This is a genomic window from Bacillus sp. 0909A, from assembly GCF_036765115.1.
Lineage (GTDB): Bacteria > Bacillota > Bacilli > Bacillales > Bacillaceae > Bacillus > Bacillus mojavensis.
Genome location: NZ_JBAIZU010000002.1, coordinates 57,672 through 114,532, shown reverse-complemented (window position 1 = coordinate 114,532; position 56,861 = coordinate 57,672). Strand labels below are relative to the sequence as shown.

At 40.5% G+C, this 56,861-nt stretch carries 64 protein-coding genes and 1 pseudogene (2 of these 65 cut by a window edge); 45 read left to right on the top strand and 20 right to left on the bottom strand.

Annotated elements, in window-relative coordinates:
• The 8 genes from tdh to V6D42_RS05790 form a co-directional block, all read left to right on the top strand.
• Positions 1–188, top strand: partial view of an L-threonine 3-dehydrogenase gene (tdh, locus tag V6D42_RS05825; RefSeq protein ID WP_333512655.1) — the 3' end only. The gene continues 856 nt to the left of window position 1, outside the view; the window shows 188 of its 1,044 coding nt (coding positions 857–1,044); its start codon lies beyond the left edge, outside the window; it ends in the stop codon at positions 186–188.
• A 13-nt stretch (positions 189–201) separates the two neighbouring features.
• Positions 202–1,380 carry a glycine C-acetyltransferase gene (locus V6D42_RS05820; RefSeq protein WP_333512654.1) on the top strand — a complete coding sequence of 393 codons (1,179 nt, stop codon included), beginning with the start codon at positions 202–204 and terminating at the stop codon, positions 1,378–1,380.
• A gap of 143 nt (positions 1,381–1,523) precedes the next feature.
• Positions 1,524–3,053 carry a tRNA (N6-isopentenyl adenosine(37)-C2)-methylthiotransferase MiaB gene (gene miaB, locus V6D42_RS05815; protein ID WP_168747880.1) on the top strand — a complete coding sequence of 510 codons (1,530 nt, stop codon included), beginning with the start codon at positions 1,524–1,526 and terminating at the stop codon, positions 3,051–3,053.
• 1 nt (position 3,054) lies between these two features.
• Positions 3,055–3,486: a RicAFT regulatory complex protein RicA family protein gene (locus V6D42_RS05810; protein ID WP_333512653.1), complete on the top strand. Its 432-nt coding sequence runs from the start codon at positions 3,055–3,057 to the stop codon at positions 3,484–3,486.
• Positions 3,487–3,739: 253 nt separating this feature from the next.
• Positions 3,740–4,285, top strand: coding sequence for an outer spore coat protein CotE (gene cotE / locus V6D42_RS05805; RefSeq protein ID WP_003231833.1), 546 nt, complete (start codon positions 3,740–3,742; stop codon positions 4,283–4,285).
• A gap of 131 nt (positions 4,286–4,416) precedes the next feature.
• Positions 4,417–6,993: a DNA mismatch repair protein MutS gene (mutS, locus tag V6D42_RS05800; protein ID WP_333512652.1), complete on the top strand. Its 2,577-nt coding sequence runs from the start codon at positions 4,417–4,419 to the stop codon at positions 6,991–6,993.
• 14 nt (positions 6,994–7,007) lie between these two features.
• Complete coding sequence (gene mutL / locus V6D42_RS05795; RefSeq protein WP_333512651.1) at positions 7,008–8,891, top strand: DNA mismatch repair endonuclease MutL; 1,884 nt, start codon at positions 7,008–7,010, stop codon at positions 8,889–8,891.
• Positions 8,892–9,133: 242 nt separating this feature from the next.
• On the top strand, positions 9,134–9,871 hold the full coding sequence (locus V6D42_RS05790; RefSeq protein ID WP_333512650.1) for a CPBP family intramembrane glutamic endopeptidase: 738 nt from the start codon (positions 9,134–9,136) through the stop codon (positions 9,869–9,871).
• A 41-nt stretch (positions 9,872–9,912) separates the two neighbouring features.
• On the opposite strand, the gene V6D42_RS05785 is transcribed toward V6D42_RS05790, so the two are convergent.
• Together V6D42_RS05785 and V6D42_RS05780 are read right to left on the bottom strand one after the other, a co-directional pair.
• Complete coding sequence (locus tag V6D42_RS05785; RefSeq protein ID WP_442893209.1) at positions 9,913–10,299, bottom strand: YrvL family regulatory protein; 387 nt, start codon at positions 10,297–10,299, stop codon at positions 9,913–9,915.
• 318 nt (positions 10,300–10,617) lie between these two features.
• Complete coding sequence (locus V6D42_RS05780; RefSeq protein ID WP_268506043.1) at positions 10,618–11,175, bottom strand: hypothetical protein; 558 nt, start codon at positions 11,173–11,175, stop codon at positions 10,618–10,620.
• A gap of 119 nt (positions 11,176–11,294) precedes the next feature.
• Between V6D42_RS05780 and V6D42_RS05775 the strand changes: the two genes are divergently transcribed.
• The gene (locus V6D42_RS05775; protein WP_333512648.1) at positions 11,295–11,900 is read left to right on the top strand and encodes a TetR/AcrR family transcriptional regulator; all 606 of its coding nucleotides are present in this window, start codon (positions 11,295–11,297) and stop codon (positions 11,898–11,900) included.
• Positions 11,901–12,248: 348 nt separating this feature from the next.
• Here the strand turns inward: V6D42_RS05775 and V6D42_RS05770 are convergent, their stop codons facing one another.
• Together V6D42_RS05770 and V6D42_RS05765 are read right to left on the bottom strand one after the other, a co-directional pair.
• On the bottom strand, positions 12,249–12,608 hold the full coding sequence (locus tag V6D42_RS05770; RefSeq protein ID WP_010334324.1) for a hypothetical protein: 360 nt from the start codon (positions 12,606–12,608) through the stop codon (positions 12,249–12,251).
• Positions 12,609–12,755: 147 nt separating this feature from the next.
• Positions 12,756–14,084: a S8 family peptidase gene (locus V6D42_RS05765; protein ID WP_333512647.1), complete on the bottom strand. Its 1,329-nt coding sequence runs from the start codon at positions 14,082–14,084 to the stop codon at positions 12,756–12,758.
• A 221-nt stretch (positions 14,085–14,305) separates the two neighbouring features.
• Between V6D42_RS05765 and V6D42_RS05760 the strand changes: the two genes are divergently transcribed.
• The 3 genes from V6D42_RS05760 (at position 14,306) to V6D42_RS05750 (ending at position 16,059) form a co-directional block, all read left to right on the top strand.
• Positions 14,306–14,539, top strand: a complete 234-nt coding sequence (locus V6D42_RS05760) for a hypothetical protein (protein ID WP_333512646.1) — start codon at positions 14,306–14,308, stop codon at positions 14,537–14,539.
• Positions 14,540–14,824: 285 nt separating this feature from the next.
• Positions 14,825–15,532, top strand: coding sequence for a poly-gamma-glutamate hydrolase family protein (locus tag V6D42_RS05755; protein ID WP_333512645.1), 708 nt, complete (start codon positions 14,825–14,827; stop codon positions 15,530–15,532).
• 71 nt (positions 15,533–15,603) lie between these two features.
• Positions 15,604–16,059: an OsmC family protein gene (locus V6D42_RS05750; protein WP_010334327.1), complete on the top strand. Its 456-nt coding sequence runs from the start codon at positions 15,604–15,606 to the stop codon at positions 16,057–16,059.
• Between the two features lie 12 nt (positions 16,060–16,071).
• On the opposite strand, the gene erbB is transcribed toward V6D42_RS05750, so the two are convergent.
• The 3 genes from erbB to V6D42_RS05735 form a co-directional block, all read right to left on the bottom strand.
• The gene (gene erbB / locus V6D42_RS05745; RefSeq protein ID WP_333512644.1) at positions 16,072–16,425 is read right to left on the bottom strand and encodes an SMR family multidrug efflux transporter EbrB; all 354 of its coding nucleotides are present in this window, start codon (positions 16,423–16,425) and stop codon (positions 16,072–16,074) included.
• A gap of 13 nt (positions 16,426–16,438) precedes the next feature.
• Positions 16,439–16,756 carry an SMR family multidrug efflux transporter EbrA gene (gene erbA / locus V6D42_RS05740; RefSeq protein ID WP_333512643.1) on the bottom strand — a complete coding sequence of 106 codons (318 nt, stop codon included), beginning with the start codon at positions 16,754–16,756 and terminating at the stop codon, positions 16,439–16,441.
• Between the two features lie 155 nt (positions 16,757–16,911).
• Complete coding sequence (locus V6D42_RS05735; RefSeq protein WP_326328571.1) at positions 16,912–17,163, bottom strand: hypothetical protein; 252 nt, start codon at positions 17,161–17,163, stop codon at positions 16,912–16,914.
• 126 nt (positions 17,164–17,289) lie between these two features.
• Between V6D42_RS05735 and V6D42_RS05730 the strand changes: the two genes are divergently transcribed.
• The 10 genes from V6D42_RS05730 (at position 17,290) to V6D42_RS05685 (ending at position 25,778) form a co-directional block, all read left to right on the top strand.
• Positions 17,290–17,667, top strand: a complete 378-nt coding sequence (locus tag V6D42_RS05730; RefSeq protein ID WP_326328615.1) for a YmaF family protein — start codon at positions 17,290–17,292, stop codon at positions 17,665–17,667.
• Positions 17,668–17,767: 100 nt separating this feature from the next.
• Positions 17,768–18,712, top strand: a complete 945-nt coding sequence (gene miaA, locus V6D42_RS05725) for a tRNA (adenosine(37)-N6)-dimethylallyltransferase MiaA (RefSeq protein ID WP_326328573.1) — start codon at positions 17,768–17,770, stop codon at positions 18,710–18,712.
• A gap of 39 nt (positions 18,713–18,751) precedes the next feature.
• A complete protein-coding gene (hfq, locus tag V6D42_RS05720; RefSeq protein WP_003221097.1) occupies positions 18,752–18,973 on the top strand; it encodes an RNA chaperone Hfq in 222 nt (73 codons plus the stop codon).
• Between the two features lie 169 nt (positions 18,974–19,142).
• Entirely contained in the window at positions 19,143–20,693 is a 1,551-nt protein-coding gene (gene amyS / locus V6D42_RS05715) for an alpha-amylase (protein ID WP_333512641.1), read from the top strand.
• Between the two features lie 137 nt (positions 20,694–20,830).
• Positions 20,831–21,103 carry a YmzC family protein gene (locus V6D42_RS05710; RefSeq protein ID WP_333512640.1) on the top strand — a complete coding sequence of 91 codons (273 nt, stop codon included), beginning with the start codon at positions 20,831–20,833 and terminating at the stop codon, positions 21,101–21,103.
• Between the two features lie 81 nt (positions 21,104–21,184).
• Positions 21,185–21,415 (top strand): hypothetical protein, encoded by a 231-nt coding sequence (locus V6D42_RS05705; protein ID WP_024121497.1) that lies wholly within the window; start codon positions 21,185–21,187, stop codon positions 21,413–21,415.
• Positions 21,416–21,647: 232 nt separating this feature from the next.
• A complete protein-coding gene (nrdI, locus tag V6D42_RS05700; protein ID WP_333512639.1) occupies positions 21,648–22,040 on the top strand; it encodes a class Ib ribonucleoside-diphosphate reductase assembly flavoprotein NrdI in 393 nt (130 codons plus the stop codon).
• Positions 22,000–24,102, top strand: coding sequence for a class 1b ribonucleoside-diphosphate reductase subunit alpha (gene nrdE, locus V6D42_RS05695; protein WP_333512638.1), 2,103 nt, complete (start codon positions 22,000–22,002; stop codon positions 24,100–24,102). The genes nrdI and nrdE overlap by 41 nt, the downstream gene beginning before the upstream one ends.
• Before the next feature lie 17 nt (positions 24,103–24,119).
• Complete coding sequence (gene nrdF, locus V6D42_RS05690; RefSeq protein ID WP_010334338.1) at positions 24,120–25,109, top strand: class 1b ribonucleoside-diphosphate reductase subunit beta; 990 nt, start codon at positions 24,120–24,122, stop codon at positions 25,107–25,109.
• 48 nt (positions 25,110–25,157) lie between these two features.
• A complete protein-coding gene (locus V6D42_RS05685; RefSeq protein WP_010334339.1) occupies positions 25,158–25,778 on the top strand; it encodes a hypothetical protein in 621 nt (206 codons plus the stop codon).
• A gap of 66 nt (positions 25,779–25,844) precedes the next feature.
• On the opposite strand, the gene V6D42_RS05680 is transcribed toward V6D42_RS05685, so the two are convergent.
• A complete protein-coding gene (locus V6D42_RS05680; RefSeq protein ID WP_333512637.1) occupies positions 25,845–26,612 on the bottom strand; it encodes an N-acetylmuramoyl-L-alanine amidase in 768 nt (255 codons plus the stop codon).
• Positions 26,613–27,582: 970 nt separating this feature from the next.
• Here V6D42_RS05680 and spoVK point away from each other — a divergent pair.
• From spoVK to glnA, 5 genes are all read left to right on the top strand, one after another.
• Positions 27,583–28,551, top strand: coding sequence for a stage V sporulation protein K (spoVK, locus tag V6D42_RS05675; RefSeq protein WP_333512636.1), 969 nt, complete (start codon positions 27,583–27,585; stop codon positions 28,549–28,551).
• Positions 28,552–28,681: 130 nt separating this feature from the next.
• Positions 28,682–29,944 carry a GTPase HflX gene (gene hflX, locus V6D42_RS05670; protein ID WP_333512635.1) on the top strand — a complete coding sequence of 421 codons (1,263 nt, stop codon included), beginning with the start codon at positions 28,682–28,684 and terminating at the stop codon, positions 29,942–29,944.
• Between the two features lie 17 nt (positions 29,945–29,961).
• Complete coding sequence (locus tag V6D42_RS05665; RefSeq protein ID WP_333512634.1) at positions 29,962–31,227, top strand: methionine gamma-lyase family protein; 1,266 nt, start codon at positions 29,962–29,964, stop codon at positions 31,225–31,227.
• A 109-nt stretch (positions 31,228–31,336) separates the two neighbouring features.
• On the top strand, positions 31,337–31,744 hold the full coding sequence (gene glnR / locus V6D42_RS05660) for a transcriptional repressor GlnR (RefSeq protein ID WP_010334345.1): 408 nt from the start codon (positions 31,337–31,339) through the stop codon (positions 31,742–31,744).
• 57 nt (positions 31,745–31,801) lie between these two features.
• Positions 31,802–33,136 carry a type I glutamate--ammonia ligase gene (gene glnA / locus V6D42_RS05655; RefSeq protein ID WP_010334346.1) on the top strand — a complete coding sequence of 445 codons (1,335 nt, stop codon included), beginning with the start codon at positions 31,802–31,804 and terminating at the stop codon, positions 33,134–33,136.
• A 428-nt stretch (positions 33,137–33,564) separates the two neighbouring features.
• Here glnA and V6D42_RS05650 read toward each other — a convergent pair whose 3' ends face one another.
• Complete coding sequence (locus tag V6D42_RS05650; protein WP_333513124.1) at positions 33,565–33,825, bottom strand: hypothetical protein; 261 nt, start codon at positions 33,823–33,825, stop codon at positions 33,565–33,567.
• A 441-nt stretch (positions 33,826–34,266) separates the two neighbouring features.
• On the opposite strand from V6D42_RS05650, the gene V6D42_RS20315 reads away from it, so the two are divergent.
• The 9 genes from V6D42_RS20315 to V6D42_RS05610 all read left to right on the top strand — a co-directional run bounded on the left by V6D42_RS20315 (position 34,267) and on the right by V6D42_RS05610 (position 41,844).
• Positions 34,267–34,314, top strand: coding sequence for a hypothetical protein (locus tag V6D42_RS20315; RefSeq protein ID WP_442893208.1), 48 nt, complete (start codon positions 34,267–34,269; stop codon positions 34,312–34,314).
• A 256-nt stretch (positions 34,315–34,570) separates the two neighbouring features.
• A complete protein-coding gene (locus tag V6D42_RS05645; protein WP_333512633.1) occupies positions 34,571–35,410 on the top strand; it encodes an SMI1/KNR4 family protein in 840 nt (279 codons plus the stop codon).
• A 260-nt stretch (positions 35,411–35,670) separates the two neighbouring features.
• Positions 35,671–35,889 (top strand): hypothetical protein, encoded by a 219-nt coding sequence (locus V6D42_RS05640; protein WP_333513146.1) that lies wholly within the window; start codon positions 35,671–35,673, stop codon positions 35,887–35,889.
• Between the two features lie 139 nt (positions 35,890–36,028).
• Complete coding sequence (locus tag V6D42_RS05635) at positions 36,029–36,562, top strand: GNAT family N-acetyltransferase (RefSeq protein ID WP_333512632.1); 534 nt, start codon at positions 36,029–36,031, stop codon at positions 36,560–36,562.
• Between the two features lie 205 nt (positions 36,563–36,767).
• Positions 36,768–36,962 carry a hypothetical protein gene (locus tag V6D42_RS05630; protein ID WP_333512631.1) on the top strand — a complete coding sequence of 65 codons (195 nt, stop codon included), beginning with the start codon at positions 36,768–36,770 and terminating at the stop codon, positions 36,960–36,962.
• Between the two features lie 773 nt (positions 36,963–37,735).
• Positions 37,736–39,025, top strand: coding sequence for a Na+/H+ antiporter NhaC family protein (locus V6D42_RS05625; RefSeq protein WP_333512630.1), 1,290 nt, complete (start codon positions 37,736–37,738; stop codon positions 39,023–39,025).
• A gap of 352 nt (positions 39,026–39,377) precedes the next feature.
• On the top strand, positions 39,378–39,671 hold the full coding sequence (locus V6D42_RS05620; RefSeq protein ID WP_333513123.1) for a YolD-like family protein: 294 nt from the start codon (positions 39,378–39,380) through the stop codon (positions 39,669–39,671).
• Positions 39,664–40,914: a Y-family DNA polymerase gene (locus V6D42_RS05615; RefSeq protein WP_333512629.1), complete on the top strand. Its 1,251-nt coding sequence runs from the start codon at positions 39,664–39,666 to the stop codon at positions 40,912–40,914. The genes V6D42_RS05620 and V6D42_RS05615 overlap by 8 nt, the downstream gene beginning before the upstream one ends.
• Before the next feature lie 174 nt (positions 40,915–41,088).
• Complete coding sequence (locus tag V6D42_RS05610) at positions 41,089–41,844, top strand: YqcI/YcgG family protein (RefSeq protein ID WP_333512628.1); 756 nt, start codon at positions 41,089–41,091, stop codon at positions 41,842–41,844.
• A 242-nt stretch (positions 41,845–42,086) separates the two neighbouring features.
• Here V6D42_RS05610 and bglS read toward each other — a convergent pair whose 3' ends face one another.
• A complete protein-coding gene (bglS, locus tag V6D42_RS05605) occupies positions 42,087–42,818 on the bottom strand; it encodes a beta-glucanase (RefSeq protein WP_333512627.1) in 732 nt (243 codons plus the stop codon).
• A 258-nt stretch (positions 42,819–43,076) separates the two neighbouring features.
• Positions 43,077–43,340, bottom strand: coding sequence for a hypothetical protein (locus V6D42_RS05600; RefSeq protein WP_333512626.1), 264 nt, complete (start codon positions 43,338–43,340; stop codon positions 43,077–43,079).
• Between the two features lie 872 nt (positions 43,341–44,212).
• Here V6D42_RS05600 and V6D42_RS05590 point away from each other — a divergent pair.
• Positions 44,213–44,383, top strand: a complete 171-nt coding sequence (locus V6D42_RS05590) for a hypothetical protein (protein WP_333512625.1) — start codon at positions 44,213–44,215, stop codon at positions 44,381–44,383.
• A gap of 252 nt (positions 44,384–44,635) precedes the next feature.
• Complete coding sequence (locus tag V6D42_RS05585) at positions 44,636–45,019, top strand: UPF0715 family protein (RefSeq protein WP_333512624.1); 384 nt, start codon at positions 44,636–44,638, stop codon at positions 45,017–45,019.
• A gap of 128 nt (positions 45,020–45,147) precedes the next feature.
• On the opposite strand, the gene alr is transcribed toward V6D42_RS05585, so the two are convergent.
• Complete coding sequence (gene alr, locus V6D42_RS05580) at positions 45,148–46,329, bottom strand: alanine racemase (RefSeq protein ID WP_333512623.1); 1,182 nt, start codon at positions 46,327–46,329, stop codon at positions 45,148–45,150.
• Positions 46,330–46,909: 580 nt separating this feature from the next.
• On the opposite strand from alr, the gene V6D42_RS05575 reads away from it, so the two are divergent.
• Entirely contained in the window at positions 46,910–47,821 is a 912-nt protein-coding gene (locus tag V6D42_RS05575; protein WP_333512622.1) for a VanW family protein, read from the top strand.
• A gap of 303 nt (positions 47,822–48,124) precedes the next feature.
• On the opposite strand, the gene V6D42_RS05570 is transcribed toward V6D42_RS05575, so the two are convergent.
• From V6D42_RS05570 to V6D42_RS05555, 4 genes are all read right to left on the bottom strand, one after another.
• Complete coding sequence (locus V6D42_RS05570; protein WP_333512621.1) at positions 48,125–48,916, bottom strand: DUF817 domain-containing protein; 792 nt, start codon at positions 48,914–48,916, stop codon at positions 48,125–48,127.
• A gap of 98 nt (positions 48,917–49,014) precedes the next feature.
• Complete coding sequence (locus tag V6D42_RS05565; protein WP_229147484.1) at positions 49,015–49,236, bottom strand: helix-turn-helix domain-containing protein; 222 nt, start codon at positions 49,234–49,236, stop codon at positions 49,015–49,017.
• Positions 49,237–49,246: 10 nt separating this feature from the next.
• Positions 49,247–49,729, bottom strand: coding sequence for a DUF2975 domain-containing protein (locus tag V6D42_RS05560; protein WP_333512620.1), 483 nt, complete (start codon positions 49,727–49,729; stop codon positions 49,247–49,249).
• Positions 49,730–50,043: 314 nt separating this feature from the next.
• Entirely contained in the window at positions 50,044–50,718 is a 675-nt protein-coding gene (locus V6D42_RS05555) for an SOS response-associated peptidase (RefSeq protein ID WP_333512619.1), read from the bottom strand.
• Positions 50,719–50,763: 45 nt separating this feature from the next.
• On the opposite strand from V6D42_RS05555, the gene V6D42_RS05550 reads away from it, so the two are divergent.
• Positions 50,764–50,973: a hypothetical protein gene (locus V6D42_RS05550; RefSeq protein ID WP_168747930.1), complete on the top strand. Its 210-nt coding sequence runs from the start codon at positions 50,764–50,766 to the stop codon at positions 50,971–50,973.
• A gap of 176 nt (positions 50,974–51,149) precedes the next feature.
• Here the strand turns inward: V6D42_RS05550 and V6D42_RS05545 are convergent, their stop codons facing one another.
• The 3 genes from V6D42_RS05545 to V6D42_RS05535 form a co-directional block, all read right to left on the bottom strand.
• The gene (locus V6D42_RS05545) at positions 51,150–51,872 is read right to left on the bottom strand and encodes a YrpD family protein (protein WP_333512618.1); all 723 of its coding nucleotides are present in this window, start codon (positions 51,870–51,872) and stop codon (positions 51,150–51,152) included.
• A 309-nt stretch (positions 51,873–52,181) separates the two neighbouring features.
• Complete coding sequence (gene cotC, locus V6D42_RS05540) at positions 52,182–52,385, bottom strand: spore coat protein CotC (protein ID WP_333512617.1); 204 nt, start codon at positions 52,383–52,385, stop codon at positions 52,182–52,184.
• Between the two features lie 193 nt (positions 52,386–52,578).
• Positions 52,579–52,767, bottom strand: coding sequence for a twin-arginine translocase TatA/TatE family subunit (locus V6D42_RS05535; RefSeq protein WP_044155756.1), 189 nt, complete (start codon positions 52,765–52,767; stop codon positions 52,579–52,581).
• A gap of 258 nt (positions 52,768–53,025) precedes the next feature.
• Here V6D42_RS05535 and V6D42_RS05530 point away from each other — a divergent pair, with 258 nt between their 5' ends.
• Positions 53,026–53,427: a hypothetical protein gene (locus V6D42_RS05530; protein WP_333512616.1), complete on the top strand. Its 402-nt coding sequence runs from the start codon at positions 53,026–53,028 to the stop codon at positions 53,425–53,427.
• Between the two features lie 64 nt (positions 53,428–53,491).
• Here the strand turns inward: V6D42_RS05530 and V6D42_RS05525 are convergent.
• Positions 53,492–53,925, bottom strand: a pseudogene (locus V6D42_RS05525) (SRPBCC family protein).
• Between the two features lie 483 nt (positions 53,926–54,408).
• Between V6D42_RS05525 and V6D42_RS05520 the strand changes: the two are divergent.
• From V6D42_RS05520 to V6D42_RS05505, 4 genes are all read left to right on the top strand, one after another.
• A complete protein-coding gene (locus V6D42_RS05520) occupies positions 54,409–54,597 on the top strand; it encodes a hypothetical protein (protein ID WP_333512615.1) in 189 nt (62 codons plus the stop codon).
• Positions 54,598–54,661: 64 nt separating this feature from the next.
• A complete protein-coding gene (locus V6D42_RS05515; RefSeq protein ID WP_010334395.1) occupies positions 54,662–55,471 on the top strand; it encodes a hypothetical protein in 810 nt (269 codons plus the stop codon).
• Positions 55,468–56,088, top strand: coding sequence for a DUF4166 domain-containing protein (locus V6D42_RS05510; protein ID WP_333513122.1), 621 nt, complete (start codon positions 55,468–55,470; stop codon positions 56,086–56,088). Before V6D42_RS05515 ends, V6D42_RS05510 begins: the two co-directional genes overlap by 4 nt.
• Positions 56,082–56,861 carry the 5' portion of a YndJ family protein gene (locus V6D42_RS05505; protein ID WP_333512614.1) on the top strand. It continues 849 nt past the right edge of the window, so the window shows 780 of its 1,629 coding nt (coding positions 1–780); the start codon lies at positions 56,082–56,084; its stop codon lies beyond the right edge, outside the window. The genes V6D42_RS05510 and V6D42_RS05505 overlap by 7 nt, the downstream gene beginning before the upstream one ends.

The following is a 56,861-nucleotide window of genomic DNA, read 5'->3' as shown; positions in this document are numbered from 1 at the left end:
GCCTTACCATCCAAGGGATCACAGGGAGAAAGATGTTTACAACATGGCGGCAGGTTTCACAATTGCTTGGATCAAACGTACTGGATCTATCGCCTATTATTACCCATCAGTTTCCATTAGAAGAATTTGAGAAAGGGTTTGAACTGATGAGAAGCGGACAGTGTGGGAAGGTTATTTTAATTCCATAAAAGGGGGATCAACATGACAAAAGAATTTGAGTTTCTAAAAGCAGAGCTTGAAAGAATGAAAGAAAACCATACATGGCAAGACGTTAAACAGGTTGAATCAATGCAGGGCCCTTCTGTTACAGTGAATCATAAAAAAGTCATTCAGCTTTCTTCTAATAATTACCTCGGATTTACTTCACACCCAAGACTCATCAAAGCTGCACAGGAGGCTGCTCAGCAATTTGGAGCCGGTACCGGATCAGTCCGAACAATCGCCGGAACGTTTACCATGCATCAAGAATTGGAGAAAAAGCTGGCAGCCTTTAAAAAAACAGAGGCGGCACTTGTCTTTCAATCAGGCTTTACAACAAACCAAGGTGTGCTTTCCAGCATTCTTTCAAAAGACGATATTGTCATTTCCGATGAATTAAACCATGCCTCTATCATCGATGGAATCAGATTGACAAAGGCGGATAAAAAAGTTTATCAGCATGTGGATATGATTGATTTAGAGAAGGTGCTGAGAAAATCAATGAATTACCGGATGCGTTTGATTGTCACTGACGGTGTATTTTCAATGGATGGCAATATTGCTCCTTTGCCTGACATTGTGGAGCTCGCTGAGAAATATGACGCTTTTGTGATGGTGGATGACGCCCACGCATCCGGAGTGCTTGGCGAAAGCGGCAGAGGGACGGTAAATCATTTCGGTCTTGATGGAAGGGTTCATATTCAGGTTGGAACGTTAAGCAAGGCAATCGGAGTCTTAGGGGGGTACGTTGCCGGTTCAAAGGTGTTAATCGACTACTTGCGTCATAAAGGCCGTCCGTTTTTATTTAGCACGTCACATCCTCCGGCTGTAACTGCAGCTTGTATGGAAGCAATTGATGTCTTGCTGGAAGAGCCGGAGCATATGGAGCGTCTGTGGGAGAATACTCATTATTTTAAATCAAGGCTTATCCAAATGGGCTTTACTCTCACGCAGAGCGAAACGCCGATTTTGCCTATTTTAATAGGTAATGAGGGGGCAGCGAAGCAATTTTCTGATCAGCTCCTGTCTCAAGGTGTTTTTGCACAAAGCATTGTTTTCCCGACTGTTGCAAAAGGAAAAGCCAGAATACGTACGATTCTGACAGCCGAGCACACCAAAGAAGAACTGGATCAGGCGCTTGATGCCATCGAAAAGGCAGCAAAGGAGCTTCAGCTATTGTAGGGAGAAGGGAACACTCTTCTCCCTTTCATTCCTTATTGATTATTATTCTCAATGAGTGTACAATGATAGGTTGCCAGTTGTGCGGAGCTTCAATAACCTTTATACTGGAGGGTGGAAGTTTGGTTTGAAAGGAGAAATATCATATGAATGAAAAGCAAAAATTAGAGAGCGGACAAGTTAATCCATCGGACAAAAAATCCGAGAAGGATTACAGCAAGTACTTTGAAGCTGTCTACATTCCGCCTTCTTTAAAAGATGCGAAAAAACGCGGCAAAGAAGCCGTTACTTATCATAATGACTTTAAAATTTCTGAAGAATTCAAAGGCATGGGTGAAGGAAGAAAATTCTATATCCGGACGTACGGCTGCCAAATGAACGAACATGATACAGAAGTAATGGCAGGGATCTTTATGGCTCTTGGCTATGAAGCGACAAACTCTGTTGACGATGCCAATGTCATTCTGTTAAATACATGTGCAATCCGTGAGAATGCGGAAAACAAGGTGTTCGGTGAGCTTGGACACTTAAAAGCACTCAAAAAAAATAACCCGGATCTTATCTTAGGCGTTTGCGGCTGTATGTCACAAGAGGAATCAGTCGTTAACAGGATTTTGAAAAAACATCCGTTTGTCGATATGATTTTCGGGACGCATAATATCCATCGTCTGCCGGAGCTATTGTCTGAAGCATACCTTTCAAAAGAAATGGTCATAGAAGTTTGGTCCAAGGAAGGCGACGTCATAGAAAACCTTCCGAAAGTCCGCAACGGAAAAATTAAGGGCTGGGTCAACATTATGTACGGCTGTGACAAGTTCTGTACGTATTGCATCGTACCGTATACACGCGGAAAAGAAAGAAGCCGCCGTCCGGAAGAGATCATTCAGGAAGTAAGAAGACTTGCAAGCGAAGGCTATAAGGAAATTACACTTTTAGGCCAAAACGTAAACGCGTACGGAAAAGACTTTGAAGATATGGACTACGGCCTTGGTGATTTAATGGATGAGCTGCGCAAAATCGATATCCCGAGAATCCGTTTCACAACGAGTCATCCGCGTGACTTTGACGATCATCTCATTGAGGTGCTTGCAAAAGGCGGAAATCTGCTCGATCACATTCATCTGCCGGTCCAATCAGGAAGCTCAGAGGTTTTGAAACTGATGGCACGCAAATATGACAGAGAGCGTTACATGGAGCTCGTCAAAAAAATCAAAGCGGCTATGCCAAACGCTTCTTTAACAACTGACATTATCGTCGGCTTCCCTAACGAAACGGATGAACAGTTTGAAGAAACGCTGTCATTATACCGTGAAGTGGAATTTGACAGCGCCTATACGTTCATTTACTCTCCGCGTGAAGGCACACCTGCGGCAAAAATGAAAGATAACGTTCCGATGAGAGTGAAAAAAGAACGCCTGCAGCGTCTGAACGCATTGGTTAATGAAATTTCTGCTAAAAAAATGAAGGAATATGAAGGCAAGGTTGTCGAAGTATTAGTTGAAGGCGAAAGCAAAAACAACCCTGAGGTTCTTGCCGGCTACACTGAAAAAAGCAAGCTTGTGAATTTCAAAGGACCAAAGGAAGCGATCGGCAAAATCGTTCGCGTGAAAATCCAGCAAGCGAAAACGTGGTCGCTTGACGGAGAGATGGTAGGAGAAGCAATCGAGGTGAAATAAGATGACGCTCTACTCTAAAAAAGACATTGTGCAGCAAGCACGAAACCTTGCAAAAATGATCTCTGAAACCGAAGAGGTTGATTTTTTCAAACGTGCTGAAGCGCAAATTAATGAGAACGCAAAAGTGTCTGTAATCATTAATCAGATTAAAGCCCTGCAAAAACAAGCCGTTAATCTGAAGCATTACCAAAAACTCGAAGCGCTCAAACAAGTAGAAGAGAAAATTGATGCGCTGCAAGAGGAACTTGAAGACATTCCTGTCATCCAGGAATTCAGAGACTCTCAGGTTGAGGTGAATGACCTTCTGCAGCTCGTGGCAACCACCATTTCCAACCAGGTCACAAACGAAATCATTGCATCAACCGGAGGCGATCTTCTAAAAGGAGAAACCGGCTCGAAGTTGAAACATTCAAATAACAGCTGTTCTCTTTAAACACGGTGCCTTTTCAGGCCCGTGTTTTTTTATGTTGAACTATAAAAGAACTAAATAAACTATGTACTAAATATTCAATATGTTTTGCCGCCTTAGCCAAATAAACTTTATCGCACTTATAAGTAAAGTTTCTAGGCACCCCTGCATACAATGGAACAGAAACTTTGTATTTTTATATTTTATTTATAAAAATGCACACTAGACGAATGCCCAGCATAAGATAACACGAAGAAGAACAAGGAGGCATGCCGGAATGTCTGAATACAGGGAAATTATCACGAAGGCGGTAGTAGCGAAAGGCAGAAAATTCACACAGTGCACCAATACCATCTCCCCTGAGAAAAAACCGAGCAGCATTTTGGGCGGTTGGATTATCAATCACAAATATGACGCAGAAAAAATCGGAAAAACCGTAGAAATTGAAGGGTATTATGATATAAACGTATGGTACTCTTATGCGGACAATACAAAAACAGAGGTTGTCACAGAACGAGTGAAGTACGTGGATGTGATTAAACTCAGATACAGAGATAACAATTACTTAGATGATGAGCATGAAGTGATTGCAAAAGTGCTTCAGCAGCCAAACTGTCTTGAAGTGACCATTTCACCAAATGGCAATAAAATTGTTGTGCAAGCAGAGAGAGAGTTTTTGGCGGAAGTGGTAGGGGAAACAAAGGTTGTTGTAGAAGTAAATCCTGATTGGGAAGAGGATGACGAAGAGGACTGGGAAGACGAACTTGATGAAGAGCTGGAGGACATCAATCCTGAATTTTTAGTTGGAGATCCTGAAGAATAAAAAAGAGACTAGGGGAGTCGGTACCCCAAGTCTCTTTTTTATATAGACATATCATTCTTTTAACATTTTCTGTTTATGTTATAATGAAGGCTGGCAAATAGAAACGTTGATACATAGTGAGGGATTAAACAATGGCTACTTATACGCCTATGATACAGCAATATTTAAAAATAAAGGCAGAGCATCAGGATGCCTTTTTATTTTTTCGTCTCGGTGATTTTTACGAAATGTTTTTTGAAGACGCTAAAAAAGCGTCACAAGAGCTGGAAATCACGTTAACAAGCAGAGATGGAGGCGCCGCTGAAAAAATACCGATGTGCGGTGTTCCATATCATTCTGCTTCGGCATACATTGAGCAGCTTATTAAAAAAGGATACAAGGTAGCCATATGCGAACAGACCGAAGATCCAAAGGCTGCAAAGGGCGTCGTCAAACGTGAAGTCGTTCAGCTGATTACGCCCGGAACTGTAATGGATGGAAAAGGCATCCATGAGTCAGAAAACAATTTTATTGCATCAGTTTCGTCATGCTCAAATGGATACGGACTGGCCCTGTCCGATTTAACAACGGGTGAAAATTTGGCTGTTTTAATTGAACGGCTGGAAGACGTCATATCAGAAATTTATTCAGTTGGCGCTCGGGAAATTGTCGTATCGGGAAGCCTTGACGAAAAGACGATTGCTCAGCTGAAGGAGCGGTGCGGTGCTACCATTTCAATTGAAGATGGGCAAACGGATGAGCACGTTCAGATTATTGAGCATTTACAGAACCAGGACATAACGAAAACATTTCTCCGTTTATATACGTATCTGAAAAGGACTCAGAAACGGAGCTTAGATCACCTTCAGCCTGTACAAGTGTATGAGCTTGAAGAAGCCATGAAAATCGACTTATACTCCAAGCGAAATTTGGAGCTGACCGAAACGATCCGTTCAAAAAATAAAAAAGGCTCCCTGCTATGGCTGCTTGATGAAACAAAAACAGCGATGGGAGGGCGGCTGCTGAAACAGTGGATTGACCGTCCGCTTATCAGAGTGAATCAAATTGAAGAGCGCCAGGAAATGGTAGAAACATTGATGTCTCATTTCTTTGAACGGGAGGATCTGCGTGAACGTTTAAAGGAAGTCTATGATTTAGAACGCCTCGCAGGCCGTGTGGCATTCGGAAATGTCAATGCACGGGATCTCATGCAGCTGAAGGAATCATTAAAGCAAGTGCCCGGCATTAAACAGCTTGTTGCTTCACTGGCTCATAAGAAAGCGAAGGAACGTGCGGAGCGGATTGACCCGTGCGGTGATGTTCTAGCATTACTGGAAGAAGCTCTGTACGAAAACCCTCCATTATCAGTAAAAGAAGGAAACCTGATCAAAGACGGGTACAATCAAAAGCTAGATGAATACCGCGATGCAAGCAGAAACGGGAAAGACTGGATTGCCCGTCTTGAACAGCAGGAACGTGAATATACAGGCATTCGGTCATTAAAGGTCGGTTTCAATAAAGTATTTGGTTATTATATTGAAGTGACAAAGGCGAACCTGCACCTGCTTGAAGAAGGGCGCTATGAACGGAAGCAGACGCTAACGAATGCAGAGCGCTACATTACACCTGAATTAAAAGAAAAAGAAGCGCTCATTTTGGAAGCGGAAAATAACATCTGCGAGCTGGAATACGAGCTGTTCACTGAGCTGCGTGAGAAAGTGAAATTGTATATTCCGCGTTTGCAGCAGCTTGCCAAACAGATGAGTGAGCTCGATGCGCTGCAATGCTTTGCGACAATCAGTGAAAATCGTCATTACACGAAACCTGAGTTTTCTAAAGATGAAGTTGAGGTCATAGAGGGCAGACACCCGGTTGTTGAAAAAGTAATGGATAGCCAGGAATACGTGCCTAACAACTGTGTGATGGGTGACAACAGACAGATGTTGCTCATTACCGGTCCGAACATGTCGGGGAAAAGCACATACATGAGACAAATCGCGCTCATCTCCATTATGGCGCAAATTGGCTGCTTTGTGCCCGCGAAAAAAGCTATGCTTCCGATTTTCGATCAAATTTTCACCCGAATCGGCGCGGCGGATGATTTGATTTCCGGACAAAGTACATTTATGGTGGAAATGCTTGAAGCCAAAAATGCGATTGTAAATGCAACAAAAAATAGCCTCATTCTGTTTGATGAAATCGGGCGGGGAACGTCCACATATGACGGCATGGCCCTTGCGCAAGCGATTATTGAATATGTTCATGACCATATCGGCGCCAAGACGCTGTTTAGTACGCACTATCATGAACTGACGGTTCTTGAAGAAAAGCTTCCGCAGCTGAAAAACGTCCATGTTCGTGCTGAGGAATATAATGGAACGGTTGTCTTTCTTCATCAAATTAAAGAAGGGGCAGCTGACAAAAGCTACGGTATCCACGTCGCCCAGCTGGCAGAGCTGCCGGCAGATCTGATTTCACGCGCTCAAGACATTCTAAAAGAACTTGAGCATTCAGGGAACAAACCGGAAGTGCCGGTGCAGAAACATGAGGTGAAAGAAGAGCCGGCACAGCTGTCCTTCTTTGGCGAATCGGATAAACCGGCTGCATCACCAAAGCTTTCTAAAAAAGAAAAGCAAGTACTTGATGTCTTTAAATCTCTGAATATACTTGATATGACACCGCTGGAAGCGATGAATGAAATGTACAAGCTGCAAAAGAAATTACATTAAACGGGGTGATGAATGTGGCAAAAGTCATCCAGCTGTCAGATGAACTTTCAAATAAAATTGCGGCGGGTGAGGTTGTGGAACGGCCCGCCTCAGTCGTTAAAGAATTGGTGGAAAATGCCATTGATGCTGACAGCACAGTCATTGAAATCGACATTGAGGAAGCCGGTCTTGCATCCATTCGTGTTCTGGATAATGGAGAAGGAATGGAAAATGATGATTGCAAGCGTGCCTTCCGCCGCCACGCAACAAGTAAAATAAAAGATGAAAATGATTTATTCAGAGTGAGAACGCTTGGATTCAGGGGAGAGGCACTGCCGAGTATTGCGTCAGTCTCCCATCTGGAAATTACGACAAGCACGGGAGAAGGAGCGGGGACAAAGCTCATGCTTCAAGGCGGAAACATCATTTCTGAATCGCGTTCCTCAAGCAGAAAGGGAACCGAAATTGTCGTTTCCAATCTATTTTTTAATACACCAGCCCGCTTGAAATATATGAAAACCGTTCATACAGAGCTTGGGAATATTACGGATGTGGTCAATCGGATTGCGCTGGCACATCCAGAGGTATCAATCCGCCTTCGCCATCATGGAAAAAACCTTCTCCAAACGAACGGAAATGGAGATGTGCGCCATGTCCTTGCCGCGATTTACGGTACGGCTGTCGCTAAAAAAATGCTGCCGCTTCATGTCAGCTCACTGGATTTTGAAGTAAAGGGATATATCGCGCTGCCAGAGATTACGCGGGCATCAAGAAATTACATGTCATCTGTCATTAATGGCCGTTATATTAAAAATTTCCCGCTCGTCAAGGCTGTGCACGAAGGATATCACACACTTCTGCCAATCGGGCGCCATCCGATCACTTTTATAGAAATCACCATGGATCCGATTTTAGTTGATGTCAACGTGCACCCTTCGAAGCTTGAGGTACGGCTCAGCAAGGAAACAGAGCTGCACGACTTAATTCGTGACGGCATAAAAGATGTATTTAAACACCAACAGCTAATACCGAGTGCCCAGCTCCCGAAAAAATCAGCACCTGTCATCAAAAATGAGCAGCAGTTCATAACCTTTGATGAAAAGCCTGCTGAAAGAAAAATACCGGAAAAAGCGCCTGTGCCTTCGTATTCACCAATGAAACTCAGCTCAGTTGTCAAAGAACCAGTTGAGATAGAAGACGAATTGCCTTCAGAGCAGCTTGAAACTCATTCTGTGGCTGAAACGAAACAAAGGATGGAAGAGCCTGCTGTCTTAGAAGAATGGCCTGAAGCATTCGAACAGGAGCCCTCTCAGGAACAGCAGCAGACATCATCTGAACGTGTTCCGATCATGTACCCGATCGGTCAGATGCATGGGACCTATATATTGGCGCAAAACGAAAACGGCTTATATATTATCGACCAGCATGCAGCCCAAGAGCGTATCAAATACGAATACTTCCGTGAAAAGGTCGGCGAAGTTGAACCTGAGGTGCAGGACATGATTGTGCCGCTCACGTTCCATTATTCTACGAACGAGGCACTCATTATCGAACAGCATCAACAAGAACTCGAAAGCGTAGGTGTTTTTTTAGAGTCTTTCGGCTCGAACAGTTACATCGTCCGCTGCCACCCGGCTTGGTTTCCAAAAGGAGAAGAAGCCGAGCTGATAGAAGAAATCATTCAGCAGGTGCTCGATTCGAAAAACATTGATATCAAAAAACTGCGCGAAGAAGCGGCGATTATGATGAGCTGCAAAGGTTCCATCAAAGCAAACCGCCACCTCAGAAACGACGAGATCAAAGCGCTTCTGGACGATCTCCGCAGCACATCAGACCCATTTACATGCCCGCACGGCCGCCCGATTATGATTCATCATTCCACGTATGAGATGGAAAAGATGTTTAAGCGTGTGATGTAATAAATGTTCAATGCCTTTACGTTAGGATAAAAGCCCGCAATTTAAGCGGGCTTTTTTAAAAACTTATCATCATTTTCAGGTCAAAACAAAGTGCAATCGCAATTCTACTTTTTAGTGTATCTTGGCTGTGCATTGTTCAGTACATTTACTGCAGAAGAGGATGTCGTCGTAATACTGCAAGGTGTTTAAACGGCTCTTGATATGTTAATACGTTTTACTCTTATAGAGGAAGGCGGTATACCATGGAGATCGTTTTTTGGATTGTCATTGTGTTTTTGTTAACCTATGAGCCGATTTTTGGGTTTTATCATTTTCAGAAGTTTAAACAGAATATGAAAAGAAGCGAAAGTGCAAAGATAAAATATTACAAAGATGTAATGGTCGGCTTGTGGGTTCCAGCTTTGTTTATACTCACTTTAGCTGTATGCACCGATTTGTCTCTCAAACAAATGGGGATAACGATACCGGCCATTCATACCGGAACGCTCGGTTCATTTGCCTCTTATATTTTTCTAGGGCTGGGTTTTCTCTATTTTGTGCTTGTTCTGTATTGTATCATCGGCTATTGGTGCAGCCAAAAGGTAAAACATGATTTGTCCAAGAAAAAAGCTGAAGAAATGAAGAAATCTGATATTGGTGACATATTGCCGATAACCTTGAAGGAAAAAAGAATATGGAATTATGTTTCTTTAACTGCGGGGATAACGGAGGAGTTGATTTACAGAGGATTTTTGCTGTTTGCTCTGCCAGCCTTATTTCCTTCACTTTCAATTTGGATTGTGGTCCTTGCTGCCTCTCTGATATTTGGATTAGCCCACACGTATCAAGGGTTTTGGCAGGGGGTTGTGAGGACGTCATGTTTTGGGTTTTTGTTTTGTTCACTTTCTATCATTCTAGGTTCCATCATTCCTCTTATTGTTTTACACTTTCTCGTTGACTATATAGGAAAGTTAGGCGACGAGAATGTCTTTAAAGCATAAAACCGCTTGAATGAATCAATCACAAGCGGTTTTTTATCGGGCTATGATTTAGGCTGATGATCAAATGCTAGTTCAGTCAACGCTATAAATGCTGATATGACAATGAGTAAAGCGTCCGGAATATAAATAGAATCCATAAAGTAATCTACTAAACAAATCGTTATAAGATTAGCGATAAAATAAAGGACAAATGTGAAAAGTGCTGTTTTTCTCATAGAAAGTGAATGGATCATGATCAGAGAAACGACTTTTGTTAGAGGATCTATGACCAGTCCGGCAGCAAAGCATCCCAATATAAAAAACAATAAGGTTTGATTGGAATCGTATGTGATGCCGAGGATGGTAAATAGCCCTTTTATGCCGAAGAAATAACCGCCGAAGATCACAGCAACTGCAATTGTGATAAGGAGGCCAATGGATACAATCATTGTTATTTTTGAGCTTGGTTTTAAGTCTTTAAATGGCGTGTCATGTTCTTTCTGGCTCACGTATTACACTCCTTATATGTTAATGATTCACAATACAGCGGAACTCATCCGAATATACCATTATTAATAGAAACAGAATATGTACTCCTAGGCAAGTGCCTAATGAAAAAACGAAAATCCGACAGGTATACTGAGAAAGCAGAGGCTTTTTTCATATAAGCTCCTTATCTAGATGACTTGCATAAAGTGTAACATATATTTACAAAAGTGAAACAATCCTTTTTCTATTTGAAAAAGGATTGTTTAGCGAGACTAATTTTAACTTTTGAGATTCTTCGAAGCTTTCGCTTTTTTCGGCCAGATAAAATAACTGGCGGTGATCAGGCAATCAATGCCCAGAATCACTGTCCATACCTTTAAAATACTGCTCAGCGCTTCGGTTCGAGCAGCATCATCAATAAAATAAATCATTCCGGCCAGCAGCCCGGCACCAATAAGATAAGCGAGCACATGTCTGATCAAGCTTTTCGCATAATGTTTCGCATGATCCATTCCATAGCGCACAAGCGGTTTTGAGCCTTGCTTTGTTACATAATAACGGAATTTTTCATCCGCCCATTGGATCATTTGCTTGCCGAAAGCGATCGATACGCCAATGTACACTGCCGCAATCGCGTGTGCAGTAGTCGCAACGGCTCCGCGGTATAAGTCCGCGGACGTCATTATTAACAAAATCAGGTCAATGACAGGGGTCAAGGCAAAAAGAAGCAGCCCTAATTTATCTTGTTTGAATAGATAGCGTACGACAAGGCCTAACACGATTACAACCCAAAATGCTATTTCGCAGAAGACAATCATCCAAGCAACGCTGTTCAATCTGTTCCCCTCTTTCCAATACAGTTGTATTATTTAATATGATTTTACCATCTGCGTTTTTATAAAACAACTGTATTATAAAAATTGCTCTCCGATTTTTTTCTTGGTAAAATAAAGACATGCCAAAACAAATAGACCATGAAAAAAGAAGAAAACACATTGCAGAAGCGACATGGCGGGTGATTTTAGAACGAGGGATGGAGGGGGCCTCAGTCAGAAACATTGCCAAGGAAGCAGGACTGTCATTAGGTGCGCTTCGCCATTATTTTTCAACTCAGGATGAATTGCTTGTTTTTGCAATGAAACTTGTGAAAGAAAAGGTGACAGCTCGCATTAATGAAATTGCTGCCCATGATTTGCCGCCTAAAGAAAAAGTGTTACACATACTGCTTGAAATTGTCCCGACAAATGCTGAAACGATTAGAGAGATGGAGGTATGGTTTGCTTTTACTGTTTATGCGAGACATAAAGACAATATGTTTGATGCGGGACATGATGAGATTTACAAAGCAATTCGAATTCTGATCGACTACTTGGACCAGCTTCATTTATTGCAAAAACATGCTGATAAAGAAATAGAAGGAGAGAGGCTGTACGCTTTAATCGATGGTTTGGCTTTACATGCGATGTTTGACCCTCGCCGTGTGAATAAAGAACGGATCAAACGTGTTATTATGCAGCATTTACAATCTATATGCGTTGATGATTCAGCCAAGAGTGAATAGGTCACTGCAAAAAGTTATTCTGAATGGACATGTCTCCAAAAAGAATAACTTTTTTTATGAGAATCAAGCGTAACTGCAAGAATGAATTGAAGAATGGAACGGCCGCATTCCGTTTGGTAACTGGGAATGGAAGAGAGAATGAAAGAACTTCATATTGATAGGTATGGTGAAAATGGTTACTTATGCGGTACATACGATCTTTGTATACTCATAACAGAATTACAATATACTTTTACCTTTAAACATAACGAAAATATCGGCTTGCGGGTAAGGAAATGATTCCATGCAAACAAGCGCCTTTTGGGCAATTTCAAAGGCGCTGTATTCTTTCGACAGGTGAAAGTTTCTTCATTTGTTTTGTACATCAATAGTATATACCGCACGATCAGTCAGTACCTTCAATCCGCCATTTTCTTGGTGAATGTGAATATCTCCTAATAAAGGAATTTCATAAGCGTTCTGCGGAAGCGGTACGTCTCCAGCTTCAGTAAAGGTTGTTCCTTCGCCTTCCAGGACGAGTTCGTCATTTGCAACGTAGTCGTCAGGGTGGTTTGTGCTGCGTATGCCCACTTTTTGAAGGTGAAGAACAATCTGATCCAAATCTGAAATCTCGTCTTGGTTATTGGTCAGCTCGCCTTTTCGAATATCAAGCGTCTGGCCGATCCGCTCTCTCAACCATTCGGAAAGCTCAGTGTTGTTGAGTGTCATCAGTCATTCCTCCTTTTGATCTATACTGTACTATTCCCAATTGTTTTATGTTTTACACTCTGCGGATATAGCGGCTTATGTACGCTAAAAAAACACTGCTAACCCTTTTTATAAAGAACCAGCAGTGTCCACGAAGATCATGAAATCTTATTCACCAGGAATAGCTTTCTCGGCATTTATTGCTCCGGCACCGTAAATATTCGGGTCTTCGCCTGTCCATTTATCGGCCCCATTTTTAAGCAGCTCTTTTACTTCATCCGGTGTTAGGTCTGGATTTTGCTGGAGTATTAAGGCGGCGATTCCCGCGCAAATCGGCGTTGCCATTGATGTCCCCGACATTGTAAAATACTGAGTCCCTACACGGCTTGATTTTTGCAGCTTATCGATATATGAATTCGGTGAGCGAAGGGAAATGATGTTTACGCCCGGCGCTACAATATCGGGCTTTTCTTTCCCGTATACAGTCGGTCCCCGGCTTGAAAAAGAAGCGACTGTATCATCTTCGCTGCTTCCTGTATTGTTATCGTCAAACGCACCGACAGTAATGACTTTTTCGCTTACACCAGGGCTTGAAATTGTCTGCTGATCAGGGCCTGAATTTCCGGCAGCAACACAGACGACAATCCCGGCGTTCCAAGCTTCTTCAACTGCTTTGACTAACGGATCTTCCAGTTCATTGTCATAACGCAGCGCATCGCCGCCAAGGGACATGCTGATAATATCAATTGGTTCATCAGGATTGTCTTCATTATATTGAATGCACCATTCGACGCCTTCAATAATGTCCGCTAACGTGCCTGAACCTTGTTTGTTCAGCACTTTTACTCCAATTAAATTGGCTTCCGGTGCAGGGCCGCGGTAACGGCCGGAAGACGACGCGCCGCTGCTTGCGACATCACCTGCGCAGTGTGTGCCATGTCCATTATCATCATACGGCTCTGTTTTTTGGTTTACCATATCGGCAAAGCCAATAATTCTTCCCTCTAAGTCAGGGTGCGGGTAGATTCCTGTATCGACGACTGCGACTGTAACGCCTTTACCTGTTAAGGTTTGCCCGTTTCTGACGACTTCCTTTGCATGGCTTGCTTCGGCTGCTGCGTCAAGAAGCGCTTTGACTTCGCGGTTTAAATACACTTTGCGAATATCGCTGCATTCAGAAAGAAGAGAATGCAATGCTGAAGGGGTAACCTCTGCGCTGCAGCAATTGATTTTGTTAAAACGTTTTTTTAGCTTGCTGCGTTTTTCTTTTTGCAAAACCTGTCCCGTCATTTGAAAGCCTGCCTCATGGCAGCCTTCCTCGAATTCTATGATGACCGACATTTTTTTTCTGTTATTTAATTTTGTTTCAAAAAACTGATGCAAAAAGCAAGGAGTCCACTTGAAGGGCTTGTAGAGCTGCAAGACGCTTTCCCGCAACGGCCAATCAAGCTTATGAGCGTTTGCTCTCACCATTTGTACCATAGAGTAGCCAAACATCGATTTTCCTCCTATTATGAAGTTCTCTGTATACTCTATGAGTGGATCGTATGTTTGGTAAGTTTGTTTGTCCTTTAGAGGAGGCGGACAAGAGTTTGTTTTTATGAATCTTTTGAATCTGATACGAAAGAATCATGTGTACTGTTAATCATTGGGCATTGAAAAGGAACGTTTGTTCGTATTATAATTTATATATCAAACAGGAGGGAGCAATAGATCGTATGAATATTTTCTTACGCCGGTCTTTGGAAGATCAAATACCGATCAGCATTATATATATGAAGAAAGACGGCACCATAACAAAAAGAACGATTATCGTCAGGCAGAAAAGCAATACACAAATTAAAGCTTTTTGTTTTACGAACCATCAGATCAGAACGTTTTTATTAGACTCTATCCTCTCCTGTGACTTTGCGCGAACAAGGAAGCAAGAACTCCGGTTCGCAGGACTATAACAGGCTGTCCGCTTCAGCATCCCGGACAGCCTGATTTTTAGTAAAACCTTCCTTATTCCTCTATACATTTAATTACCAAGTGAGGTTGTTCCTACCTTTTTTGTTTTTCCTCTCAATCTTTTTTCACTGATATCTGTATATAACCGCTGATAAATGTGACATTCAATTGATTTTTTGAAACCGGGAACTTTTTCACTGATGATATAGTGTATACAATGGTAAGATAAAACCTATTGACTACACCTCATATAATGAACCTTGCCATTCTTGTGAAAGGAGTTTAACATGAGAAGATTTTTACTAAATGTCATATTCGTCTTAGCCATAGTCTTATTCATAAGATATGTTCATTACTCATTAGAACCTGAACCATCTAACCAGCCGGATACATATTCAAATTTCAGCAGCCTGGCAGAGAATGAGGACCCTGCCGATTATGATATTTCTTATCAAGAGAAAAAAGGGAGCAAAGTTTTAATCATGTCTCCGCACGGCGGAAGAATTGAAGGCGGAGTAAGTGAGCTTGTGCGTTATTTCAACAATGACTACTCGACTTACCTGTTTGAGGGCTTAAAGTCACATGATAATCAAACGCTGCACATTACAAGCACCAACTTTGATGAGCCATTGGCTAAAGAGAAGATTAAGGAGCACCAGTACGTTGTCGCTTTTCACGGATATAAAGGAGAAAAGAAAAATACACTTGTCGGAGGCACAGACCGTAAGCGGGCGAAAATGATTGTCAGAGCTCTTGAAAAAAGAGGGTTTTCCGCCGAATTAGCGCCCTCTCAAAGCGGCCTTGCAGGATTAAGTGCGGATAACATTAATAACCAGGGGGAAACCGGGCTGAGTATCCAGCTGGAAATCAGCCGTGAACAGAGAGAATCCTTTTTTGATGATTTTTACTATAAAGATAGGAAATACACGAAAACCAGTGAATTCTACTCTTATGTTCGCGCGATAAAACATGTACTTGAAAAAGAATATTCCTAATAAGCAAATCAGAGGACAAAATCAAGGAAGATCAGTAGACTGAAATGGAATCCATTGAAGGAGGCAATCATATGGCAGATCATCATTTTTATTTAAAAGCGAATTGGCCGGGAAAACGTAATGATGTCGGCACAATCGAAAGCGGCAATCTCATCACGTCTATTTCCATTCCTAAAGAAATGGACGGACCGGGGGAAGGGACCAACCCGGATGAAATGCTTCTCGGGGCAGCGGCAACCTGTTATATTATTACTCTTGCTGCTATGATGGAAAGAAGCGGACTGGAAAAGGAAGATCTGCAGATGGAATCAGAAGGCATAGTCGATGTGACAAGAGGGATCTTTACATACAAAAAAATCATTCACCGCCCCGCAGTAGTCCTCAGACACGATGCCTCAAAAGAAGACGTAGCGTTAGCCCACAAGCTTTGTGAAAAAGCGGAGTCTTCTTGCATGATCTCACGAGCCATTCAAGGAAACGTCGAATTGCAGCTAGAAGCTTCTGTGAAAATATCGGGGCAATCATAAAGAAGCAGACGGTCACTGACAGGCCGTCTGCTTTTTTTCTTTATTAGTGGCTTTTGACTGATTTAACAGCACAACGCCTGCAATGATGAGTGTGAGACCACATATACCCTTCAAGCTGACAGTTTCGCCAAAAAGCAAAAAACCGACTACCGCTGTAAGCGCCGTCCCGATACCGGACCAAGTGGCGTATGCGCTTGATAAGTCTATGGTTCTTAAAGAAAAGCTTAAAAACGTGAAAGCGGACAGAAATCCGACAGCCACTCCGATAATAGGCCAGAATTGTGTAAAGCCCTCGGAGAGTTTGAGCATTGTGCTCCCAAATACCTCAGATAATATGGCAAGAGCCAAATAAAGAAATCCTCTCATATACAACACTCCCTTACTGCCAATTAAGCAGCACAACACCTGAAATTAATAGACCAATTCCAATAAGTCCATTTACATTCAGTTTTTCTTTGAAAAATTTCGCCCCGATCACGGCCGTCAGCACTGTACCCACGCCGCTCCATGTCGCATATGAAAGGCTTAGAGGGATGCGGTTTAAGGTCAGCGACAGCATATAAAAGGCAAGGGAATAACCAATCACGACCAATGCACTCGGCTTCCACTTTTTGAAGCCGTCTGACACTTTCAGCATGGCTGCTCCGATTGATTCTGAGCATATGGCAATTGTGAGGAATAAGTATCCGATCATCATCGTAATCCCCCTCACTCAAAATATGATAAATGTAAGTTAATGAAAAGATCATCAGCTAGAAAAATATTAGTGTAAACCTATGTATGAGTCAAGAGATTCATTTTAACTCAGGTTCGGGGGATAAAAAAGACCCCTTTTATAAGGGGCTGACGGGTTTAATAGTAATAAGGGTACGGAGGATATGGATATCCGCCATAAAAATAAGGGTTAAATAAAGCACTTCCTACAAGTCCGCCTACCAGCCCGCCAAAAAAAGGTCCTCCGTAAAATCCAAATGGCCGTCCAAAGCCATAACCAAACCCAGGTCTTCCAAATCCAAAACCTGGCCGTCCAAAGCCGTAGCCGAACCCTGGTCTGCCAAAGATCCTTGCATCATTTTCAGCACTGAAATGTTCCATTTCGTTCATTTTTTCTGTCCTCCAATAATAAAGTGTAGATGATGCAGTGTATTCAGCCTACCCAAATTTGATTGGGCGTTCAGCTGAAAAAGAAGGAGAGTGAACTGATTGGGCCTGTATCAATCTGACTGGGCCATGGCGCCGCCTCACGTACATGCTTATCGTGCTAAAACGACCAGTGAAGAGGGCCATTATCATATCATTGAAGGTTTTACTCAGCCGGCAAACGGAACGAATACGGATCGCCATACACACTATTTCACTGGGATTACTTCGTTTGAAAATGGCCATTTTCACCGCTATTACGGGATCTCAGGCCCTGCCATTCCCCGGGCTGACGGTACGCATTATCACGAAATTGAAGAAAACACTTATCTCGCTTATAACGAGCCGATTCAGATCCGTTACGGAGGCGTTGTGTACGATCCCCGAAATCAAACCAGGAAGACGCATCGCCATCATTTGAAAGGCAAGACACGGGAGATCGTCGGAAATGAGCCTCTTGGCTGGTAAAAGAGATGTTTACTGCTGCAAAAAAAGGGCAAAATGGATAGGTGATTATATATGATGAATGCTATAATGGGGGGAGATTTGTAAAAGAGAGTGATACATAGTGAAAAATAAGAAACAGCCCGTTGTCATATTAGTCGGACCAACGGCAGTGGGGAAAACCAATTTAAGCATACAGCTTGCTAAGGCTTTGAACGCGGAAATTATCAGCGGAGACTCCATGCAGGTTTATAAAGGAATGGACATCGGAACAGCTAAAATCTCTGAACAGGAGACAGAAGGTGTGCCTCATCATCTGATTGACATTCTAGATCCGGCAGATTCGTTTTCCACCGCGGATTATCAAGGCTTGGTCAGAAATAAAATCAGCGAAATTGCAAACAGAGGAAAGCTTCCGATGATTGTCGGCGGTACGGGGCTTTACATTCAATCCGTCCTTTACGATTATACATTTACGGAAGAGGCGAACGATCCGGCGTTTCGGGAAGAAATGCAGAAGGCTGCGGTGCAGAAGGGGGCGGAATTCCTTCACGCTAAGCTGGCTGCGGCTGATCCGGAGGCAGCAAAAGCGATTCATCCGAATAATACAAGAAGAGTGATTCGCGCACTGGAGATTTTACATACATCTGGTAAAACGATGTCGCAGCATTTAAAAGAGCAAAAGCGGGAGCTGCTGTACAATGCTGTATTAATCGGGCTTACAATGGACAGAGACACGCTTTATGAAAGAATTAATCAGCGGGTCGACCTGATGATGGAAGCCGGACTTCTTCCGGAAGTGAAACAGCTCTACGACCGAAAATTGAGAGACTGTCAATCGATACAGGCGATCGGCTACAAGGAGCTGTACGCATATTTTGACGGATTTGTGACACTTTTTGAGGCTGTCGAGCAATTAAAGCAAAACTCCAGACGGTATGCGAAACGCCAGCTGACGTGGTTTCGCAACAAAATGCCGATTGAGTGGTTCGATATGACACCGCCTGTTGATATGGAGCTGAAAAAAAAGGAAATTTTCACACATATAGCAGGAAAACTGCAACTTTAATCGAAACTGTATGATATAGAGAATCAAGGAGGACGAAACATGAAACCGATTAATATTCAGGATCAGTTTTTGAATCAAATCCGCAAAGAAAATACGTATGTCACTGTTTTTTTACTGAACGGCTTTCAATTGCGCGGCCAGGTGAAAGGCTTTGATAACTTTACCGTATTGCTAGAATCGGAAGGTAAGCAGCAGCTTATATATAAACATGCGATCTCGACTTTTGCACCGCAAAAAAACGTCCAGCTTGAATTAGAATAGACTATCCAAAGATAAAACGAAATAGAAGAACCTCGGGCTTTCAGCCCGAGGTTTTTTGTGTCGCAGAAGCTCCTTTAGAGATTACAAAAAATATAGGAATTTGGTTATTTGTGTAAATTTTATATTAAGGTACAATGATTTGTGATTATGCTGGAAAGGGGAGAGGAAAATGATTCACAAACAAAAACGTGCCGTATCATGCGGCCTGGTGGTTTTGTTAACACTGCTGTTTGTAGCGCTGCCGGTATCTAAAACTTGGGCTGCAAGCATAAACGGCACGCTGATGCAGTACTTTGAATGGTACCTGCCTAATGACGGACAACATTGGAAACGTTTGCAAGAAGATGCGGGGCATTTATCTGAGATCGGAATCACTGCTGTATGGATTCCTCCTGCATACAAAGGAACGAGTCAATCTGACAATGGATATGGCCCATATGATTTGTACGATTTAGGAGAATTTCAGCAAAAAGGGACGGTGAGGACAAAATACGGCACAAAGCATGAGCTTCAGTCAGCGATCAGCTCCCTGCATTCGCAAAACATCCAAGTATACGGTGATGTCGTTTTGAATCATAAGGCGGGCGCGGATGCAACGGAAGATGTAAGAGCGGTCGAAGTGAATCCGAACGATAGGAATCAGGAAATATCAGGAGAGTATCAAATAAAAGCATGGACAGGCTTTTATTACCCAGGCCGCGGAAGCACGTACAGCGATTTTAAGTGGCATTGGTATCATTTCGACGGAGCAGATTGGGACGAATCCCGAAAGCTGAACCGCATCTATAAATTTCAAGGGGATGGAAAGGCATGGGATTGGGAAGTATCCAGGGAAAAGGGCAACTACGATTATTTGATGTATGCAGACGTCGACTATGATCATCCGGATGTTGTTGCAGAAACAAAAAGATGGGGTACCTGGTATGCGAACGAGCTTCAACTCGACGGTTTTCGGCTCGACGCTGTTAAACACATTAAATTTTCGTTTCTGAGTGATTGGGTAAAGGCAGTCAGGCAATCAACAGGAAAGGAAATGTTTACAGTTGCAGAGTATTGGCAAAATGACCTGAACGAGCTTGAAAACTATTTGAATAAAACTGATTTTAAGCAATCCGTTTTTGATGTCCCGCTTCATTATCATTTGCAGGCTGCATCCTCACAAGGGGGCGGCTATGATATGAGACATTTGCTGGATGGCACTGTCGTAGCGAAGCATCCTATGCAAGCGGTAACCTTTGTGGAAAATCATGATACACAGCCGGGGCAATCTTTGGAGTCGACTGTACAAACATGGTTTAAGCCGCTCGCGTATGCCTTTATATTAACGAGAGAGACTGGTTACCCGCAGGTTTTCTATGGAGATATGTATGGAACAAAGGGTTCATCGTCAAGGGAAATTCCGTCGCTCAAAAATAAAATAGAACCCATTTTGAAAGCACGTAAACTTTATGCATACGGGACCCAGCATGATTATTTTGATCATGAGGATGTGATTGGCTGGACGAGGGAAGGTGATCAATCCGCCGCCCAATCAGGATTGGCCGCTTTAATCACAGACGGTCCCGGCGGGTCAAAGAGGATGTACGTCGGGAAGCAAAATGCCGGCGAGACATGGTATGACATCACTGGGAACCGCTCCGCTCCTGTTACGATTGGTTCTGATGGATGGGGAGAGTTTCATGTAAATGGGGGTTCAGTATCTATTTATGTACAGAAGTAAGAAATAGAGGGGCTGAGAAACTAGCACAGCAGCCTCTCTTGTTTATTTAATCTTGCGTGGTCTACTTGATAATGAGAACATAAAAAGGGGTGAAATGTATATAATGTAAAAAATTTGAATGTTAGGGGAGTTAACGAATGTTTTCTGAATTCGAAGCAGAGTTAAGACGAATCAGAATTGTACTTGTCTGGATTGCTGTGCTCTTATTGTTTGGTGCGTGCGGGAGAGATGAAACAGTGATTGAAACAGATAGCGGAGAATCTTATGAAACGCCCCAGCCAAGCTCATTTCCGCTCGAAAATAACCATTTTGGAATTGTAAATGACAACAATATAGAAATTTATGAGTATAATGAGGCTGATAACAAGGTAAAGCTTAAAAAAGAGTATCCATCTGATGAGCTTGAATAAAATTCACAAGCATGGAATTTTACAAAGCAGACGCAGGCCGCTAAACTGAATACTGACACAGAACATACAGAGGGTGAAATGATGAAACATAAGATTATTGTCAATCACTGGGAAGAAATCTGTGAAGACGATTCCTGCTATGAATATGGAACGAGTATTATTGTTAATGGAAAAGAATTAATCAGAGAAGCCTCAATTATAAGCGCATTGAAGGCAGTTTTAGAAGAAATTGGCGCTGACGCAGAAATAGAAGAAACTGTCGAAAGCGAAAAATGCTGTGACAGTATAAGAAAAAAAAATCTAGACTACTAAGCAGTTTTTTTTCGTGTTATGATATACATCGGCTTAAAAACGACACTTCGAGTAGGATGAGAGATGATTCTCGTTCTGCTCTCTTTTTTGGGCCCTGATGAGGGTGCCAGAGAGAAAATATGAATTTTTCATTAAAACGAATCTATATATTGTGTTTTTGTCAGAGGGTAGTATACTATATATAGTGTTAGTGGTTGAGAGATTCATATTTTTTGATAGGTCGTGATAAAACGTGGTACAAATCATATTTGATTCGAAAACAGGGAATGTTCAGCGGTTTGTGAATAAAACAGGCTTTCAGCAGATACGCAAGGTGGACGAAATGGACCACGTGGACACTCCGTTTGTTTTGGTCACCTACACGACAAACTTCGGTCAGGTACCGGCATCAACACAATCATTTCTCGAAAAATACGCCCATCTCTTATTAGCAGTCGCTGCGAGCGGCAACAAAGTATGGGGCGATAACTTTGCAAAAAGCGCTGATACCATTTCAAGACAATATCAGGTGCCGATTTTGCACAAATTTGAACTCAGCGGCACATCTAAAGACGTTGAATTGTTTACTCAGGAGGTAGAAAGAGTTGTCACAAAATCAAGTGCCAAAATGGATCCAGTTAAATAACGAAATCATGATCCAAAAAGATGGAAAATTCCAGTTTGATAAGGATAAAGAGGCTGTACATAGCTATTTTGTAGACTATATCAATCAAAACACAGTGTACTTTCACGATTTAAAAGAGAAACTGGATTATTTGATTGAAAATCAATACTACGAAGAGGAGTTCTTAAGCCTTTATTCTTTTGAAGACATTAAAGAAGTGTTTAAGACAGCTTACGCAAAGAAGTTTCGTTTTCCTTCCTTCATGAGTGCGTTTAAATTCTATAATGACTATGCTTTGAAAACGAATGACAAGAAAAGAATCCTCGAGCGTTATGAGGACCGGATCTCAATTGTTGCGCTGTTCTTTGCAAACGGCGACACTGAGAAAGCAAAGGAATATGTGCACCTGATGATCAATCAGGAATATCAGCCGAGCACACCGACATTTTTGAATGCCGGCAGAAAACGCCGCGGCGAACTTGTGAGCTGCTTCTTGCTCGAAGTCAATGATTCTTTAAACGACATTTCAAGAGCGATCGATATTTCCATGCAGCTTTCTAAACTGGGCGGCGGGGTTTCTCTTAACCTGTCCAAGCTTCGCGCAAAAGGTGAAGCCATCAAAGATGTTGAGAATGCCACAAAAGGCGTTGTAGGTGTCATGAAGCTTCTTGATAACGCGTTCCGATATGCTGACCAAATGGGACAAAGACAAGGATCTGGCGCGGCGTATTTAAACATTTTCCATCGCGATATCAATGATTTTCTCGATACGAAAAAGATTTCTGCCGACGAGGATGTGCGCGTCAAGACACTTTCTATCGGTGTAGTCATTCCGGACAAGTTCGTTGAGCTTGCGCGTGAGGACAAAGCGGCTTATGTATTCTATCCGCATACCATCTATAAAGAGTACGGACAGCACATGGACGAAATGGACATGAATGAAATGTACGACAAGTTTGTCGACAACCCTCGGGTGAAAAAAGAGAAAATCAACCCGCGGAAATTGCTTGAAAAACTGGCGGTGCTTCGTTCTGAATCAGGCTATCCATACATCATGTTCCAGGATAATGTCAACAAAGTACATGCGAATAACCATATTTCAAAGGTGAAATTTTCTAACCTTTGCTCCGAAGTGCTGCAGGCATCTCAGGTTTCTTCTTACACAGACTACGATGTAGAAGATGAAATCGGTTTGGATATTTCCTGCAACCTGGGATCGCTTAACATTCTCAACGTGATGGAGCACAAATCGATCGAAAAGACTGTTAAGCTTGCGACTGATTCTTTAACTCACGTATCTGAAACGACTGATATCCGTAATGCGCCTGCTGTAAGACGGGCAAACAAAGCGATGAAATCAATCGGTCTCGGCGCGATGAACCTTCACGGATACCTTGCGCAAAACGGCATCGCGTATGAAAGTCCAGAAGCGCGCGACTTTGCGAACACATTCTTTATGATGGTGAACTTCTACTCTATCCAGCGTTCTGCGGAGATCGCAAAAGAGAAGGGCGAGACGTTTGATCAATATGAAGGATCAACCTATGCAACTGGTGAATATTTCGATAAGTACGTTTCAACTGATTTCTCACCGAAATACGAAAAAATCGCAAATCTGTTTGAAGGTATGCATATCCCGACGACAGAAGACTGGGAGCAATTAAAAGCATTTGTCGCTGAACACGGCATGTATCACAGCTACAGATTATGCATTGCGCCGACAGGCTCGATTTCATACGTCCAATCAAGCACGGCATCTGTCATGCCGATTATGGAACGGATTGAAGAAAGAACATACGGCAACTCAAAAACGTACTACCCAATGCCTGGGCTTGCATCTAATAACTGGTTCTTCTACAAAGAAGCCTATGATATGGATATGTTCAAAGTCGTAGATATGATCGCGACAATCCAACAGCACGTTGATCAGGGAATCAGCTTTACATTGTTCCTAAAAGATACAATGACGACTCGTGATTTAAACCGGATTGATTTGTATGCACATCACAGAGGAATTAAAACCATTTACTATGCAAGAACGAAAGATACTGGGCAAGACAGCTGCCTTTCTTGTGTTGTTTGATTAAAGGAGAGTTTATAGTGACGAAAATTTATGACGCAGCAAACTGGTCAAAGCATGAAGACGACTTTACCCAAATGTTCTATAACCAAAATGTGAAACAGTTCTGGCTTCCGGAAGAGATTGCTTTAAACGGCGATCTCCTCACATGGAAGTACCTCGGGAAAAACGAGCAAGACACGTATATGAAGGTACTGGCCGGATTGACTCTTCTTGATACAGAGCAGGGAAATACAGGAATGCCGATCGTGGCTGAACACGTAGACGGCCACCAGCGGAAAGCCGTGCTGAATTTTATGGCGATGATGGAGAACGCCGTTCACGCAAAATCGTACTCTAATATTTTCATGACACTGGCACCGACTGAAACGATTAATGAAGTATTCGAATGGGTCAAACAAAACAAATTTTTGCAGAAAAAAGCGCAAATCATCGTCGGACTCTACAAAGCGATTAAAAAAGATGACGAGATTTCACTGTTCAAAGCCATGGTTGCATCTGTGTATTTAGAAAGCTTCCTATTCTACAGCGGTTTCTATTATCCGTTATATTTCTACGGACAAGGAAAACTGATGCAAAGCGGTGAAATCATCAACCTGATCCTTCGTGATGAAGCGATTCACGGTGTTTATGTCGGACTTCTCGCTCAAGAAATTTACAATAAGCAGACAGAAGAGACAAAGGCAGAACTTCGCGAATTTGCCATTGACCTTTTGAATGAGCTTTATGAGAATGAGCTTGAGTATACCGAGGACTTATATGACCAAGTCGGACTCTCACACGATGTCAAGAAGTTCATCCGCTATAATGCGAATAAAGCGCTGATGAACCTGGGATTTGATGCGTACTTTGAAGAGGAAGATATTAATCCGATCGTTTTAAACGGATTAAATACAAAAACAAAATCACATGACTTCTTCTCCATGAAGGGGAACGGGTACAAAAAGGCGACCGTTGAGCCGATCAAAGACGACGACTTTTTCTTTGATGATGAAAAAGAGCAGATATAATATCTGCTCTTTTCGGCTTGAAGGTTGAAATAGGAGGACGCAGTAATCATGGGAAAAATGGACGAGATCATTTTGGTCGCTCCGCGCGATGAAGTGTTTAAAAAAGAAAAATTGACTTTTCAAGGCGTAAACAGTGAAGATGCCCGAGTAGCAGAAATTATGGCTCAAATTGAGGCGACCTATCGTGAAATGAGAAGGGGAGACGCCGAAGAAGATCCTCATTATAAGCAGCCGATTCCTTATGTCGTCATTAAACGCGAGGATGAAGTTTTTCTCTATGAGCGGCTGGCTGGCGGCGGAGAATCACGTCTTCACAATAAGCTTTCTCTTGGCTTTGGCGGCCATATGAATCATATTGAAGGAGCTGCTTCCTTTGCCGAGGTCTTAAAGCTGAACACAGATCGGGAGCTTGATGAAGAACTGCAAATCGAAGAAGAGGATAAGCAGGCTATTATCACATTAGGTTTGATCAATGATGATGACAACAGTGTCGGTAAAGTGCATATCGGTATTCTATCTGCGCTTCAATTAAAGCCCGGCTCACATGTGGAAGTCAAAGAGAAAGAGCAAATCGCGGGTAAATGGATGAAAATTTCGGAACTAAAACAAACAGACATTTATAACCGACTGGAAACATGGTCGCAATTTGTGGTTGATATTCTTGAATAAAAAAACCCGGTTTCTCATGAAGAGGAACCGGGTTTTTTTTATCAGGCATGCTCGTCTGCAATAATATTATGACTCTTGGATGACCACAGCGTCAAACCCGGCTTTATCTGCTCTGGCGGCAAGGGCGTCAGCATTATCTTTGGAGGAAAATGCGCCGATCTGCACCTTATATAATCCGTCCTTCAAGAGCACAATGGCGTCAAAGCCCTTAGAGCCTGCGCTGCTTGCAAGATTGTCCGCATTTGCTTTGACCTTAAAAGCGCCAATTTGAACCTTATATAATCCTGAGTCGGATGTCTTTTGAAGGCTGAAGGCTTGCTCCAACCCGTTTGCATGTCCTCTTGCCAAGCTATGAATAAAGCTGCTCGTTTTAAGCTTGTTCGCATCTGTAATCGTATCAATAAAACCGTTTTCCGTAAGCAGGGCAGGCATTGAGGATTCCCTTAATACGTGGAAGTTTGCTGTTTTTTTGCCGCGGTCGGAAAAGTCGACAGCTTGTATGACTTCAGAGTGAATCTCCGATTGATAAGTCGTTGTCGGTGCTCCGACTCCAGGATAAATGTAGCTTTCGAAACCTGTTCCGCCCCCGGCATTAATGTGAATGGATAAAAAGAAATCTGCTCCCCAGTTATTTGCAGCATTTATCCGGTCGCTTAGGCTGACATATTGGTCGCTTGTCCGGCTCAGCAGCACAGTGACACCCTCATACTCATTCGTCAATATCGTGCGTAAAGCTAAAGCGATTTGCAGGGTTAACGTTTTTTCTTGAAGACCATTGCCTGTTGCGCCTGGGTCGGACCCGCCATGACCTGGATCAATAAAAATTTTAACCATTCTCCATCACCTCATTACAGGATATGAAAAAAGACGGCGTCTGCTTGTACGATTATCATCCGGCTGAAAAATGAGGAAATAACCCCTGTTACACGTAAAATTATTTCTCGGGAAAGCGCACAAATCAACAGGATGCGACAGGAAGGTTGCTAAAAGTCTGCTTTTTTTACACAGCTATGGTGCGATCCTCCATTTCGGGATTCTTTGCTGTTAAAGGCGAGATACCAAGTGCCGGACAAAGATTATAAGGAAAGAATGAGTGATTTTATTTCGATGTTAGACAAGGAAGGTTTCTTAGACACACCGGTCGAATGAAAAGGGAAGCTGTAGCTGCTTTTTATACCGACAATCGGTTTAGGATATCGTTGCGAAAAGTGGAATACAGCAATTCCTTCATCACGTAAATACTGAGGATAAAATGACGATTCTCTCACCTCTCATCAATTGATGATATGAATGTTTATGTAGGTGAGGGAGAAATCAAATCGACGGATCAAAAGAAAAGCTGTCACAATTGACGAACAGTAAGAGAAGCTTAGCTGTTGAAGTAAACGCTGTTATGCAGACTGGAACACTTTCAAGTCAACCTACTGAAGTGAAAAGGGAACACGTTATACTTTCATATATCTGATGATTCACAAATTCATCAGCTCATCACAAGCATATCTGCCGCAATATACTGTTTTACAAATAAAAATAACAGAGGAAGCATCGAGAATATACTGACGGAGGTTTATACATCGAAGAAATATCACCTTCAAAGCTGTGTGTTCTAACAAATTTGCTGAAAATAAAATCTCTTGGTTTGTCCACCCTGTGTCCGTGAATACAATAAGAAATAAAGTATTTCTCGGGAAAGCGCAGGATTCCCCATTGTTCCCGAAAAAAAGCATTTGTTTCGACACATGATAGGCGTTTGTCACATAAGGCATACGCTTGAATATCATATAGAGAGAATTGAGAGGTGAAAATGTTGGAGCGCGCTGTGACTTATAAAAACAACGGACAGATCAACATTATTCTTAACGGACAAAAGCAGGTGCTGACAAATGCTGAGGCAGAAGCGGAGTACCAAGCCGCTTTGCAAAAAAACGAAGCTAAGCACGGCATTTTGAAGGAAATAGAAAAAGAGATGAACACACTGGTTGGAATGGAGGAAATGAAACGGAACATTAAGGAAATATACGCATGGATTTTTGTCAATCAAAAACGTGCGGAGCAAGGCTTAAAGGTGGGAAAGCAAGCGCTTCATATGATGTTTAAAGGGAATCCGGGAACTGGAAAAACGACAGTTGCACGGCTTATCGGCCGGCTGTTCTTTGAAATGAACGTACTGTCTAAAGGTCACCTGATCGAAGCGGAACGTGCTGACTTGGTCGGGGAATACATTGGCCACACCGCCCAAAAGACGAGGGATTTAATCAAAAAGTCATTAGGCGGCATATTATTTATAGACGAAGCCTATTCTCTTGCAAGAGGCGGCGAAAAGGATTTTGGGAAAGAAGCGATTGACACGCTCGTGAAGCACATGGAAGACAAACAGCATGAATTCATTTTAATTCTTGCCGGATATTCACGGGAAATGGAGCATTTTTTATCATTGAATCCCGGTCTCCAATCCAGATTTCCCATCTCCATCGACTTTCCGGATTATTCCGTCAATCAGCTTATGGAAATTGCGAAACGAATGATCGCAGAACGGGAATACCAGCTCAGTCAGGAAGCTGAATGGAAATTAAAGGATTATTTAATGACAATCAAAAGCACAACAAGTCCCATTAAATTCAGCAATGGCCGTTTTGTCAGAAATGTCATTGAAAAATCGATCAGAGCGCAAGCCATGAGACTTCTAATGGGCGACCAATACTTAAAAAGCGATTTGATGACCATTAAAAGCCAAGATCTTTCAATAAAAGAAGACGCTGCTGGCTCGGTATAGACCTCTTGCTGTGAGAGGTCTTTTTTCTAATGTATTTCTTGCTTTTCGCAGGAATCGTTTTGTGGTATACACATGCAGGGTTTGGTATGATAATACTACTGCCCAATATGCAAAAGAAAGGAACATCCATTTGAACGAACAAGAGACATTACAGGAAAAGGCCATTTTAGTCGGATGTCAGCTGCCGCATATCACAGATGAGCATTTTGAAAATTCCATGGAAGAGCTTGCATCACTCACAAAAACAGCAGAAGGAACGGTATTGACCAGCGTCACGCAAAAAAGAAACCGGGCTGACGCAGCTACATATATAGGGAAAGGGAAGGTTGAAGAGCTGAAGGCGCTCGTTGAAGAGCTTGAAGCCGATCTCCTTATTTTTAATGATGAACTGTCACCAAGTCAGCTAAAGTCCTTGGCAACTGCGATTGAAGTGAAAATCATCGACCGCACGCAATTGATATTAGATATTTTCGCGAAAAGAGCAAGAACACGGGAAGGAAAGCTTCAAATTGAGCTGGCGCAGCTGCAGTATGCGCTCCCGCGTCTGACGGGACAGGGGATCAACCTTTCCCGGCAAGGCGGAGGGATCGGCGCGAGAGGACCGGGGGAAACAAAACTGGAGACCGACCGCCGCCATATTAGAAATCGCATTCACGAAATTAACACGCAGTTATCCGCCGTCATTCGCCATAGAAGCCGCTACCGTGAAAGAAGAAAGAAAAACGGTGTGCTGCAAATCGCTCTTGTCGGGTATACGAACGCGGGGAAATCAACGTGGTTTAACCGCCTGACAAGCGCTGACAGCTATGAAGAAGACCTTCTGTTCGCCACACTGGATCCTATGACCAGAAAAATGGTGCTGCCAAGCGGCTACAGCGTGCTCCTATCAGATACGGTCGGATTTATCCAAGATCTTCCGACGACCCTGATCGCTGCATTCCGCTCAACGCTTGAAGAAGTAAAAGAAGCGGATGTGATTCTGCATCTGATTGATTCCTCAAATGAGGATTACGCAGGGCACGAAAAAACGGTGCTTCGCTTGCTGGAAGAGCTTGAAGCAGATGATATCCCGGTGCTGACGGCTTACAATAAACACGATCAAAAGCAGCCTGACTTTATCCCGTCCGTTGGGAAGAATCATATCATGGTCAGTGCGAGATTTGAGGAGGATACTGAAAAGTTTAAAGAAGCCATCCAGCGTTATTTGCGCCAAGAGCTGCTAACGCCTTTTGAAGCGCAGGTACCGGCAGGTGAAGGCAAGCTTCTCTCCAGAATCAAATCCGAAACGATGGTTGACCGTTTTTATTTTAATGAAGAAAACGAACAGTACGACATATCAGGATATGTACAAGAAGAGCAAAGCATCATCGGTGAATTGAAGAAGTATATGTAAGAAGGGAATACAAGGACATGTTCGAAACTTTAACACACGGAGATTTATTAAAAAAAACAGCAATGGAAGTGGAGTCGGAAATTGCCGCCGCTCATAAACAAATAGAAGAAATCAGTGAACGCAATGAATGGAGAGTGCTTCAAAGCTATAGAAAACACAAGGTCAGCGACACTCATTTTACGCCGTCTACAGGATACGGCTATGATGACATCGGAAGGGACACACTTGAAAGCATTTATGCAGATGTGTTTGGAGGGGAAGCTGGGCTTGTCAGGCCCCAAATTATATCCGGCACACATGCGATTTCCATTGCTTTATTCGGTGTCCTCAGACCGGGGGACGAGCTGCTTTATATCACAGGCAAGCCGTATGATACGTTAGAAGAAATTGTCGGCGTCAGAGGCGGAGAAAATTCTGGATCGCTAAAGGATTTCCAAATCGGCTACAATGCGGTTGACCTGACTGAAGACGGAAAAGTAGATTACGATGCTGTCGCTGCAGCTATCAATCCGAAGACAAAGGTGATCGGCATTCAGCGCTCAAAAGGATATGCCAATCGTCCTTCTTTCTTAATTAGTGAAATTAAAGAAATGATCCGTTTTGTAAAGGAAATCAATGAAAACCTTATTGTTTTTGTGGACAACTGTTATGGAGAATTTGTAGAAGAGCTTGAACCTTGTCATGTAGGCGCTGATCTCATGGCGGGATCTCTTATCAAAAATCCGGGAGGCGGTCTAGCCAAAACAGGCGGGTACCTCGTTGGGAAATCTGAATGGATCGAGGCTTGTTCATATCGTATGACTTCACCGGGCATCGGCCGGGAAGCCGGAGCGTCGCTTTACTCGCTCCAGGAAATGTACCAAGGTTTCTTTTTGGCACCTCATGTTGTATCTCAAAGCTTAAAGGGAGCGGTGTTTACAGCCAGATTTCTTGAAAAACTGGGGTTCACATCTAACCCGAGCTGGGACGCGAAAAGAACAGACTTAATTCAATCTGTAGAGTTCTCCGACAGAGAAAAGATGATTGCCTTTTGTCAGGCGATTCAATATGCGTCGCCTATCAATGCTCACGTAACTCCGTATCCGAGCTACATGCCCGGATACGAGGACGATGTGATTATGGCAGCGGGCACATTTATACAAGGAGCAAGCATTGAATTATCAGCTGATGGCCCTATCCGCCCTCCGTATGTAGCGTATGTTCAGGGAGGATTAACCTATGCGCACGTGAAAAATGCCATATGCAGTGCAGTGGATTCTTTAATGGATAAGAAATTAATTTGAATAGTTTCAAATTTTCACTGAATTTCATGTTAAGAATCCTTACATGTTGTTGACACAAAATATAACATCACCTATAATGAAACTAAGTTAAGAAAAGGAGGAAATTGAGATGAGTGATAATATTCGCCGCTCAATGCCTTTATTTCCAATAGGAATTGTCATGCAGTTGACCGAATTATCAGCAAGACAAATTCGGTATTATGAGGAAAATGGACTGATATTTCCAGCTAGAAGCGAAGGAAATAGACGATTATTCTCATTTCACGATGTAGATAAACTGTTAGAAATTAAACACCTGATTGAACAAGGTGTAAATATGGCAGGAATTAAACAAATTCTGGCGAAAGCATCGGCCGAGCCGGAACAGAAACAAAATGAAAAGACAAAGAAACCAATGAAACATGATCTGTCTGATGACGAACTGAGACAGCTCCTGAAAAACGAGCTTATGCAAGCCGGCCGGTTCCAAAGAGGAAATACATTCCGTCAAGGCGACATGTCTCGCTTCTTTCATTAATCCGTTAGCAACTGTTTTGCTATATACATTTACCTTTTAGAGGAGGAGTTTTACGAAATGGCAAAGTACACAAGAGAAGATATCGTAAAATTAGTAAATGAGGAAAACGTCAAGTACATCCGCCTGCAATTTACCGACATTCTTGGAACAATCAAGAACGTTGAGATTCCTGTAAGCCAGCTTCAAAAAGCACTTGATAATAAGGTCATGTTTGATGGATCTTCCATTGAAGGTTTCGTTCGCATCGAAGAATCAGATATGTACCTGTATCCTGATCTAAATACATTTGTTATCTTCCCATGGACAGCTGAAAAAGGTAAAGTAGCACGTTTCATCTGTGATATTTACAATCCGGATGGCACACCTTTCGAAGGTGACCCGCGAAACAACTTAAAACGGATTCTGAAAGAAATGGAAGACCTGGGCTTCAGTGATTTCAACCTTGGACCTGAGCCTGAATTCTTCTTATTCAAATTAGACGAAAAAGGCGAGCCGACGCTTGAACTAAACGACAAAGGCGGATATTTCGACTTAGCTCCAACTGACCTGGGAGAAAACTGCCGCCGCGATATCGTTCTTGAACTGGAAGAGATGGGCTTTGAAATTGAAGCATCTCACCACGAGGTAGCGCCTGGCCAGCACGAAATCGACTTCAAATATGCGGGTGCCGTCCGCTCTTGTGACGACATCCAAACGTTTAAATTAGTTGTTAAAACCATTGCCCGCAAACACGGTCTGCATGCGACATTTATGCCAAAACCATTATTCGGTGTGAACGGTTCAGGTATGCACTGCAATCTATCACTCTTCAAAGATGGTGTTAACTCATTCTATGATGCAAACGCTGATCTTCAGTTAAGTGAAACAGCGAAACACTTCATTGCAGGTATCGTGAAGCACGCAACAAGCTTTACAGCAGTAACAAATCCGACAGTAAACTCTTACAAACGTCTTGTTCCTGGCTATGAAGCACCTTGCTACGTTGCATGGAGCGCGCAAAACAGAAGCCCGCTTATTCGTATCCCGGCTTCCCGCGGCATCAGCACACGTGTTGAAGTGCGCAGCGTAGATCCAGCTGCGAATCCGTACCTTGCACTTAGCGTCTTGCTTGCTGCAGGTTTAGACGGAATCAAAAACAAACTAGAAGCGCCAGCTCCAATCGACCGCAACATCTATGTGATGAGCAAAGAAGAGCGCATGGAAAACGGAATCGTCGACCTGCCTGCAACACTGGCTGAAGCGTTAGACGAATTCAAATCAAACGAAGTGATGGTCAAAGCCCTGGGCGAGCACCTATTCGAGCACTTCATCGAAGCAAAAGAAATCGAGTGGGATATGTTCCGCACGCAAGTACATCCTTGGGAACGCGAACAGTATATGTCTCAGTATTAATCTTTCAATCCCTTGGCACTATTGGTGTCAGGGGATTTTTTTGATTAGTTAACAATTTTAATAGCTTAATATAAATCATAGAGTGCCCACAAAACACCCACAAAAAAACAATAAAAATTACTCCATAATTGTGGAGATATAATCCTCGTAAATATTCATTGAACAAACAGCATGAGTGCTACGGAGGGCATGGCCAACCGTTGATTGATAGTAATAATGCGTCTGGAAGGTTGTATTTAGGTAAAAAGTTTAACAAAAGATTTAAAAATTAAACTCAGGACAGAATATAATGTAACCCCTCATGTGGATTAGAAATCAGGAATATATTATTTGTTAATTCCTAGTATAGATTGATTGCTTCTGAATAGTTTAATGTAACATAAAAATGGTGGAAAAAGCCCCTCTCATAGAGAGGGGCCTTTAACTAATTAAGGTGCTGTTCCGCAATCGACTTTGTATTCGTCCTCTGTTACTTTCTTTGAATAACAGAGATAAGGAGTTTGACCAGTTTCATTTTTCCAAGCATTAAATAACATCAAAGAATAAAGACTTCCTGATGATTTGTCACTTTCCCTTTTTTGAAGGATTGTGAAATAGCTTTGATAGGGGTATCCCATTTTATAGATTTCGTGTCTTATGGCTCCTTCTTCTGAAGAAGTATAGAACAAAACTGGGGAAAGGGAAGGCATTAAAATTAATATGATTAATACTGTTGCTAAAATAGATAGCAATGTTTTGATCCTTTTTTTATTTTTCCTCCTATGCGGCCTATATTGTTAGAGAGAAACTTTGTTTTTGGTGAAGAAAAAGTAGATACAGGATAATAATGCTTCCAAGAAACAAAGTCTTCCATCAGAAAGCAAAGTGGTATCTAAGACAAAACTTCTACGCTTCATTATGAGAATGAAGGTGACGATTCGTCAAATATAAAGAATCACAAGCAAGAAATTGAAAAAAAAAAAGGAACTGTCAACGCGACAAAAATCTGAATCAGAAAAGATCAACGGGTCGGAAGTCTCTGCATCTGCATCTGCTGTAAAAGGATATAAACGTTGGAAAGCCAAGGAATACGCTGACAATTATGCTTTGTCTCAAATAAAAATTATAAAAATGGAGACTGTACTAACGTTGTGTCTCAGGCTTTAAGAGCGGGTTCAATGCCTAATTTCAAAGAGTGAAAGCCTTATACAAATGCATGGATTAATGCAGGTTCTTTTAGAAACTATATTTTAGAACCTGACAGTATAAAAAGGAAAGCCGATACCTTTCCTTTGTAACCCGGTGTTTCATCTTTTGTCATGCCTGTTTCAAGCCACATCTCAAAAGTGAAAAATCACCAACGCCTGTTTTTTTATCACAACTTTAATGGAACTTTCCAAATTTAATTAGGTATAAGTCTTAGAGAATCACATAGCTCATAGGAGGTAAATAACAATGAGTAAGATTTGGAAGAACAGTGATTATGATCCTTTTAGGTTAAAAGACATTAGAGAAGAAGAAATAAAAAAGATCGAAAAAAAGTTGAAATTGAATTTGCCCGAAGCATATAAGAAATTGATCATTCAACAAAATGGTGGATTGATTCATTTTAATGCGTTCCCAACAGATCAGGAAACATCTTGGGCAGACGACCATATTGAAGTTGATCATATTAGAGGAATAGGAAAGGATCTGGGGATCTTAGAAAGTGAATATCTAATAAAAGAGTGGGGTCTACCACAAAGATTATTGTTAATACAGGGGGATGGACATAATTGGGTTGCTTTAGATTATCGCCAAACTAATGAAAATCCACCTGTTCATTACTTTGACTTTGAATTAAATAAAGACTTTAAGATTTCAGATTCATTTGGTGAATTTTTATCTAAACTCTATATACATGAGTACGAAGAAGTTCAGGATGACGAAAATGCAGAGTTTGATCAAATTTATAGTATTAATTCAGATGATCCGGATGCTATTCAGAAGGAAGAAGTCGAAAAAATTCTGGCTAATAAGAACCCTATAGAGAATCATAGGATTTCTCTTTTTCCAATCCAAAGTGTTGAAGACCTAGAGTGGTTGCTGAACAATATTAAACATAATTCCATAGGGGCAGAAGGTGACATGGCTTTTGAATTGGCTGACGTATTGATGTCGGTTGTTTCTTCATACTCACACCAAATAAAGTCGAATAATTTAAAAACTATGGTTCAAGAAGCTGCTCAGGCGTTAGGAAAGTCCAGAAATGAAGATACTGAGATTATATTAGATCAACTTAAAGACTTTTTGTAAATTATAAACTCACCATGTAAAAAAGATAGCCACAAAGGGTTTTCGGTGATCATGATCCTTTCCCTTACATGGTACTAGTGATTTTTTCGAGTGAATCCATACGTGAGAAATAGCGGAGAGATACACTCCATTTCTCTTGTCGAAATGAAATGTAAGTTTTATTTTTAGTACCTAGGCGGAGACTTTTTGGGTAAGATTAATAAAGAAGGACAGACTTTCTGGTTACTCAAAGATAACTCGGAAATATTAGTAGACATAGATTGATCATTAAAAATGAATTTTTAACTAATGCAAAGAAATTAGATGAGACCAGAAAGCCATTTACAGGTAAGGAAATAACTCTCCCTTGGCTAAATAAAGAAACGGTTGCAGGTAACTTTCTGCAATTTTTTATGGAAGAGCTTGAAGAAGCAAAAGAAAATTGGGATGAGAATGAAGATTGGGAAGATTATGTGAGAAAAATTACATATGATGGTTAATCTCTCGCTAAGGGAGCTTTTTCAATCATGGGTTTTGACGAAGTAATAAAAATAAGGAGCAATTTTATGTTGGTAAATTTATTAGAGGAAATTCGGAAAACTGAAGCAAAATATGAAGATGAACGGAGGAAAAGGTAAAATGGCAGTTACTTATTGGACAGGGGAAAATCTTACACTACGAGCGATTCAACCTGAAGATATCGTTATATTTGAATCTTTAGATGATGAAATTCTACGTAATATGGACTCGCTCCATTTTCCTCGTTCAGCTAATAAAATGAGAGAATGGATAGAAGAACAATTGGAAAAAGATGAATTCCGTTTTATTGCAGTTGATAGAGATAATAATATCGTTGGTATGATTGAAACCTTTGATTGTGACAGGAAAAATGGTACCTTTGATTATTATCTGGCTGTATTTGAGCCATATAGAGGTAAAGGATACGCCAAAGAAATGATCTTGATGGTTCTTCGCTTTTTCTTTTTAGAGCTAGCCTATCAAAAAGTAAATATAACTGTATATTCTTTTAATAATCCATCCATGCGTTTGCATGAAAAATTAGGTTTCATGAAAGAGGGACAACTAAGAAATATCATTTTCACTAAAGGAGCTTATTATGATGGTATTTGCTTTGGGATGACAAGTGAAGAATTTGAACTGAATCATGGATGATAACACTTGGTCATCGATAAAGTCCTGTTCCAAATAAAATAATCGTTTTATCCATAAAGCAATAGTAGATGTTGGCGCACCTCGGCTCTGGTAACAGTGGCAATACCAGAAGGCTGACATCTGTCTAAATCAGAAAAGACTATTTAATGGAATGATATATGTTAAAATTAGAGAAAATCAAATCATAAATGAAGGAGGCTTAAATATGTCTACAGAAATGATTTCCATCGTAGCTATAGTATCTATAGTTATATGGAGTGCGGTATCCCGAGAGATAGTAAAATCTTCAAAAGAGAATGGTAAAGGGAAAAACGGACGAAAAATAATAACTTTAATGGCTGCCGGTACCCTATCAACACTACTTCTGACCATCTCACTTTTTCAGAATATTCATTTTTAAAAAATACGGTTTAGCTGACAATGAGAAATAAATTCAAAAAGAAATGACAGTAAGTGATACATAAATAATCAGCTGCACCAATTAGGTGCAGCTGTTTTAATTTATATCGATTTCATCTCATAACTGTTGATTCTACTGTTTTCTGTCGTCCTCGGTCAGTTCTCTTTTCTATGAGTATGTCTTCCATTTTGAACCCAGTATACATTATAGACGTATTACAGTCAGATCAATTTCCTTTCTGATTCTTGTCCAATTTGCAAATAGTTTCATAGCTTCCTTAAACAGGCCGAAATAAACAATTCGTTGCTTTTCTTTTAAACCACTTGTAATATGCTTCAAACACTTTTTCATTCATCAAGTAAATCACTGTCTTTTGCCGAGTATTACTCAATCTCTGAAACTTTTTTGTTAGTTGTCACGAACTTTACGAATATCAATTTGCGTAATGTAGGGTCTTCGGTTGCTTGTTAAATAGCATCTGTACTGCCATGAAAGCGAGGATGGTCATCCCGAAAAAACTGCCCATCCAAGGGCTTGCTCGGTTTTTAATCTAAGTAGACCTAACCTTATTTGTATATGATCTTCCAAATAATCTGTGGATGAGGTGTGTTTTTTCCTCTCCTTGAAAAATCCTTCTTTCATTTCTGTTATTAATTTAATAATTATTATACTATTTTCCCGCTTGACTTTTTTACTGTAGCCTTTTAAAGTATGGAATGTTGCTAAGACTGTGTTTAACGGCTTAGATATTGAAATTAGAGGTGGCTACTTAGATGAAACAAAATGGAAATCCTTGGGCGCTATTGCCACTAGTATTATTTGTAGGGCTTTTTGTCGGCTCCGGTGTATTGACTGGAGATTTCTATAAATTGCCAATATTGATTGCAGCTATTATAGCATCTGCTTTTGCGCTTTTATTTAACCAGAAGCAATCGCTCAATCAAAAAATAGAATGGTTTGCTTCCGGTGCGGGACATCCTGATATTATTATGATGGTTATCATCTTTATATTAGCAGGTGCTTTTGCTTCTGCAGCTGAGGCGATGGGAGCGGTACACTCAACCGTCAACCTTGCTTTGAGCATTATTCCGCAGCAGTTTATACTGCCAGGGCTTTTTATCATTGCTTGTTTTATTTCTGTTTCGATGGGAACATCAATGGGGACGATTGCAGCAGTTACTCCAATTAGCGCCGGTTTGAGCGGAGAGCTTGGCTTGCCCACTGCAATCGCTATTGCAGCTGTTGTCGGGGGAGCTATGTTTGGAGATAATCTTTCTTTTATTTCGGATACAACCATCGCGGCAGTACGGTCACAAAAAACACAAATGATGGATAAATTTAAAACGAATTTTTTGATCGTTTTGCCTGCTGCTATCATAACTGTCATTTTATTATTTTTTATACCGGCAGGACATGTAGGACATATCGGAGCTGAATCCTACAGCTGGTTTAAAGTCCTTCCTTATGTTGCCGTGTTAGTCTTTGCGTTAATTGGTTTTAATGTGGTGGCTGTCATTTTTGGCGGATTGATCTTAACAGGAATTATAGGGTTTGCAAGCGGCAGCTTGACGCTTGAGTCCTATTTTAAATCAATTACGGATGGAATTGCCGGAATGTCTGATCTTATTATCCTTTCCATGTTAATTGGTGGAATGGTTGGCATTATGAAACAAAATGGAGGGATTGACTTTTTACTGAGGTTTATTTCTAAAAGAATCCATTCGAAAAAAGGTGCTGAAGCCGGTATTGCCGGATTGGTCAGCGTTACGAACCTAGCTACTGCCAATAATACGATTGCTATTATTGCAGCTGGGCCGATTGCCAAAAATATCTCTGATGAATTTAAAATCGACAATCGAAAGTCGGCAAGTATCTTAGATATCTTTTCCTGCGTGGTACAAGGCCTAATTCCTTATGGGGCGCAGATGTTATCAGCTGGGAAGTTTGGAAATATTTCGCCTGTCAGCATCTTGCCATACTCTTTCTATCCTGTTTTAATCGGGTTCTGCGGCATCATAGCCATTATATTCGGTCTACCAAAATTCACAAGAAATAAGAAATAAAGAAAAAAAGGTACCAAACGGTATCTTTTTCTTTTTTAATCTATAATGCGTCAAAACATATAGAAATGATAAAAAGAAAGATAGAGATTGTAATAAAAAGCTTTCATAATTTATTATGTTGAGGGCCTAGTGGGTGAATAACCAGTCCCTCCGGCCACACAAAAAATAACAAGGGTTTTGCGCCCTTGTTATTTTTTGTGTCTTTAGATAGGAAATAGTATTACCAACATTTACATCGAACTTTTGTTCCTATTTATATTGAATAGAGAACATTCGTTCTGTTAATATTAGATCAATAAAGGAGTGAGCCTAATTGCTTAGAGATCGAGGGACAATCAAATGGACATCAATGATGCTCCCAGAACACTTAACACAGCTTAAACAAGACTTACTTGATGTATCAAAAATTGAAAAGCCGTCCTTAGACGCTCAACAAATTGAAGAGATGGATATTCTTGTTTCTGAAGCACTTGAATTAAATAAAGAGCTGGTATTCAAGCTTTTTAACAACGGATTCGTTGAAAATGTTACCGGCAGAGTCCATTACATTAATTTTGAGGAACAAAAGCTACACGTTAAAGATCAGAACGACAATACAGTTTATATCAACATGAATAACATCATAGGAGTTACATACAATGATTGATTACTCACAATTTCCACGTAAGAATATACTTTGTGTCGATATGAAATCCTTTTATGCTTCTGTATCGGCTGTCACAATGGGTTTAAACCCTTTAACATGCTATCTTGCTGTTGTAGGGAATACGGAGAGACAGGGAAGTGTAGTGTTAGCTGCATCTCCTGCACTTAAAAAAGATTTTGGAATCAAAACAGGGTCGAGACTATTTGAGATACCTGAAGATCCAAGAATACACATTGTAAATCCGCAAATGAAGCTTTTCATCAGAGTTTCGACTGAGATTACAAAGCTGTTTTACAGATTTGTTCCTGAGAAATGTGTCCATACGTATTCAATTGATGAATCTTTTTTAGATGCAGGAAAAGAAGATCCTGAAGAAATGGCCAAAGCAATCCAAAACAGCATGTGGAGAGAATTTGGTTTGATGTGCACAGTAGGCATTGGAGATAATATGTTGCTCAGTAAGCTTGCGCTTGACCTGGAGAGTAAGAAAACAAAGAGTGGTATTGCACGTTGGAGATATGAAGATGTGCCAAATAAACTCTGGAAGGTTCGACCTTTGTCTAAAATGTGGGGGATAGGAGGGAGGATGGAAAGAAACCTAAATCGGATGGGAATATCGACTGTAGGTCAGTTAGCCAAATTTCCTATAGAGCTACTTGAGAAGAAATTTGGAATAATGGGGAACCAGTTGTATTATCATGCTCATGGAATCGATTTATCTGAAATAGGTGCTCCGTTGATGCAGGGTCAGATTAGTTTCGGTAAGAGTCAGATTTTACTGAGGGATTATACAAGGAGAGAAGAGATTAAGGCTGTTCTGTTAGAGATTTGTGAGGAAGTCGCAAGAAGGGCGCGTACACACAATAAAGTTGGTCGAACAATCAGCCTTGGAATTGGATACAGCAAGGATGAGCTTGGTGGTGGATTCCATCGATCCAAAACAATTGATCTTCCCACAAATATCACGATGGATATTTATAAATGCTGCTTGATGCTTTTTAATAAGTTTTACTCGGATAAAACAGTGAGAAGTATCTCAGTTACGTTATCAAATATTGAGGATGATGTTCATCAGCAGTTGAGTTTATTTGAAGTGGATAACGAGAAGAGAAGAAAGCTTGGATTCGTTATGGATGGAATTAGAAGCAAATACGGATCGAAAGCGATACTAAGAGCAGTTTCTTACACACCTGCAGGAACTGCGCTTTACAGAGCTGGGCTTACTGGTGGACATCAATCATAAATATAAATACTGGATTGTTGAGATGAATCGAGCTAAACTCTGGTTCTTCTTTAATTTAAAAGTGGGAGACCGTACAACCATAGGAGTGTTATAAGAACAGTGGCCCAATTATTAATAGGACAATCACCTATGCAACACTTTTGCAATAGTCTATTGAAGTTAGGAGGCTATTGTATGACAAACTTAATTAGAGGTAGTGAAGACGTTTGCCAAGAATGTCTTTTACCTTGGCAAAGGGATGCACTGAATGCTTTTCGTAACAAAATGAAAGACAAAGAACATCTTTTTCCATGTATTCCAGCTACTCAATCTTTCTCACTTGGGCATCTCAGGTATGGATTTGTAGGCCAACCTCAAAAAGATCAAACATCCCTAGAACTAGCCAACTTACTAAAAGAGTTCACGATAAACTGTAGGAATTACGGGAAGTACACAACGTTGATTATATTCTTTGACACACCTCAAGATCTTATTAATAACAGCAGCGTAGAGGATTTTGAATTACTGTTCTGGGAGCAACTTAACAAATTACATGACCTAGATGAGAAAGATTGGCCCATTCATATTCCAAAAAATCCATCAGATCATGAATGGGAATACTGTTTTCATGGGGAACAGTATTTTATGTATTGTGCCACCCCTAAGCATGAAGAGAGAAAGAGTAGGCATTTTCCTTATATGATGATGGCCATTACTCCACGTTGGGTTCTTCAAGAATTTAATAAGAACGAAAAATACGCTAAAAAGATGAAAGAACAGGTAAGAAAAAGAATGACTAAATATGATACCATTTCCATTCATCCTGCTTTAAACAGTTACGGAAATGTAGATAATCACGAATGGAAACAGTATTTCCTAAGGGATAATGATACAGAACTACCTAAATGTCCATTCTTAAGAAGCTTAACTGACAAAGAAAATAGAAACTAGTTTTGAAATGAATTTTCAAAAGTTAGAACAATTTATCAAGATGTGCGAAACATATTCTAAAATGTTGATTGCAACAGAAAAAACTACTGCTCTGAGTCAGTAGTTTTTTCTATTTTTTTTATAAATATATACGTTCGAAGGCAATCCGGAAGCTTACAGAAGTATGTGATCGGCATCCACTTCTCATTACAATCATAAGAGCCTGGCTAGATTGCGGCAGCAGGCTCTTATCACATTTGGCATTATTTTTTTGTATAGCGCACCCAGTCGTAATGAGCGTATAGCGGTGTCACACCATTGTAGGAACCGAGCCATTCATCTACACCCGTACCATTCCACAAGTTCATCATGATCTTACCTGGTGTTGTCGGAATTTGGCTTGTCGCAGTATGTTTTAATTGCCCATCGACATACCATTTAATAGAGTTTGGCTGCCAATCAAACGCATATGTATGATAGGCGTTGGCAGCATCAAATCCGAGATCCACGAGCTTCTCATGGTTTCCTACACCATTTGTATAATAGTTAAATTGAACCTTTGTTGTGTCTTTTCCTAAAAATTCGATATCAATCTCATCCCAAGGAGTTCCATCTGTTGGACCTGTGTAAGTGAAGAACGATGAAACGATTCCTGGGTTTTTAGCTGGTTTCATCCTGACTTCATAAAGCCCATAGCCATATGTTTGAACAGAGCGGTTTTCCCCGCAGTCAAACTTGTTATAAGATGGACTTGTTAGCGCCAAACGCATTTCACCTAATGACGTCATTGATACGTTATTTGCACGCCAAGTGCAGTTGAACATATTTCCATTCGAATAACCATTTGCACTTTGCCAAAATCCGGAGTTATAGCCGTTAAAAGGGTCAAAAAACGATCCACCTGTTTGAGCCGAGGCAGTAGAAGTGAATGCAGACAAACTCATAAACAACCCAGTGACAAAAAGCAACAACACTCGTTTCATACGATTAGACATTTTAGCATCCCCCTTTTTTTGAAAACGTTTTATATCGATCATACATGATTCTTTTAAAAAGGAACATCGGTCAAAATAATGATAGATCAGCACTTATTCTACAATAAGGGTCATTCAGTCGAGAACATTGAGGATTAAGAAAATGGCTAAGTATTGTTGCAACAAACAGTGCGCATTTAATTTCCTACATAAAAGACCGCCTAGGAAGAAATATCTTGTTTAAAACAAGTGAAAAAGGAGCTGAAAAGCTCCTTAAGTTTAAATAACTTTTGTATATATAGCTATGTAAAACCCGATTGAGTAATCAAAGTAATGACGTGTAAGGGTATAAGTATATCCGTTGTATTCAATAGATGGTTCGAAGTTCATTGGTACGGGACTCATGCGGTATATAGTGTCATAATCATATTCATCATTTTTTACTGCAGCTTCAGACGAATTACTAGCTGCTAATGCAGGAACCGCGGATATTAGTATGCCAAATGATAAAGCAAAACTCAATAAAATTTTTTTAAGATTCAATTACACCAACTCCATTTACATTTATATACATGTATTGTATGTTAACTGGAAAATGTTTTGGAAGTGAATAATGGATCATAAAAGGTTAAAATCTTGATTTTAAAGGAATTGGTGCAGTAGGCGACAGTCGTTATAAATGTAAATTAGAAACTATCTTGCTCGGTTGGGAAACGGTCGTATTTGGTTTTTGCAACATTCTTTCCGGATCAGGATTCACAATCGCTCATCTAATAGGCTGTAGCAAATTACACCATTTCATTTCTCTATCCATTTAGTTGCGGTAAATATGTTTATCACTTTCTTTTATGAAGCTTTTCCAGAGGAATTAACTTTTCGAGGGACAGTGTACTGAGGAACGTTTATTTCCTATGAAGAAATTGTGCCGGGTACAGGAGCGCTGTTCGCGGTCTTTTTTTGTTGGTTATTGTCGGTACTCTAATATTAATATCTGCTGTAATAATTCATCGAAATATTATTCAATAGCTTAAGAAAAAGAAAGACACCCAAGTGTTTGACATCTGAATAAACAGCAGTTTAATTAAACATAATCTCTTTGTATAATAAAGGAAAAGTACGGAGGGATTACCATGAAAATCTTAAACTTTAAAGTTGATAATTCTTTCTTTGAATGACATGCACCATTTACTGCTAATAAGGCCTTTCAATTATAATATTCACCTGGATATGCTCATGATGAATAAAGCGATACTCAAGATAGATGGCTATATAAATTTCTTAATTAAGGATACATACCTTATAGATAAAGGTCGCAATTCAATTTATTGTATTTATCACTTTGAAGAAACAAAGTAAATATATTTTTAAAGGAGCTCTAGTCTGTCTAAATTTAAGTAACTATTCAGGAGGTAGGTATGTTGATTTTAACAATAGAAATTATCGTATCGTTAACTGTATTAGGGTTATTTGCGTGGACTTTTAAAAGACAAAAAAATGTTGATGATGATGTGTTTAATTATGCTAGATATATGATTTATTTGCTTTTAGCTGAAGTTGCTATATATCTTGTATTTCAAATTGTTTAAGGGTAAAACAACAGTTTTAGAGAGGGAACTAACTTAATGACAATGTTAAATGAAAAACATGCTTCTATATATACGGAAAAAACTTTAAATGAAAAACATGAGACACTTCAAGACTATAATCTATTTATGAATATGAAAAAGACATCGAAAATGTGATGATGACAAATCTAATTAACTGAATAAAACATGTATTTTAAAGTTGGAGGGTCTAGACAATGTTGAGGAAGCTTACGTTATGAATGGGGTAATAACATGCAAGTTTTAAGGATCATATTTGTTCATGTCTTGTCAGCGTTATCAGCTGCTGTTGTTTATGTTTTTGGCATTAATCATGATGGCTACGTTCCATACTTCTTAATAAGTGTTATACTCTATCTCTTTTATTTAATGTTTGCGGCACCTGTTCAATATTTCTTAAATCGCAAGCCAAAAAGGTTTAACCTCAATTATTTACTCATATACATATTCTTTTCCTTCTTAGTATGGTTATTTTTCGCTGTAATAACTGACCCAAAAAACACCTTAGACTTTCTAATGGGATACGAAATTTACTTATTGAGCATCTCATTTGCTGTAATCTTTTGGATCTGGGACTCAATTTTTCTGCAAAACAAGGCAAAGACAACAGCTAAGTAACGTAAGTATCACAATATCAATCGAAAAATAAACCTAAAATTCCCATTGATATTGTGATACTCTATTTTAAGTTGCAAGGGATAGGGGATGAGTGTGTAGAAATGAATCCCTCTTATTAAGCAAAAAATCTACACGTACATTACTGGAGTTGATACCTTAAAAATTTCGCCATCTCTTATATAAAAACGGGGGACACGGCGACTTAATGTAGACACCACTTCATAGTTGATCGTATTAAGCATTTCAGCAACTTCATCAATGGGAATCTCAGCTCCCTTTTGGTGACCGTAAATCACAACTTCCTCTCCTTGTTTGCCTTCACTCTCTCCTAAACTAACCATGATCATATCCATTGTCACTCTTCCCACCACCGGCACTCGTTTTCCGCGGTGAAGAACAAACCCGCGATTGGAAAGTGCGCGAGAATAACCGTCAGCATAGCCGACCGGGAGTGTCGCAATGACTTCTTCGGGTTCTGCGATGTATGTAGCACCATAACTAATGGTTCGGGGTTCTGTCCGCATGGTTTTCACATAAGCGATGCGCGCCTTTAAACTTAATGCAGGTTCGAGCTTAACGAGGTTTAGTTGTTTGATATAGTCTGAAGGATATAAACCATATAAACCGATACCTAAACGAATCATATCAGCACTATATTCAGGAAAAGCGATAGCTGCAGCCGTGTTGCTCATGTGCACGGTGGGCAGTTCAATGCCGTGGTTCTTTAAAAAGCTGAGAAAATTGATGAATTTTTCGTGCTGTAGCTTAGTTAGTGTGGTGTCAGCTTCATCCGCTGTAGAAAAATGTGTAAAGATACCTGACCATCTTAGGAATTTACTTTCTGTTAATGCTTCCACTACTGCTAAAAGCTTTTCTTTTGTGCGTACACCTAATCGACCCATTCCAGTATCCACATTTATATGAATACCCAAACGACTAGTACTCTCTTCGTTTTCCAATATTCTGTTAGCTTTTTTAATCCAATCAACCTGAAATGCTGATAATTCTATATTCCAAGCTGCTGACTTTTTCACACAACTAAGGGATGTAAAACCAAGCACAAGGATAGGTGCTGTAATTCCTGCTTTTCGTAAAACGATTCCTTCCTCCACGCTGGCCACAGCGAGCTCACTCGCCCCGTGTTCCAGTGCATGTCGCGCCACTTCTACTGACCCATGACCATAACCGTTCGCTTTCACGACAGCCATAATTTTGCTCTTTTTTGGTATATGATGGCGTATTGCTCGCACATTTTTTTTTATGGCATCAAGATTTACTTCGATCCAAACTTCTCGGCAAAGCTTTGTCATCGACGCTTCCTTCCTTCTTATAGAGTAGTATAAAGCGCATTTAGCCGTTCAATAAATTCTTAAAATCAATGGTTGGATGCTTTCAATTTGATTTTATTCAACCTTAACTGAAATCATTCAACAGCAAACACTTGATCTAACGAGTAGATGCTAACCGACGGCCGAAGCTGTCAGTACTCTCGTTTTTAATTCTTTTTTTTGCGGATTGTTTAATTTTTATTTTCTTTACTTCGAGCAACTGATACATAAGGCTTGTAAAGAGATGAGGATCGATACGGTGACCGAGGATAAGGTAGTACAGCTAAATAAAAATAGTGCTCATGATTCTGACATTTGTTTTGATGTCAACCAATGGGTAGTGAAGAGATATGGTGGATGCTGAAGCAGACATTGACTAAAATCTCTTAAGCAAAAGAACTGCAATTACAATTGTTCAAGCTTTCTTAGCGAGGGCACTGATTGTTGTTTGCATTGACTTTTGTGTTCAAACAAAGACCAGACGCTTGAGAACGCTATGATAAGTTGAAATACATCAAAGGATAAGCTCCTGCTCATACTAATTGTCGGGAGGTGCCGACTTATGATACAAATTTGGATCATTGGCCTTTTATTATTAGCTCAGCCCAGCGAGCCATCTGACAGTTTAACAATTACACAACAAGGACGGAAGATTGCCACTGTTAATCGCGAAGATTTTACGATGCCTTTTCCCGGGACCCCAATGATTGATCATAAAAAATACTGTAAGTTCATCAAACGGCTTGATCAACAAATTTACCGGGAGCCCATAAACGCCAAACTTAACGATCAAGGAATTATCATCCCTGGGAAAATGGGTTACAGACTTTATCAACAGGCGTTTAAGGAGAAATTTTACGCCTATTTCTTTGGTCGTGGTCCATCCAATATAGAAGTGCCGGAATTAAACATTTATCCGAAAGTTGACAGCGAGTTGCTTGCTCACATCAGTACGCAGCAGCTAGGCCAGTATGTAACTTATTTTAATTCAAGCAATAAAAGCCGTTCACACAATATTTCCCTTTCTGCACAAGCAATTGACAATCATGTTGTTTTTCCAAATGAGACGTTTTCTTTTAATCAAGTAGTTGGGATGAGAACGCAGGATAAAGGATACATGCGAGCGCCTATTATTGTAAAGGGTGAGTTGTCCGAAGGTGTAGGTGGGGGAATTTGTCAGGTGTCATCAACTTTATTTAATGCTGTCGATCGTGCGGGGCTGCAAATCGTTCAACGTTATTCTCATACAAGAAGCGTACCATATGTGCCGTCCGGACGTGATGCCACCGTAAGCTGGGGAGGCCCTGACTTTCGCTTTCATAATCAATATAACCAACCGGTCTTAATTCGGGCCAAACGAAATGAGGGAAGTATGATTGTTACGCTTTATTCCTCTGATGTCATCAATAACAAACTGCGAAAAGTTCCCAAAGCGCCATCACAGCTTCCAAAAGAAATAAATGCCGAGCGTTAAATGACATAAGCTATTCATTCACCTTATTCAACCTGACGACTTCCTTTATGGGAGGTTGAGTTAGAAAGACATAAGATTAAGTCCAAATGACTGAGTTCTCTAAACGAGAGCTGCTGTTGATATAAATCATTACTTCCTGGTCGAAATCTTACTGAAATAGCCCTCTATTTTTCCGGCAGCTATTTATAAAGAAAAAAGCAACAATTTAAATCGTTGCTTTTTACAGTTTATCTTATTCAGAATTTCGTATGCCCATTCCTTACTATGTAGGATCCGACTTTTATAAAAGAAGATTCTTAACAATTATAAAAATGGACTAGTATCTACCCTAGTGGAATTTTTCCTCTTCACTTGTTTTAACGTTGCGACTATAAGAAAGCTGACAATCACTAACAAGAGCCATGAACTCACTTTTCCTAGATGAACAAGACTCCATGCATCGGTTTGGTTTGGGTATTCCCAAGCCCCAAAAAACGTTGCGATATTTTCGGCTATCCATATAAAAAATCCGATGAGCATAAATGAAAGGGCGAGTGGCATACGATAACGAGTTCCATTCACCTCGTATGTGACCCATGATTGCCAAAAAACAATCATGACAAGTCCGGATAACCAAAAGCGGACGTCAATCCAATAATGGTGGATGAAAAAATTCAAATAAATCGCAGCGGCAAGAGGTACCACGGCCCAAAACGGCGGCCACTTAATCAGTTCAACCTTAAGCCTCCTCCATGCCTGGCAAAGATAACTGGCTACACTTGCGTACATGAAGCCGCTATACAAAGGTACTCCAAAAATTTTGGAATATCCCTCCTCCGGATAAGACCAGGAGCCCATATGTACCTTGAAAAGTTCAAGAGCAAGTCCAATCAGGTGGAACATTGTGATTACCTTTAGTTCATCCCGAGTTTCAAGTCCGGAATACAGCATCCACCATTGCATAAGAAGGCAGATGATGAGCAGCCAGTCATACCGTGGCAGGAGGGGAAACGGCATGATTTGTGTAATTGCCAAAGAGGCAAAAATAACGACAGGAAACAGACATGATAGGGCCTGCTCCCAGCCAAAACAAATGAGCTGTTTAAATGCTTTCATGAATTTTGCCTCCAAAGTTAGCTAAATAGACATAGGGTTATGTGCATAGAATCACCGCCGAGTCATTATCTTTTCCATTCATAATGATTCCTGCTTTATTAATCATGGGTGTCTTCATCACTTTGGTATTCCAAAATATCTCCTGGCTGACATTCTAAAGCCTTACAAATCGCCTCTAAAGTTGATAATCGAATCGCCTTTGCCTTTCCATTTTTCAATATAGAAAGATTAGCCATCGTAATTCCAACCTTCTCAGACAGTTCCGTTACGCTCATTTTCCTTTTAGCCAGCATCACATCAATATTGATGATAATCGCCATTGTTTTCACCTCAGACTGTTAAATCATTTTCTGATTTTATATCTATAGCTTCTTGCAAAAGCCTTTGGAGAACAGCAGCAAAGACTGCGATAACCATTGAGGCAAATATAAGGACCAATCCGATTAGTATGATACCTGGAGCGTCGTCCATCTCCGCGATGAGATAGAAGAGCGGCATGCCTGCCACAAGTAAAAGACTGATTGTGATTGCACTGTATTTTATTTTTTTTAAAGCTCTTACTGATAATTCCGAGAAAGCTTTATTCCGGTCAATATAGCTTAAAAGTGTAAAGGCTTGATACAGCGCGAAATAAAAAGGTATTGCCGCTGCATACAAATCGATATAAATGAGATATTTTAGATAAGAAATATCTGGATACAATTCCGCTGCAAAGTTCGCTATCTCTGGCACCAAAAATATGCACAAAGCAAGAACTGGAATGCCAATCAGAATAACAGCTATCCTTAAAAAGAGTGTTGATCCTCGTTTCATAAAAAGCACCTCACCTAATATTGTCGATTTGAATGTAGCATATTATTTATCGTTTTACAATAAAAAAATATTGAAAAAGATGATTTCTTTGTTGTTTTAGAGCTATTCTTTTCATTTTGGGCAAGAAAAAAGCATTTCTCATTACAGAGAAATGCTCAATATCTTTAATCGATTTAATTTAAACATTGTGCGGATAACTGAACCATTGGTGTAAAAATAACGCATGGCACATAAGGGATTGTTTTTTAATCATGTACATGTTCGTTTTATAAAGCTTAGGCGAAGGTGAGATATAAAGCAATCTGTCAGGGCGCTTAATGGGGTTCAATAAGCTCAGGTGAATTGTTTTTAGGTGAGTTAACGAATGATGAAACCTGGTATGCTTCCATGTCATTATCATCATATGGCAGCAGTAAGCTTTTGAGATAATCGGGATCTGTATTTTTAGGGTTCAGCCATTCTTTCTCATGTTCGCAACTCAATATAACCGGCATTCGATCATGGATGACCTCCATAAGCTCATTAGGTTTTGTCGTAATGATTGTACAAGTGTAGAGCGGATGACCTTCAGGTGTATTCCATTTTTCGTATAAGCCGGCAAAACCAAATAGGTTAGATGATTTAAGTTTTATACGCATAGGAATCTTTGTCTTTGGATCAAAGCGTTTCCATTCATAAAAGCTGTCAGCCGGAATGATGCAGCGTTTGCTGACAAGCGGTTTTCGAAAGCTGGTCTTCTCGGCCAATGTTTCGGCACGAGCATTAATCATTTTATAACCGATTTTTTCATTTTTAGCCCAAGGAGGAATAAGACCCCATCTTAATTTTCCAAGGCGGTTGCTTGAGCCATCATTAATAATAGTAAGAATGTTTTGTGATGGCGCGATATTATAGCTTGGGTGATATTCGTCTTCAGGCAAGAAGTGATCTATGTTGAATTGCTCAATGATGTCTTCAAATGCTGAGAATAAGGTGAATCTGCCACACATGTTCATCATCCTTTTGGTTTTTGGAATATTGTACTGGATTGGTATATGAAAATCAAAAAGGGGATTGTGAAGCAGCAAAATGTTAAAGATTTGGTGTGTGGTTTAGGTGGAAGTGGAAAGAAAAAGCTATTTGGAGGAGAGCGGAATAGCAAATATCTGAAATGCAAAATAAGAACAGATCTACAGTGGATGGCATGTAAAGAATGTAACTATTTCGAAAACCTTTCAGCTAAACAAAAAAAGGTAGATCTTTAAGTAATACAGAAGGAAATGTGGAAAATAGCGACATGGTATGGAATGAGATTAATTATTTTAATCAGTGTGAGTGTATAAGGATTTCTATTTATCAGGCTTCTGAGGACAAATGAAGTGTTCAGGTTTTACAACGAGAAAAAGGCCGCCGGCATTGCCAGCGGCCTTTTGATGCTTCTTTATTTATTAACAGAAATCGTAACGTTATTTCCAGAAGGGAGGACTTTTGCAAAATCCTGTGTATCTACGACAGGTGTCACTGCTTTATTGTCGATTGTAATATTGTTAAAAGTTGTTGAAAAAGTTGCTTTAATGGCAGAGCGCTGGCTTTCAGTTGAAACCGCAGCGGTGGCAAGTGTTTTCCATTTCGATAGAGTGCCAATGTTCGTTCCTTGGATTTCCATGATAATACGTCCGGTATAGCCATCATTGTTCGTTCCCCAGAGGGTCATGCGAGTATTCCCGTTCAAGTTTTTGTAGATCGTCATTTGCACTGTGCTTCCGGGACGAAACCCTTTATTGTAAGTGAATTTCTCTTTTCCTTCGATATACGTTTCATCATTTTTAGAACCGACTTTCATGAGCGGTTTCCATACGTTGTATTGTTTGCTGTACTGAAGACCAATATCTGCCTCAGTTCCGTTTGTTGCGCTAAAGCCTGAATAAATATAAGGGGTAGAGACAGAGTCTTGGATGTTCACAGTGTCGGGAAGCTTAATTTTAGCCGTGAAAACAGCGCCTGTGCTGTTCAGGTAGGCGCGTCCGCCGATTCCCTTAGGCAGCTGGGAAGCCGCTTTTGCTACTTGAGTGTCTGCTCCTGGAAGACCTGGAACACCTGAAGAAATGGTTCCGAAAAGAATAGCTGTTCCTACTGCACCTGCAATCAATACTTTTTTCAACAAAATTCCCCCTTTTAAAAGTGGTTTCGCAATTATTATACCTTATTTTGGAACTTCTTTTATTAAGATAAATCGACAAAAACGTTAAAATCTCATGTTTATGAATGGGTTATGTTTATAAATTGACACCATAGATCTATAATAAAACTAATTAAACTATGTACTAAATATTCAATTTTTATTAAAAATCGGCATTAAGGAGCAAATAACATTAGACCTATGATTCATATAGACATTGAAGCTTAGTTTTTTCTGCAAAAAAACCCCCGGCCATTGACCGGGGAAGCAAAATTGAGGAGATTAAATGGAGTATTAGCAGTGTTTCTTACGCTTTTTATACTCTACAACGTAGTCATAGTCTTTTTTGTCGTGATCATAATGTTTTTTGTCATAATCACAGTAGTAATCTTTTTTGTCATGGTGATCAGAATATTTTTTGTCATAGTCGTAATACTTCTTGTAATACGTTTTTTTAACCGTATAATACTCTTCTTTATATTTTTTGTAATAACCCATAAATACCCCTCCTTTTATGATCATACGCTTTATTATATGGAAGTTAGATTTTACGGATTGGACAGTTTAAATCACAAACTCAAAAAAGGGCTGTCCAAAAAAAATTGAGGGTAATCAGAGGAAAACTGAGGGATCGCGCAGAAACAAATCAATATAAAAAGCCGATGTTCATCGGCCGCCAAATCATTTTATCTTACATTTGCTTGTCTTCTTTGTTTTCTGAACCACTACTTCTTATGTCTTGAGTCAATCCGCTGGTCGCTTTTTTAAATTCTGATAAGGCTTTTCCGGCAGATCGGCCAAGCGCAGGCAGCTTATCAGGACCAAACACTAAAAAGCCTACAAATAAAATAACTAACATTTTTGTGACGCTTAATTCCATGATATTTTTCCTCCTCCTGTTTGAAGTACAGCCTTATTAACAAATTATAAAAGATGGCGGTTCAAATGAGAATACGTCTGCTTTGAATGTTTTGTAAAACAAAGGCGAAAGAAGAATGATGTGGTTTCTTCAGGAAAAAATGCTGATGATAAAACGTATGAAGCTTCCAATGCCATACACATACCTGCGGTTTTATTTAAAGGGGGTGATACATATATAACTGTAACTTGCTAAGATTATCATAAGGGAGAGAGCGTAATGAAGAAATTCAACAAGCTAATAGGATACCTGTCTGTTTTTATGTTCGCTGTGGCTTTTCCATTATCGGCACATGCAGAAAAAGCGGGAACTACTGGAGCCGGAGAGTGGGATAAGCTTGGAACTTACACCTATACTTATTCAAGTCCGACGGTATACTCGAGCGGAGGCGATTTTAGAGTTTGTCTTTCTGGAAGTACACCTTTCTCCGTATCGCTGCACCTATATGAGGATGATCCTGGTGACAACCCCGATGAATATGTGGGCTCTAATTATTTTTCACCCGGAGAATGTCATACCTTTAGCAGTATAGGGAAATTTGTAGATGGAAGCAATAACAAGGCAGAATTCTTAGTTACTGATTACTCTGGTAAATCAAAAACAGTGACGTTTTACGATTGATTTGAGAGATAAAGTACAGGGAATATAAGTTTGTCAGAGTAAAAGAGAGAGGGACTCTCTCTTTTTATACTGTATGAGGAATGAAATATCTCACTCTTGAACCGCCATGCGAAGGATTCACCATGCCTGTCCAGCAGTCATCCATCTTATCCCGAGCTTTACCAATCATTTCGTTCGGCTTTTTCCATCCGCTGTGGATGAGAGTAAATTCTGTTTTGTTCCCTATGTCTGTTAATAGAAATGTAGCAATTCACCCAGCGGTATCCCATTCTAAAAGAAAGCTCGCCGGGGGCATGAACCGTCCAAACTTTGCAAGGAGATGGTCCAAATGGTGTGTAAGCGAAATTTATATCCTTCCTGCAGCTGAAAATCATTCGGCATAATCCACTTGGCTATGCCGAATGAAGTTGAGACTGTCTCCTAAATGTTTTGAATAGGCCCCTCTAATGTTATATGTTTCGTAATATCCCATAATGTATTCTCTTGATATCCATATATTTCTCCTCATTATTCAATTTAGACTTTCTCGCAAATTTTATATCATCTAACGAAATCATATCCATAGTGTGTATAAATGATGCTGAACCTTTTGTCGGCAAGTGTTTCAATATTTAAATTCCACGATTAAAATTGAATTGAGTATCCTTTTATTGTTATATTGATTGATGAAAGGCAGTGGAAGTCTCATGCGAAAATACGAAAATACAGCAAGAGAGTGGAAAGTATATATTATCATCTTTTCATTCTTCATTATTTGTGTGGCTGCAATGGGCTTTTTTGAACAAAAATTTTTAAAAAATCAATTAGCATGGCGGGTATTTGATGCACTGATCAGCGTTGTGTTATTTGCCAATGTGCTGTTTTTCTGGAGAAAAAGGAAGAGCATAGCATATATTTCAGGCATTTTGGCTGTTGTTAATGTAATTTTGCTGATATCTCTGCTTTTTCTAACTTGATGAGATTGTATTAGGAGGGTTCTGCATGCTCGGTAAAATTAAAGCGGCCATTGATAATAGTCCGGGAAAACCGGCGAGAATTGCAGTTAATGAAAACGCATTTCAGCAGCTAAAAGAAGAGATGCGTTTTGTTTGCGTTTCCAAACCTAAAACCATTATGGGGATACCTGTAGAGGTTTCAGATGATGTAGAAGGCTTTGAACTCAGATTTTAATGATAACATATATTTATCCTATATATGAATATAGGAACTTCTTGAAAAGAAGGGGAGAGGGGCTGTGAAACAGAAGCCGATTTATGTAGAAATCGAGATGACATCTGACCTGGACAAGCTTTGGGAATATACGCAAAACCCATCGCTACATAAGGAATGGGATCTGCGGTTTTCTGACATTACGTATTTACATAGAGGCGTAAATGAACCGCAGAGGTTTCTTTACGAGACAAGAATTGGCTTTGGATTAAAGGTGTCAGGTGCTGGGGAAACCGCGGGAACGAAATTGCATTCCTCTCAAAGAGTATCCTCCCTGGCCTTTTCCTCCAACCATCCGTTATCCCTGATTAAAAAAGGCAGCGGGTATTGGAAATACATACAGCATGATAACGGGAAGCTTACCTTTATGACACAGTATCAATATGAAACGGCATATGGCTTTCTGGGAAGATGGATTGACCGTTTATTATTTCGGCCGCTGATGGGCTGGGCAACAGCATGGAGTTTTGATTCATTGAGACTTTGGATTGAACAAAATAAACATCCGAAACAATTGATCCGTTATGCGTTTGTCTATATGCTGACGTGCTTGTTTTTTAGTCTGTTTTGGTTTTACCACGGATTTGCAGATCGTGAAACGAACAACATGGCAAGAGCAGCGATAATAGTTTTGGGCATTTTATGGCTGAGTCCATTAAAGAGAAAATGGATACTTCATGCTGTGCAGGCCTGTATCTTTGCTGTCTACGCTTTTCTGGATGCCGGAATATGTTCTTTACTATTAAGTGTGGTTACTGCGGCAAGCGGCTTGATCAGTCTCCGGCTTCCAAGCGCTCGGCATACGGAACGAAAAAAGAAAGAAGTGAAATGGTGATTTCAATGTATAAAAAAGCAATTATAAATTATCATCTATTGCATCCCAAGCTGCAGAAACGTTATCAATTAGACCGGTCACATACATTCAGCGGAAGAGGAACGATGTCAGAAATAAGCGGAGGTTCTTTTTTGGTCAGAATGCTGCTGAAGTGCGGGGTGTTTTTTAGATGTTTCTTTTCAGAGAGAGGAAAGGACATCCCTTTTACAATTAAAAACAGAACATGTCTTACAGAGCAGGAACATACGGGGGTTGAATGGAACCGGACTTTTGTCTTTAAAGATAAAAAGCGTTTCTTTGATGCAGTTATGGTATACGACGAAAGTGAAAAACGAATACTTGATTTTTTCGGCCAACCTCATATTTTGCTGTCCGTTTTAACTTTTGAAGCACTCTCTGACGGGTCTCTCCACATTACATCAGGAAAGCAATGGCTATTAATATGCGGGAAAAGGATTCCTTTGCCAAAATGGCTGAGCGGTAATTCCACTGTTTGCGAAACGTTTGATGAAAGCAACAACTGCTTCACTATTCAAGTTCATGTGGAAAATGCAATTCTTGGCACTCTTTTTTATTATAAAGGGACGTTTCAGGAAACAGAGGGAGAAGTATGTTAAAACGACACGGCATCATTCGTGCGCTTTGTTTCATCTGGTTTCTTGCATCTGAAGCTCCCGACATATCAGTTGCGGAGGCGCTTGTCTTGTTTTCCATTCTCTTTTTTGTGCCAGGAATTTTTCCTTTTGTTTTTCATCAATCGGTTCACAGGTCTATTCAATCTTTGGAAAAATTATTGATGCACATCTATCCTGCAGCAGCTGTTTTCGCGGTATTAGCCCTTGTGACAGACGTCGGGTATTTTGCACTGATCTGGTGGGTATACACTGCTTTGTTGGCTCTGTATGGTATGTTACGGCTTTCGAAAACAAAAATACATAGAATAGAAGAAACATCTATCTTATGTGGACTCGTTTATTTGGGAGGAGGGGGATTTTGGTTTTTTGCCTATGCTGCACATTTGCAAATCCTGCACTTCGGTCCTCTCATTATTTTGCTCACAGCTGTTCATTTTCACTATTCTGCTTTTCTTATCCCGATCTTTAATGGTTTACTTGGCAGAGTCCATAGAGAAAAACGGGTTATGTACGGTTGGGGGACATGGATTATTTTACTGTCGCCGCTCCTCATCGCACTCGGAATAACATACTCAAAAACACTAGATATCTTGGCGGTTGGTATCTATATGGCGGCACTTTATCTCAACTCATACTTAATATTTAAGACAGCTTTTCGCAGTAAGACAGGCAAAGTGCTTATCCGAATGTCTTCTCTCGTTTTAATGATAACGATCTGTTTCTCTTTGGTTTACTCGTTCGGTGTATTTCGGCAA

What these genes read in the sequence shown, in the direction of transcription:
- spoVK (WP_333512636.1), top strand. Translation starts at nt 27,583, where the DNA reads ATGTTGGAGCGCGCTGTGACTTATAAAAACAACGGACAGATCAACATT.
- V6D42_RS05735 (WP_326328571.1), bottom strand. Translation starts at nt 17,163, where the DNA reads ATGAACGAAATGGAACATTTCAGTGCTGAAAATGATGCAAGGATCTTT.
- V6D42_RS05565 (WP_229147484.1), bottom strand. Translation starts at nt 49,236, where the DNA reads ATGGCGATTATCATCAATATTGATGTGATGCTGGCTAAAAGGAAAATG.
- hfq (WP_003221097.1), top strand. Translation starts at nt 18,752, where the DNA reads ATGAAACCGATTAATATTCAGGATCAGTTTTTGAATCAAATCCGCAAA.
- erbA (WP_333512643.1), bottom strand. Translation starts at nt 16,756, where the DNA reads ATGATGATCGGATACTTATTCCTCACAATTGCCATATGCTCAGAATCA.
- V6D42_RS05535 (WP_044155756.1), bottom strand. Translation starts at nt 52,767, where the DNA reads ATGGAATTAAGCGTCACAAAAATGTTAGTTATTTTATTTGTAGGCTTT.
- glnR (WP_010334345.1), top strand. Translation starts at nt 31,337, where the DNA reads ATGAGTGATAATATTCGCCGCTCAATGCCTTTATTTCCAATAGGAATT.
- V6D42_RS05705 (WP_024121497.1), top strand. Translation starts at nt 21,185, where the DNA reads ATGAAACATAAGATTATTGTCAATCACTGGGAAGAAATCTGTGAAGAC.
- V6D42_RS05680 (WP_333512637.1), bottom strand. Translation starts at nt 26,612, where the DNA reads ATGGTTAAAATTTTTATTGATCCAGGTCATGGCGGGTCCGACCCAGGC.
- V6D42_RS05820 (WP_333512654.1), top strand. Translation starts at nt 202, where the DNA reads ATGACAAAAGAATTTGAGTTTCTAAAAGCAGAGCTTGAAAGAATGAAA.
- V6D42_RS05685 (WP_010334339.1), top strand. Translation starts at nt 25,158, where the DNA reads ATGGGAAAAATGGACGAGATCATTTTGGTCGCTCCGCGCGATGAAGTG.
- V6D42_RS05650 (WP_333513124.1), bottom strand. Translation starts at nt 33,825, where the DNA reads ATGCCTTCCCTTTCCCCAGTTTTGTTCTATACTTCTTCAGAAGAAGGA.
- mutS (WP_333512652.1), top strand. Translation starts at nt 4,417, where the DNA reads ATGGCTACTTATACGCCTATGATACAGCAATATTTAAAAATAAAGGCA.
- V6D42_RS05730 (WP_326328615.1), top strand. Translation starts at nt 17,290, where the DNA reads ATGGCGCCGCCTCACGTACATGCTTATCGTGCTAAAACGACCAGTGAA.
- V6D42_RS05620 (WP_333513123.1), top strand. Translation starts at nt 39,378, where the DNA reads ATGCTCCCAGAACACTTAACACAGCTTAAACAAGACTTACTTGATGTA.
- bglS (WP_333512627.1), bottom strand. Translation starts at nt 42,818, where the DNA reads ATGTCTAATCGTATGAAACGAGTGTTGTTGCTTTTTGTCACTGGGTTG.
- V6D42_RS05585 (WP_333512624.1), top strand. Translation starts at nt 44,636, where the DNA reads ATGCAAGTTTTAAGGATCATATTTGTTCATGTCTTGTCAGCGTTATCA.
- V6D42_RS05555 (WP_333512619.1), bottom strand. Translation starts at nt 50,718, where the DNA reads ATGTGTGGCAGATTCACCTTATTCTCAGCATTTGAAGACATCATTGAG.
- cotE (WP_003231833.1), top strand. Translation starts at nt 3,740, where the DNA reads ATGTCTGAATACAGGGAAATTATCACGAAGGCGGTAGTAGCGAAAGGC.
- V6D42_RS05630 (WP_333512631.1), top strand. Translation starts at nt 36,768, where the DNA reads ATGTCTACAGAAATGATTTCCATCGTAGCTATAGTATCTATAGTTATA.
- V6D42_RS05560 (WP_333512620.1), bottom strand. Translation starts at nt 49,729, where the DNA reads ATGAAACGAGGATCAACACTCTTTTTAAGGATAGCTGTTATTCTGATT.
- V6D42_RS05765 (WP_333512647.1), bottom strand. Translation starts at nt 14,084, where the DNA reads ATGTTTGGCTACTCTATGGTACAAATGGTGAGAGCAAACGCTCATAAG.
- miaB (WP_168747880.1), top strand. Translation starts at nt 1,524, where the DNA reads ATGAATGAAAAGCAAAAATTAGAGAGCGGACAAGTTAATCCATCGGAC.
- V6D42_RS05590 (WP_333512625.1), top strand. Translation starts at nt 44,213, where the DNA reads ATGTTGATTTTAACAATAGAAATTATCGTATCGTTAACTGTATTAGGG.
- V6D42_RS05550 (WP_168747930.1), top strand. Translation starts at nt 50,764, where the DNA reads ATGAAAATCAAAAAGGGGATTGTGAAGCAGCAAAATGTTAAAGATTTG.
- V6D42_RS05625 (WP_333512630.1), top strand. Translation starts at nt 37,736, where the DNA reads ATGAAACAAAATGGAAATCCTTGGGCGCTATTGCCACTAGTATTATTT.
- V6D42_RS05530 (WP_333512616.1), top strand. Translation starts at nt 53,026, where the DNA reads ATGAAGAAATTCAACAAGCTAATAGGATACCTGTCTGTTTTTATGTTC.
- V6D42_RS05610 (WP_333512628.1), top strand. Translation starts at nt 41,089, where the DNA reads ATGACAAACTTAATTAGAGGTAGTGAAGACGTTTGCCAAGAATGTCTT.
- V6D42_RS05760 (WP_333512646.1), top strand. Translation starts at nt 14,306, where the DNA reads ATGAATATTTTCTTACGCCGGTCTTTGGAAGATCAAATACCGATCAGC.
- V6D42_RS05570 (WP_333512621.1), bottom strand. Translation starts at nt 48,916, where the DNA reads ATGAAAGCATTTAAACAGCTCATTTGTTTTGGCTGGGAGCAGGCCCTA.
- V6D42_RS05750 (WP_010334327.1), top strand. Translation starts at nt 15,604, where the DNA reads ATGGCAGATCATCATTTTTATTTAAAAGCGAATTGGCCGGGAAAACGT.
- V6D42_RS05775 (WP_333512648.1), top strand. Translation starts at nt 11,295, where the DNA reads ATGCCAAAACAAATAGACCATGAAAAAAGAAGAAAACACATTGCAGAA.
- V6D42_RS05770 (WP_010334324.1), bottom strand. Translation starts at nt 12,608, where the DNA reads ATGACACTCAACAACACTGAGCTTTCCGAATGGTTGAGAGAGCGGATC.
- V6D42_RS05785 (WP_442893209.1), bottom strand. Translation starts at nt 10,299, where the DNA reads ATGATTGTATCCATTGGCCTCCTTATCACAATTGCAGTTGCTGTGATC.
- erbB (WP_333512644.1), bottom strand. Translation starts at nt 16,425, where the DNA reads ATGAGAGGATTTCTTTATTTGGCTCTTGCCATATTATCTGAGGTATTT.
- glnA (WP_010334346.1), top strand. Translation starts at nt 31,802, where the DNA reads ATGGCAAAGTACACAAGAGAAGATATCGTAAAATTAGTAAATGAGGAA.
- alr (WP_333512623.1), bottom strand. Translation starts at nt 46,329, where the DNA reads ATGACAAAGCTTTGCCGAGAAGTTTGGATCGAAGTAAATCTTGATGCC.
- V6D42_RS05755 (WP_333512645.1), top strand. Translation starts at nt 14,825, where the DNA reads ATGAGAAGATTTTTACTAAATGTCATATTCGTCTTAGCCATAGTCTTA.
- V6D42_RS05520 (WP_333512615.1), top strand. Translation starts at nt 54,409, where the DNA reads ATGCTCGGTAAAATTAAAGCGGCCATTGATAATAGTCCGGGAAAACCG.
- V6D42_RS05790 (WP_333512650.1), top strand. Translation starts at nt 9,134, where the DNA reads ATGGAGATCGTTTTTTGGATTGTCATTGTGTTTTTGTTAACCTATGAG.
- cotC (WP_333512617.1), bottom strand. Translation starts at nt 52,385, where the DNA reads ATGGGTTATTACAAAAAATATAAAGAAGAGTATTATACGGTTAAAAAA.
- V6D42_RS05810 (WP_333512653.1), top strand. Translation starts at nt 3,055, where the DNA reads ATGACGCTCTACTCTAAAAAAGACATTGTGCAGCAAGCACGAAACCTT.
- V6D42_RS05615 (WP_333512629.1), top strand. Translation starts at nt 39,664, where the DNA reads ATGATTGATTACTCACAATTTCCACGTAAGAATATACTTTGTGTCGAT.
- V6D42_RS05710 (WP_333512640.1), top strand. Translation starts at nt 20,831, where the DNA reads ATGTTTTCTGAATTCGAAGCAGAGTTAAGACGAATCAGAATTGTACTT.
- amyS (WP_333512641.1), top strand. Translation starts at nt 19,143, where the DNA reads ATGATTCACAAACAAAAACGTGCCGTATCATGCGGCCTGGTGGTTTTG.
- V6D42_RS05645 (WP_333512633.1), top strand. Translation starts at nt 34,571, where the DNA reads ATGAGTAAGATTTGGAAGAACAGTGATTATGATCCTTTTAGGTTAAAA.
- V6D42_RS05635 (WP_333512632.1), top strand. Translation starts at nt 36,029, where the DNA reads ATGGCAGTTACTTATTGGACAGGGGAAAATCTTACACTACGAGCGATT.
- V6D42_RS05665 (WP_333512634.1), top strand. Translation starts at nt 29,962, where the DNA reads ATGTTCGAAACTTTAACACACGGAGATTTATTAAAAAAAACAGCAATG.
- V6D42_RS05575 (WP_333512622.1), top strand. Translation starts at nt 46,910, where the DNA reads ATGATACAAATTTGGATCATTGGCCTTTTATTATTAGCTCAGCCCAGC.